Raw genomic sequence first — 56089 nt, 5'->3', positions numbered from 1 at the left:
GTCAGCAGGAAGACCGGCGCGCGCAGGCCAACCAGCGGCGGGCGATCCGGCCAAGCCGCGCGGACAACCAGGATCAATGCCGAGATCCCGCCAATCAGCCAGACGAACGTCGGTCCCAATGCACGCAGGCGAACGAGTTCCGGCGTGCGCGCGGCCCAGAATCCCGAATCACTGTCATAAAACAAGCCGGAAAACCACAGATCGAGCCCGGGGAATGCGAGGAAAATGGCGCTTGTCACGGTGATCGCCACCAGGCAGGAAACGACCGGCGCATGCACGGCGCGGCGCGCGAGCAACCGGACGCGCGCCGCTAGTCGAATTCCCGCATATCGGAGCTTGCGCAAAAACACTATCGTCTGCGCGCTGTGCTTGTCCGCGTTCATGGATGGATGCTTCTCACGAAGTGACCAGGGCTTGCGCCCGGGACGCGCCATGCGGATGGACCGCGTGCGGCACGCTGGCTTTGCGTTTCTCGCCCTATCCATATGAACAAAACGCCTGTGGTACAATCATTCGATACAAGGTGTATCCGTCATGACCACCGTCGGCTTCTGGTACGATTTTGCCTCCTCCTACAGCTACCTGACCGCCATGCGCGTCGAGGCCGAGGCCACCCGCCGCGGTGTCGGGATCACCTGGGAGCCCTTCCTGCTCGGCCCCATCTTCGCGCGCCAGGGCTGGACGGATTCTCCGTTCAACCTGTTTCCCGCCAAGGGCATGAACATGTGGCGGGACCTTGAGCGCTCCTGCGACAAATACGGCCTGCCGCTGGTTCGCCCGGACGTTTTTCCGCAAAACGGCCTGACCGCGGCGCGGCTCGCGCTTCTGGGCAAGGATTTCGGCTGGACCGGCGCCTTCACCCGCGCGGTGTTTCATGCGGAATTCGGCGAGGGCAAGGACATTTCGCAGCCCGATCTGCTTGCCGGCATCCTGACGGAACTCGGCCTGGACGCCGACGAGCTGCTGGCCGAGACGCGCGAACCGGTGATGAAGGAAGCGCTCAAGGATCAGGGGCGCGAGGCGGACCGCATCGGCCTTTACGGCGCCCCCAGTTTTGTGACCAGCGACGGCGAACTGTTCTGGGGTAACGACCGCATGGACGACGCCTTCGACTGGCAGCTGACGCGGGCTTAAGCGGGCAGGCGACGAGCGTTCGTGATCACATCCATCTCCCGTCTCCGTCGCGAGAAACCGATCAGGGCATGGTCCTGCGCGATGAAGGCTCGGCGCATCGCGCAGTTGAACCAGACGCGCATCGACCTGATGCAACATTGAACCCGGAGCATTTGGAGAACGGGATTGGATTGCCCGGACTTCGCCGGGCAAAGACGTGGAGCGGACGGCGGGTCATGAGGAAGGGGAGCGCGCGGGACCAGAAACACTCGAACCGAGCCGTCGAAACCACCCCTTCCTCCGCCGTCATCACCCGGCGAAGCCCGGGTGATCCACCCTGCGTGCCGCTCGTGTCGACCCGAGACTAACACGCGATGCGGTGCACAGTGCCGCTTCGTGAACTCCGGCCCCGCAGATTGCTGGTGATCCGGACACGCAAAGTGTTGTATGTTCGGCGCACCGACGTTTCTTGGTGAGCGATCATGCTGTCCGACATCAGTTTCATTCCGCAAATCACGGTTCTGGCCGCCTTCACCCTGGCGGCGGCCCTTCTCATCGTCACGCCCGGACCGGACATGACGCTCACCGTTGGCAAGGCGCTGACGCAGGGCAGGGCCGCGGGCTTCGCCGCCATGTTCGGCGCCACCTCCGGAATCATCGTGCACACGCTTCTGGCCGCCTACGGCCTGTCCGCCCTGCTGGCGGCATCCGAGACGGCCTTCCTGGCGGTGAAAGTCGCCGGCGCACTGTATCTGGTCTGGCTGGCGGTGCAATCGGTGCGCAAGGGCTCTGCGCTGTCGCTGGACATGAAGCCCGAGCCGAGGCGCGGCATCGCCCGCGTCTGGCTGCAGGGCGTCGCGATCAATCTGCTCAACCCGAAAATCGTGCTGTTCTTCGTGACCTTCCTGCCGCAGTTCGTCAGCTCGGGCGACCCGGGCGCACGCGGCAAGCTGGTGTTTCTGGGGTTCTATTTCATCGCCCTGTCGATCCCGGCGGGCGCCGCGATGATTCTCACCGCCGAGCGGTTTTCCTCCGCCCTCAAGCGCTCTCCGAAGGTCATGAAGACCGTCGACTGGCTGTTTGCCGGGCTGATGGGCGCGTTCGCGCTGCGCATCGTCACCGCCGCCGCCAAATAGCGCGCCGCCCTATTCGCACGCGGCTGCCTTGGTCAGCGCCTGCAGCAGGTCAGCGGGCGCGAAGGGTTTGCCCAACGTGGCGCAGAAATCCGCCTTGCGCAGTCTCTTGGTGTCCGTAGGGCGCATACCCGCGGTCAGGGCGATGATCGGCAGCCGGCTCTCGCTCTCACGCATCAGGGCAGCCGTCTCGATGCCGTCCATATCCGGCATCTGCAAGTCCATGATCACCGCGTCGAACGGCTGCTGCGCGATGGCGTCGATCGCCTCTGGCCCGCTGGTCACGGCGTAAAAGCGCATGCCGAAGGATTCAAGAAAGGTGGTGATCAGCAGCCGGTTGATGGCGTTGTCGTCCACCACCAGCACGTTGAGCCCCAGGGGCAAGCCCTTGCGGACCACCTGTTGCTTCGCCGCATCCGTGTCCGCGACATCCGCGACGCCGCCGCGCAGGCGCGGGCAGGGGATGCGCAAGCTGAAGCAGGTGCCTTGCCCGGGCGTGCTGGAGACATCCAGCGTGCCCTGCAGACGTGTCGCCAGCGTCTTCGAGATCCACAGCCCAAGACCTGAGCCGCGTTGCAGGTTCATGCCCGACGCGCCCTGCGTATAGGGCGTGAACAACTCCGCCAGCTCGTCCGGCGCAATTCCCGGGCCTTCGTCGCTGACGCGAATCTCGATCGACCGGCCGTCGTTGGTCAGCGCCGCCGAAAGACGCACCGCGCCGTGCTTCGTGAACTTGATCGCATTGTCGAGCAGGTTTGACAGGATCCGGCGCACCGCGTTGGGATCGCCCTCGGCGGGAAAGCCCAGCGCATCGGCAATATCGGTCTCGAAGCGCACGTTCTTGGCGTGCGCCTGCGCCGAGAACATCGCGCCGATGCTGGTGAGGAACTCGCGCGGGTTCCAGACCATCGGCGAGCGGGGTTCCGGCGACACCTCGCCCGCCTCCTCCAGCAACTCGCCGGCCAGATCGTTCAACGCAGCCGCCGCCTGACGCAGCGTGTCCACATAGCGCGTTTGAATCGGGTTGAGCGGCCCGGCGGCCAGCAGATCGGCGGTCGCGGAGATCGCGCCCAGCGGCGTGCGGATGTCATGCACGATGACCGCCAGCGCCAGCGCCGTGTCGGGCTGTCCGGCTTCGCCGGGTGCCGCCGGTTGTGGCTGGCCGTTGGAGTCCGAAGTGCCGTGCGGCGCATCGCTCATGGGAAGAGGGTTCCGGGTGTGCACATGGTCGCGAAGCGGCGACGCGAAGCATTGCTTTTCCCAGCAATGACACAGCCGCGCGGGGCGGGTCAATTCGCGACCGGACACATTGCGTGCGGCGCGCGCCATTGCCGCCGCGGCTTTCGGAAGGCACGGCGGCGATTCTTTCCTTTGAAAGAAAACCGCTCTAGGTTGAACGTCTCCCGCCTGCGGCCGGGCCGCGCCGATGGATCCTGTCACGGCGCGCCCGCCACAGACCACTACGCCGTTCCCGGTAGTTCCATGATTTCCTATGACATCGTCGCCGTCGTCCTGCCGATCTTCGCGCTGATCGTCTTCGGCTTCGGCGCGGCGGTAACGAAGCTCCTGAACGAATCGGTCGGCGACGCGCTCGGCCAGTTCGTCTACGTCATCGCGATCCCGCTTCTGGTGTTCCGCACGCTGGCCACCGCCTCCTTCGACGGCGCCTCGCCTTGGGCGCTGTGGGCCGCCTATTTTTCGGGCGTGGCGATCATCTGGGCAACCGCGACCCTTCTCAGCCGGCGAATATTTCGCCGCGAGGCGCGTTACGGGGTGATCGGCGGCATTTCCGCGGGCTTCGCCAACACGGTGCTGGTCGGCATTCCGGTGGTCTCAGCCACCTTCGGCGATACCGGGCTGGTGCCGCTGTTCGTCATCCTGTCGGTGCATCTGCCGGTGATGACGATCGCCAGCACCATTTTGATGGAGCGCGCGGCAGTGACCGACGGCACCGAGGAGCCCAAGCCGCTTCTCCAGACGCTGATCGGCATCACCCGGAACCTGCTCGTCAATCCGCTGGTCATCGGCATTCTGGCCGGCGCCGCGTGGCGCACCGCGGGCCTACCGCTGACCGGGCTGCCGGCCGACGCCATCGGCAAGATCGCCAATGCCGCCATTCCCGTGGCCCTGTTCTCGCTCGGCATGAGCCTGCGACGCTACGGCATTCGCGGCAATCTCGCCCCGGCCATCGTCATGACCGCGCTCAAGATCGTCGGGCTGCCGGTGATCGTCTATCTGCTCACGCTCTATGTGTTCAAGCTGCCGCCGCTGTGGGTGCAGGTCGCCACGCTGACCGCGGCCTGTCCGACCGGCATCAACGCCTATCTCTTCGCAACCCGCTTTGGCACCGGCCACGCGCTGTCGTCCAACACCATCACGCTGTCGACCGGCGGCGCCGTGCTGTCCATCGGCCTGTGGATGAAGTTTCTGGGCGTGATGTAAGGGACTACAGCCCCACCATCCGCCGGATGTCGCCCGGTGTGGCGCCGTCGGCGCGCAGCGACGCCAGGCTGGCGGCGCCGGCGGATTTCGACAGTTTGCCGCCGTCCGCATCCAGGATCAGCCGGTGGTGGTGGTAGACGGGCGCGGGCAGATCAAGCAGCGCCTGCAGCACCCGATGTACGGATGTGGCGGCAAACAGATCCCGTCCGCGCACCACATGGGTGATTCCTTGCAGCGCGTCGTCGACGACCACCGAGAGGTGATAGCTGGTGGCGACGTCCTTGCGCGCCAGCACCACATCGCCCCAGAGCTCCGGCCGCGCCGCAACCGTGCCAGCATCGCCGTCCGGCCCCACGCCGGTCTCATTCCATGCGAGATCGCGGCCGACGCGGGCCAGCGCGCCAGCCATATCGAGCCGCAGGGCGTAGGGCGCGTCCTCCCTAAGACGTCTGGCGATTTCGGCCTCCGGCAAGATCGCCGCATCACCGGGAAACAGCGGCGCGCCATCGGGATCGCGCGGCCAGGTCTCGCCCGCCGCCTCTCGCGTCTCCACGAAGGCGCGGATCTCGCCGCGTGTGGGGTAGGAGCGATAAATCAGCGCATCATCGTCGAGCAGCTGAAGCGCGCGGGTGAAATCGCCGAAAAATTCCGACTGCCTGCGCACCGGCTGCTCCCAGTCCAGCCCCAGCCACGCGAGATCCTCGTAGATCGCGGTCTCGAAATCCGGCCGGCAGCGGGTGACGTCGATGTCCTCTAGCCGGAGCAGCAGCCGTCCTTCCGCGGCGCGCGCCATGTCCGCGTTGAGCAGCGCCGAATAGGCATGGCCCAGGTGCAGAGGGCCGTTGGGCGAGGGGGCGAAGCGAAAGACGGGCCGCACGGGGATATCCGGTTTGTGAAACACCCTGTCCTATCAGGCTTTGGCGGCGTCGTGAAATATGCCATTCAGGGGCATGCAACCATGCGGAGGCGGCCATGGCGGTGATCGCGAACGAAGCGGACGTGCGCGCGGGGCTTGACCAGCTTCTTGCGCTCGATCCACGCCTGGCGCCCGTGGCGGAGCGCGCCGGTCCCTTGCCGCTGCGCCGCCGCGCGGCCGATTTTCGCGGCCTGGCGCATATCATCACCGGCCAGCAGGTGTCGGTGGCCAGCGCCAGCGCGATTTTTTCGCGCCTCGAGGCGCTCGCCGATCCCTTCGAGGCTGATGTGATCCACGCGCTGTCGGACGCGGAGATCGCCGGCGCGGGCCTGTCGAAGCCGAAGATCCGTGCGCTTCGCGCCGTGGCGGCGGCGCTCAGCGACGGGCTCGATCTGGCGGCGCTGGCGGAAACGGACGCGGTGAGCGCGCACAAGACCCTGTGCGCCATCCACGGCGTGGGCCCGTGGACGGCGGACATCTTTCTGCTGTTCTGCGCCGGCCACCCCGATATCTTTCCCGCGCGCGACATCGCGCTACAGAACGCCGTGCGCGACGCGTTTTCGCTCGAGACCCGTCCGGATCCCAAGGCGCTCGACGCCATCGCCGAAGCCTGGACGCCGTGGCGGGGCATCGCCGCGCGGCTCTTTTGGGCCTATTATCGGGTCATGAAGCAGGGGCGCGACGGACTGCCCGTTTAGAGTCCATTGCCTCTGGCTTGCGGCCATCCCATGTCAACCGAGGACCACGTTTCATGCGGGGAGGAAACCGATGAGCCTGCCAATCACCACGACGCTCGCCTGTCTTCTGGCGCTCTTGTTCTTCGTCATGTCGGCCCGCGTCATCCAGCTGCGCTTCAAGCACAGGGTGTCGTTTGGCGACGGCGGGGTAACCCAGCTGGGCCGCGCCATCCGCGGGCACGCCAATCTCGCCGAATACGCGCCGTTCTATCTGGTGCTGTCGGCTCTCGCGGAGGCGCAGGGCGCGGGCTTCTGGCCGCTGGCGGTCACAGGCATCGCCTTCGGGCTCGGCCGCACTGCGCACGGCCTCTGCTTCGCCTTCATGGACAAGAGCCAGATGTTTCGCACCGGCGGCATGCTGCTGTCGCTTGCGGGCCTGTTCGCCGTCACGCTGATCGCGGCATCGACGCTGCTGGGGTGAGACACTTGCGGAGCAAGGCGCCATCCTTCGAGACGGCGCTTATGCGCCTCCTCAGGATGAGGCGCGCCGTGTTGATCGTTGCGAGATACATCAACACGATAACGTCATCCTGAGGAGCCCGCGCAAGCGGGCGTCTCGAAGGATCGGCGCCTTGCCAATACGCTTTAACCGTTGGCGATATACTGGCCGCCGTTGATGGTCATCACCGCGCCGGTCATGAAGGCGGCGGCGTCGGATGCGAGATAGGTGACGGTGGCGGCGATCTCTTCCGGGTGACCCAGACGGCCCACCGGAATGCCAGCGACGATCTTCTCCAGCACCTTCTCCGGCATGACCGCGACCATATCGGTGTTGATGTAGCCCGGACAGATGGCGTTCACCGTGATGCCCTTGAAGGCGTTTTCCTGCGCCAAGGCCTTGGTGAAGCCGATCACACCGGCCTTGGCGGCGGAATAGTTGCTCTGGCCCATCTGGCCCTTCTGGCCATTGATCGACGAGATGTTGATGATCCGGCCGGATCCGCGCGCCCGCATGCCCTCGATCACCGGACGGGTCATGGTGAACATGCTGTCGAGATTGGTCGACAGCACCGCCCGCCATTGGTCGAAATCCATCTTGTGGAACATGCCGTCGCGGGTGATGCCGGCGTTGTTGACCAGCACCTCGACCGGGCCGAGCTCGCCTTCCACCTTGGCGATGCCGGCGGCGCATTCGTCGGGATGCGCCACGTCCCACTTGTAGACGTGGATGCCGGTATCCGCCTTGAAGGCGGCCGCCGCCTCGTCATTTCCGTGATAGGTGGCGGCGACGGTGTAGCCCGCGTCCTTCAGTCCGCGCGCGATCGCCTCGCCGATGCCGCGCGTGCCGCCGGTAACCAGTGCAACAGATCCCATGATAGTTCCCCGTGACGTCTGTGCGCGCAGCGCGGTCAACGCTTCTGTGTGACGGCTGCGCGCGTGTCGTTTTTGAAAAATGAGCGTGTGGCGATCTTGCTGCCGCCTTTGTGGCGGAGGCGCGCGGCCCCCGCCTTGATCTTCCGCAAGGGTATCAGGCGCGCTCGACGCACATGGCAACGCCCATGCCGCCGCCGATGCACAGCGTGGCCAGACCCTTCTTGGCGTCACGACGGCCCATCTCGTGCAGAAGCGTTACCAGCACGCGGGTGCCCGACGCGCCGATCGGATGGCCGATGGCGATCGCGCCGCCGTTGACGTTGACGATATCCGCATTCCAGCCCATGTCCTTGTTGACCGCGCAAGCCTGGGCGGCGAAGGCCTCGTTTGCCTCCACGAGATCCAGATCCTCGATCTTCCAGCCGGCCTTCTCCAGCGCCTTGCGCGAGGCGGGAATCGGGCCCGTGCCCATGATCTTCGGATCCACGCCCGCGGTCGCCCAGGACGCGATCCGCGCCAGCGGCGTCAGCCCGCGCCTTTTCGCTTCCGCGGCGCTCATCAGCACCACGGCCGCCGCGCCATCGTTGATGCCCGACGCATTGGCCGCCGTCACCGTGCCGTCCTTGTCAAAGGCCGGGCGCAGCTTGGTCATGCTTTCCAGCGTCGCGCCGTGACGGATGTATTCGTCATCCTCGACGATCCGGTCGCCCTTGCGCTCCTTGATCGTGATCGGAACGATCTCTTCCTTGAATTTCCCGGCCTTCTGCGCCGCTTCCGCCTTGTTCTGCGAGGCGAGCGCGAAGGCGTCCTGCTGCTCGCGGGTGATCTGGAACGCGCTGGCGACATTCTCCGCCGTGATGCCCATGTGATAACCATTGAAGGCGTCCCACAGGCCGTCCTTGATCATCGTGTCGATCATCTTGAAGTCGCCCATCTTGTAGCCGTTGCGCATATGCGCGCAGTGGGCGGACAGCGACATGCTCTCCTGGCCGCCGGCGACGATGACGGAGGCGTCGCCACTGGCGATCTGCTGCATGCCCAAGGCCACGGTGCGCAGGCCCGAGCCGCAGACCTGGTTGATCACCAGCGCCGTGGCGCTATCGGGAATGCCCGCGCCGATCGCCGCCTGGCGGGCCGTGTTCTGGCCCTGGCCGGCGGTCAGCACCTGACCGAAAATGACCTCGTCCACATCCGCCGCATCGACCTTGGCGCGCTCGAGCGCCTCCTTGATCACCGCCGCGCCCAGTTCATGCGCCGGGGTGTTGGCGAAGGCACCATTGAACGATCCGACGGCTGTACGCGTCGCGCTGACAATGACGATATCGGATGTGTCGCTCATAGAGTGGATCTCCCTTGACGGACCGGCCGGTCGACCCTCTTTCGGGTCGCCCGCCGCGTCCTGATTGACCGTGCCGCTTGCCGGGATGCGCCCCGGGCCGCGTAGCCGCTTGTTGCTCAACAATGCCGCGTGCGGCCCTCTCGCACGTGCACACTAATGCCGCCCCGCCCGTCCTGCCATTGGTCAATGTGACCCAAAGCCCATGCCCGCGGCGGGCGCGACGATCCGGCGCGAACGCGTCGCCACCGTCGAATACAGCCGCTGCCCCGGATCAAGTCAACTGGAGGTGCGCAAATTTCACCGCGCCGCAGCAAGGCGCGCCGGGCTCATGCCCCAGGGCCGTTGCGCCCCTGGGGCCGGAACGCGGCAAAATTTTCGCCGCGATGCAACAGGCAAAGCAACGAACAAAAAAAGCAGTGGTGATTTTCGCAAATAATGCCTTATCGTGGTTGTCAGGGGAAACAGGACGTGACCCAGAACAGATAAGATAGTGGCCGTCCATGCACGCCGGATCCGGCGTGCGCAATGTGGTTGAAGATATGACAAAAAAAGACGAACCGACAACCATCAAGAAATACGCCAACCGGCGTCTCTACAATACGGGCACCAGCACTTACGTGACGCTTGAAGACCTCGCGGACATGGTCAAGCAGGGCGAGAGCTTCGTCGTTTACGACGCGAAGTCCGGCGACGACATTACCCGCTCGGTGCTCACGCAGATCATCTTCGAGCAGGAGGCCAAGGGGCAGAATCTTCTTCCCGTCGAGTTCCTGCGCCAGTTGATCGGTTTCTACGGCAATTCGATGCAGAACATCGTGCCCAGCTTTCTGGAGTTTTCCATCTCCACGCTGACCAAGGACCAGGAAAAGCTGCGCGAGCAGATGTCCCAAACGATCGGCACGACGACCTTTGGCGCGATCGAGGATCAGGTGCGCCGCAACACGGAAATGTTCGAACGCGCCATGCGCATGTTCTCGCCGTTTGCAACCGGGGAAGACGCGGACGACGGGGAGAGCAAGACGGCGGCGGCATCCAGACCGGCGTCCGACAAGGATCTCGGCGACCTGAAACAGCAGCTGGCCGACATGCAGAAGAAAATCGAGGCCCTGGCCCGCGACAAGGACTGACCCGCGGCCAGCCTTGGCCCGCGGCCCACCGCGAGACCCAGGACCCAGTAACCGACAGCCTGGCGGTTCATGCCGCTGATCTCAGTCAAGCGTGTGGCGGTGCCGCAGCACGATCACAAGCCGGCGTTTACTGGGTCCCTGCTTTCGCAGGGAGGACATTGCAGAGGGGGTGGAAGGACCGAGGACACGGCGCTTTGTCGCGGCACTCTCAGCGCCGCCGCGCCCCATCCATCACAATGTCACTCCGGTCTGCCGTCATCCGACCTTGCTCAGCCCACGTCGGCGGTAAGCCCGAGCGCCTCGATGGCGGAGACGGCGATCGCCTCGTCGTTGTCGGACGTATCGCCCGTGACGCCGACCGCGCCGATGATCTCGCCCGAGGCGTCGCGCACCAACACACCGCCGGGAACCGGCACGATCATGCCGCCGGACGCGCCATTCAACGCCTGGATGAAATGCGGCCGGGTCTGGGCGTTGGCGTCCAGCCAGCGCGAACCGGCGCCCACTGACAGCGCGCCGAACGCCTTGCCGTTTGCGATCTGCGGACGCAGGATCGAGGAGCCATCCTGGCGCGCAAGCGCCACCGCGTGGCCGCCGGCGTCTAGAACGACAACCGTCATGGGCTTCAATCCAAGCTCGGCGGCCTTGGCCAGGGCGCCCGAGACGATCGTCTGCGCGCTATCCAGTGTCAGTTTGGTCATGAGTTTTTCGCCCTTTCGCGATGAGAATCCGCTCCGGATCGCCGGTGATGGAGCGACTTTTCGCCGGCGAGCGGTTGTGTCGCCGCGCGGCGCAATGGAATCCGGGACCGGTTCAACTGTTTGTCCCGGTGGTGCTCTGGATAGCAGAGCCGGTTTCTGCGACAAAGCGGCGGGCTTGAAAAACAGCCCGTCGAAAACGAACAACACTGTGTGCGTGAGGACGTCAATGGCGCGTAATTTTCATCTTCCCGGCCGCTCTCCGGTCCATGCCCGCAAGGCGATGGCAGCAACCTCGCATCCGCTGGCCACCGAGGCGGCGCTGCAGGCGATGCGCCAGGGCGGCAACGCCGTCGACGGTGCTCTCGCCGCACTGGCCGTGCAATGCGTGGTCGAGCCGCACATGACCGGCATCGGCGGCGACTGCTTCGCCATCGTCGCTGAGCCCGACGGCGCCATCCACGGCCTGAACGGTTCGGGACGCGCCGCCAGCGCCGCCACGCCGGAGGCCCTGATGGCTCTGGGCCTCAAGACCATCGCAGAGGACTCTATTCACGCGGTCACCGTGCCCGGCGCCATCAAGGCCTGGGAGACGCTGCTGGAAAGCCACGGCAGCTGGTCGATGACACAGGTCCTGGAAGCCGCCATCGACTACGCCGAGAACGGCTTTCCGGTCGCTGCCCGCGTTGCCTCCGACTGGGCCGGTCTGGTGAATGTCCTGGCGCGCGACGAAGGAGCTGCCAGACATTACCTCGCCGACGGCGCCGCGCCGAAGGTCGGCTCCGTGCACAAGCTGCCGGCGCTGGCGAACACCCTGCGCGCCATCGCGCAAGGCGGCGCCGAGGCGTTTTACACCGGCGAGATCGGCGAGGAAATCGCCGCCACCGTGCGGGCCAAGGGTGGCCTGCTGAGCGCCGGGGACGTCGCCGCCGTCGACGTGACCACGGTCGCGCCGATTTCCACCGACTATCGCGGCGTGACGCTCACTGAACTGCCGCCCAACGGCCACGGCGTCACCGCGCTGGTGATCATGAACATTCTGGAGAATTTCGACTTCTCCGGCATGAACCCGCTGGGCCCGGAGCGCTTCCATCTGGAAATGGAAGCCGCGCGCATCGCTTATTCGATCCGCGACCTCTATGTCGCAGACCCCGACGCCATGACCATGCCGCTCGAGAAGCTCGTCTCCAAGGACTATGCGGCGCGGCTCGCGGCGCGCATCGATCCCAACGCCCGCGTCACCGATCTCGCCAGCCACGGGCTGTCGCCGGATTCCGACACCGTCTATCTGACCGTCGTGGACCCGCAGGGCCGCTCGGTGTCGCTGATCAACTCGCTGTACCGGGGTTTTGGCGTCGGCGTCTGCACGCCGAAATCCGGCATCATGCTGCAGAACCGCGGCGCCTGCTTCCGGCTGGAGCCGGGCCATCCCAACTGCATCGGACCGCGCAAGCGGCCGCTGCACACCATCATCCCGGCGCTCGCGTCCAAGGACGGCGCGCCCTGGATTTCCTTCGGCGTGATGGGCGGCGGCTACCAGCCCTGCGGCCACGCGCATGTGCTGGGCAACATCGTCGATTTCGGCATGGACGTGCAGCAGGCCATTGACATGCCGCGCATGTTCTTCGACGAGCGGACCCACGTGCTGCAGGTGGAGCAGGGGGTGTCCCAGCCGACGCGGGCGGGTCTCGAGGCGCTCGGCCACCGGCTCGACGAGGCGGTTCTGCCCCTGGGCGGCAGCCAGGCGATCATGATCGATCGCGAGAACGGCGTGCTGGTCGGCGGCTCGGATCCGCGCAAGGACGGCTGCGCGCTGGGCTGGTAGGGCCCGGACGGCGGAAAGAAGGAAGCGCTTCGCCTCAGGCGGAGCGCTTCAGGATGCTGCCGGTGGGAAAATGGATGGTCGAGCGCGCGGCGGCCGCGTAGGCGGCGGTGGAGACGTCGGGCTCTGCGCGGCGGCGCGCGCGCGTCTGCGGCATGCCTTCATAAGTGGCGATCAGCTGTGTGATGAAGGCGGCGTCGCCATAGACAGGGCCCATTCGCGGACCCGCCTGCTCGCGCCGGGCGGCCGGCTCGCGCAGCACCACCGCGCGCGCGGTCCTGGCGGCAGTCTCAGGCGCCTCGGAAGCAGCCTCCGCATCGGCCGAATTGCGTGATCCGCGCGCGGACGCGCTTGCCGGATCGACGCGGCGCTTGCCGTGCCGCCGTCCTGCCGTGCTCGCCCCAGCCGGATATCCGGCCCCTGATACGGGTGCGATCATCACTCGGGCCTCCTGTCGCGCCTGTCCCGATGCGGGACGTGTTTGTGTCTCCTTTGACAGACGCAGCAAACAGAATGCCAGATTGTAACCTTTTGTTAACCTTTTGATTCGGGACGCGCGCGGAATCGCGAAAAACTGCGGTTTCAGCGTCTGAATCGTCTGGGGAAAAGCGGCGGCATTGCGGCCGGGGGTCCGGGTGGCTGGCACGGGGGCCCGTCAGGGGCCGGATTCGGGACACAACCGGCTTCAGGCCGCCCGAATTGAAACGGTCGGCCCTGGCGGCGCGTCAGGCGCCGCGAACTGACTCAAAAATCATTCAAGACGCGCTCAAGTCCATCGTAGGCCGACGCGGTCGTGTCTTAATTCCGAGATGGACTTGAGGCCCTTTGACTCACATATGGCCGTTGGGGCCGAAGGCCACATCGCGACGCGCGCCGTGGATCGTCACGGTAAAGCCGGCGATGAGATCGACCAGCGAAATCACCAGCAGCAGGAAAAACACCGAACTGGCGGCCGCCGGCACGATCAGGAATTCGACCAGATAGATGGCGAAGACCAGCGCCGAGAGAATGTGATCGAGCACGCTGGTGGAGCCCACCCGGGTCGCCTTGACGATCTCGATGAACAGAAACACCAGTCCGGACAGGATCATGAGGTCGCCCAGCAGCATGGTCCAGCGGGCGCCGGAGGCCAGTTGCGCGGTCATGACCGGCAAGGTCCATGGATCGCCGGGGAAGTTGCCGACAAGGCCATAGGCAATGATGTTGTAGACCAGCAGCGGCGCCACGGTCAGCGGAATGTTGACGAGAAACGGCATCGGAGCCTCGCTCAAATTGTGCGAATGAATAAGACGCTGCGGATCCAGTTCCCGCGAATGCGCCCCGATTCGTACGCACTCGGGCACCGCCGCGTCAACCAGCCAACACAAAAAGGCCGGCGCTGGCGCCGGCCTTTGAAATCAACACCTTGAATCGCGCGGGCGAACCCGCGCGCAAACAGCCTCAGACGCTGCTCTTCGGCTCAAGGATCTGGCGGCCGCGATACATGCCGCTCTTCAGATCGATGTGGTGCGGACGGCGAAGCTCGCCGGAATCCTTGTCTTCAACATACGCCTGCTGATTCAGCGCATCGGCGGAACGGCGAAAACCGCGCTTCATGCGCGAGGTCTTCCTCTTGGGAACGGCCATGGTCGTGTCTCCGTGATCAAAGTCCGGCGATCCGGACCGGGGCGGGCCTCCCGGGTGATCCCGGAGAACGCTACGCCTGAATTTCAGAATGGGCGGGGTTATACAGGCAACGATTGGCTTTTGCCAGCCCGGCAACCGATGTTTTTTCGCATTTCGATCTTATTGCACGAGTCCATGAACTAACCCTTCTCAAGCGCCAGACAATCGACCGGCACCTGCGCCGGAGTGGCCCGGCCGCGAATGGTCCGGGCGTGCGCGGAATGGCGCTTCGAGGGGTTCGCGGGGTTGCGCAGGATCGGGTTGGGAAGCGCGGTGGCAAGCCGCGCGGCCTCGCTGCGCGAGAGCTCGGAGGCGGACTTGCCGAAATGCCGCCGCGCGGCGGCTTCCGCGCCAAAGACACCATCACCCCATTCCGCGACATTGAGATACAGCTCCAGGATCCGCCGTTTCGACAGCACCAGGTCGATCCACAACGCCAGCGGGATCTCCAGCCCCTTGCGCAGGTAGCTGCGGCCCGGCCAGAGAAAAAGGTTCTTGGCGAGCTGCATGGTGATGGTGGACGCGCCGCGCGGCCGCTCGCCGTCCTCCAGCTTCGACAGCTGATCCTCCAACGCCTCCCAGTCGACGCCGGGATGGCTGCAAAAGCGCGCGTCCTCGGACGCCACGACGGCGCGAACCAGCGTCGGTGAGATTCCGTCGAGCGGCGTCCAGATGCGCTCGACCTTCTGCAAGGTGACCAGCCGCGCCATCATCGGTGCGGACATCGCCGGCAGGAACGCATAGGCCACCGTGAGCACCAGCGGCGCCAGGCACAGGAACACGCCGATGCGCAGGGCGATGCGCGTCAGGCGCCAAACCTTGCGCCGGCGTGCCGCCGATCCTGCCGTCTTTCCGCGTGCCGTCGCCATATCCTGCCCGGGTTGTCTGCGTCCCAAACGCGGACGCGGATGATGAGGTTGCATGCCGCGCACCTCTCCTACAGCGCCGCGCCACCGCTCGGCAACGCTCAATAGACATCATGCGCGGAGACGACGCCACCACCTCCGCCGTGCTTGACCTTGCCGCACGCATGGGGCAAGCCGGATCGGCATGGGCGATCGCGTACCCATGCGGACCACCCATTCCGGCGCCATGGGAAAGCGGTTTCGCTCTCCCGCCATGATGGCGCGTCACAGGACAGTTTGCCCAATTGATGCAGGATTTCTCCCAACGGCTGACGCAGGTGGCGGCAGCGACCCAGAGCACGCTGGAGGCGCTTCTCGACGACAGCCCGCGCCACGGTGAAATCGCCCGCCCGGACCGTCTGATGCGCGCGATGCGGCATGCGGCGCTCGGCGGGGGCAAGCGCCTGCGGCCCTTTCTGCTCGTCGAGAGCGCGCGGCTGTTCGGCCGCGAGGATCCCGGCGTGCTGCGCGCCGCGGCGGCGCTCGAATGCCTGCATTGCTACAGCCTGGCGCACGACGACCTGCCCGCCATGGACGACGACGCGCTGCGCCGCGGCCAGCCGACCGTGCATGTCGCCTTTGACGAGGCGACCGCGATTCTCGCCGGCGACGCGCTGCTCACCTACGCCTTCGATATCCTCGCCGATCCGCTGACCGACGCCGATCCCGCCCTGCGCGCCGAACTGACGCTTGAGCTGGCGCGCGCCGCGGGCCCCGGCGGCATGGCCGGCGGCCAGATGTTCGATCTGCAAAACGAAGGCAAGGCGCTCGACGAGCCGGAGATCCGGCGGCTGCAATCGATGAAGACCGGCGCGCTGATCCGCTTCGCGGCGTGGGCCGGCGCCCGCATGGCCGGCGCGGAGGAGACCGAACTTGGCCGGATCACCCGGTTCGGCGAGATCATCGGGCTGGCGTTCCAGCTCGCCGATGACCTGCTGGATGTGGAAGGCGACGCCGCGACGCTCGGCAAGGCGGCGGGAAAGGACGCAGACCGCGGCAAGGCGACGCTCGTGGCGCTCAAGGGCGTCGACTGGACCCGCGCCACATTGCGCGATCTTGTCGACGAGGCGGACGGATTGCTCGCGGATTTCGGCTCACGCGCGGACATCCTGCGCCAGGCGGCGCGTTTCGTCGCCGAACGCGCCAGCTAGCGTATCGGGCCCGGCAGCGGCAACCGGCTCACAAATGACGCCCGAGAGCGCTTTCTAGCCGCCGTCGGCGGCGCACGCGGCTGGCGTTGCGGCCTTCGCTGACGCCGCCCCGCTGCCGCGGAGCTCGGCTTCCGCCTGAACCCGGCGCGCCAGGCGATTGATCAGATCGGCCGCGATCTCGCCGGCCGGCATCGGGCGTCCGTACAGGAAGCCCTGGATGTTGTCGCAGTCGAGCCGCGCCATGAAGGCCGCCTGTTCGGGCGTCTCGACGCCCTCCGCCGTGACCTGCATCTTCAGCGAATGGCCCAGCGACACGATGGTCGAGAGAATGCTTTCGACATTTTCATCCGTGCCGTCGAACGCCTGCATGAAGCTGCGGTCGATCTTGATCTTGTCGAACGGGAACCGCCACAGATACCCCAGGCTCGAATATCCGGTTCCGAAATCATCCATGACGATGCTGACGCCAAGCTGCTTGAGAGCGCGCAATTGCCTCATCACGCTCTCCGCATCCTTCATCAGCAACCCTTCGGTGATTTCCAGCTCGAGCCGGGCGGCCGGCAGGCCGGTATCCTTGAGCACACCGGCGACGATACCGGGCACGTCGTCCTTGGCGAACTGCGCCGGCGAGAGATTGACGGCCACCACATGGTCCTCCGGCCAGGTCATCGCCGTTTCGCACGCCTTGCGCAGCACCCAGGCGCCAATCCTCGGAATCAGCCCCATGTTCTCCGCCAGCGGGATGAACTCCGCGGGCGATACGAAGGCCCCGCCGTCGTCGGGCAGGCGCAACAGAGCCTCGAAGCCCGTGACCAGGCTGCCATCGGAGTTGACCACCGGCTGGAAGTGCAACTGAAAGCTCTCTTCCTGCGTCGCCCGCTTGAGGCGGGCCTCCAGATCGCGCCGCGACTGCAGCTCCTCGTTCATGGTGGCGCGGAAGAAGGCAAAGCCGTTGCGGCCACTGGTCTTCACATAGTAAAGCGCCAGGTCGGCGCGCCGCAGCAACTCGTCGGGCGTGTGAGCGTCGCGCGGCGCAATGGCGCTACCGACACTCAACGTGATCGACAGGTCATGACCGTCGAGCACATAGGGTTCGCTCAGCGCCGCCACCAGCCGGTCGGCGACCGCCGTGGCCTGTCCGCCCGCGGTGATGCCGCGTTGCGCCACGACGAACTCGTCGCCACCGAACCGGCCGACCAGGTCGCCGGGCCGGATGGTCTCGCGGGCGCGCTGGGCGAACGCGCGGATCAGCGCGTCGCCAACGCCGTGGCCAAGCGAATCGTTGATGTCCTTGAAGTGATCGAGATCGATGTAATGCACCGCGATGCTTTCGCCTTGCACGCGAGCCTCTTCGATGGCGGCCTGAAGCTGCTCCACGAAGGCCGAACGGTTCAGCACCAGGGTCATCGGGTCGTGATGTGCGAGAAAGTGCAGCCGTTCGTCGCTCTTGCTCTTCTGGCGGTTGCGGAACAGGAAGGCGCCGTAGGGCAGAGCGAAGGCCAACGCCGCAATTCCGGTGAGCCAGACACCCATCCACGCAAGGTCGCGCGTGAAATGACCGGCCTTTTCGGTCTGGTCCACATAGACCTCGATGATCGCGACGGTGCGGTCGCCATCCATCACCGGCAGATAGGTTTCCGCATAGAGCTCGGGACGGTCCGGCGGCGTTCCCGTCTCCACGGATGTATGCGGAATTCCGTTGGCCACGACAGCCGCGGCCTTGGCGTTGTGCTCCGCCAGGGCGGTCGCGCCTTCGGGATTGGTGTCCACGCCGCCCGGATTGTCGATGGCGTCGGAAACCAGCCTGAGACGGCCTTCGGTGTCGAAGACCTTGAAGCGGAACACCCGGCCGATGCTTCGCACGGTGCGGATGAATTCCTGGCTGTGGTCGCTCGGCGTCTCCCCGCGCGCAATCTGCTCCAGATCGTCGAGACGGAGCGAATAGGCCTGCGCCCACTCGAGCGCCGCCTCTTCCGCGTCATGCTCTACCCAATGGCTGACCGTATGGTTGACCACGACATAGGAAAGCAAGATCAGAACCGACCCAATGAAGAGCAGCGATACAATCAGCCGGAATTCGGCGTTGCGCAGGCATTTCCACATAGTTCGCTCCGGAACATTCCGTTCCACCTAAGCGACAAACGGTTAAAAAAATAAGTAAATGCAACACTATAGTTATTTTTACGGACATAAAGGCGACCGTCAGCGGGCGCCTCTGCGGAAGCAACAAAACTGTTCTGAAACTGCGCCCTATCGCTCGGGCGCCAGCGCCTGCAAATGGTCTTGAGCAATCTGTTTTGCGTGCTGCATGCTGTCGGCGAACAGCAGCCGCTGCCCGTCGCGCTCGAACCCCATCTGCCTGAGAATGGCGCGGGGCTGTTTCTGGATATTGCTGGCGATCACCAGGGTGCCGTTGTCGGTACACCGGCGCACGAATGTCTCGAGCGCGCCGACGCCGGTTGAATCGATCAGCGGCACCTCGCCCATGCGCAAGATGAACACGCGCGGCGGCCGGCCGATGGAATCCAGCATGTCGCCAAGCCGCGAAGCCGCGCCGAAAAACAGCGGTCCGCGAAGCTTGAACACCTCGACACCCTTCGGCAGCGCGATACGCTGGTCCGGCGCGCCATTGGCGCCCGGCTCGAAATCGTCGATATCCTCATCGATCCATTCGACGCCCAGCGTGACGGCTGCGACTTCCGCCATCCTGTGCATGAAGACAATCGCCGCCAGCACCACGCCCACCTCGATGGCGACCGTCAGATCGACCATCACCGTGAGCCCGAACGTGACCAGCAGGATCAGCCGGTCGCCAAGTGGCGCGGTCATCAGATGACGGAACTTGTCGATCTCGCTCATGTTCCAGGCGACGATCACCAGAACCGCCGCCAGGCTCGCCAGCGGAATGGCGTCCGCCAGCGGCGCGAGAAACACCATGAAGGCGAGAATGAACACCGCGTGCAGCATGCCCGCGACCGGCGAGCGCGCGCCGGTCTTGACGTTGGTGGCCGTGCGGGCGATGGCGCCGGTCGCGGGCATGCCGCCGAACAGCGCGGACGCGGCGTTGGCGATTCCCTGCGCCACCAGCTCGCAGTTGGAGCGATGGCGGCGGCCTGTCATGCCATCGGCGACCACGGCCGACAGCAGGCTTTCGACGCCGGCGAGAAAGGCGATCGTGAAGGCGCTGGGGATCAACTCCGCGATGCGGGCCGCATCGATCCGCGGCATTTCCGGCCATGGCAAGGACTGCGGGATGCCGCCAAAACGCGTTCCGATGGTGTCGACCGGAAGGTTGAACAGCCACACGGCGAGCGACGCGCCCGCGACCGCGATCAGGAATGCGGGAAACCGCGGCGCGTAGCGGCGCAGCAGGATAATCGCGGCCAGCGCCGACAGCGCGATGACCAGATTGACCGGCGACAGCGTGTCGCGCGCCTCCCAGAAGGCGGCCCACTTGTCGAAGAACTCCGCCGGCACGGTCTCCATGTCCAGACCGAAGAGATCCTTGATCTGGCTGGAGAAGATGATCACCGCGATACCGGCGGTGAATCCGGTGACCACCGGTTCGGGGATGTATTTGATCCAGGTTCCGAAACGAAACAGGCCAGCGGCAATGAGCATCAGTCCGGCCATCAGGGTGGCCAGCACCAGCCCGTCGTAGCCGTACTGGGCGATGACGTTGAAGACGACAACGACGAAGGCGCCGGTGGGGCCGCCGATCTGAAAGCGGCTGCCGCCGAAGGCGGAGATAAGAAAGCCCGCCACCACCGCCGTCAGCAGACCCTTGTCCGGTGTCGCACCCGAGGCGATCGCCAGCGCCATGGCCAGCGGCAGGGCGACGATGGCCACCGTCAGCCCCGCGATCAGGTCCGCGCGGAAATGCGCGACGCCGTAGCCTTCGCGCAGCACGGTGACAAGCTTGGGAATGTAAAGGCGCCAGGCGGGCGTGGCACGATGCGGCATGGGCGGAAGGATCCTCGGGCTGGATCGTCGGCACCAGTGTCGGCGGTCGTTGGTGCCGGCGGTCGTTGCCCCAATCGACCGGCGGCGCATGTCCGGCGGCACGGGACGCGTCGCGGCGATCGCAGAATCACCGGCGCGGCTCGATGCCATCCATTGTTACAGTGTGCAATGCCGCAAGGCCAAGGGGCGCGACGCCCTGTCGCAGGGACTACGCCTCGCCGTGGTGGCGGCCGAAGTCCGGCTCGTCGGTTTCCTGGCCCGCCTCGATGATCGAGCGGCGGATGCCGCGGGTGCGGGTGAAGAGATCGAACAGCGCCTGCCCGTCGCCCCAGCGGATGGCGCGCTGAACGGCGGAGAGGTCCTCGGAAAACCGCGACAGCATCTCCAGAATCGCATCCTTGTTGTGCAGGCAGACGTCGCGCCACATGGTCGGGTCGGACGCCGCCAGACGGGTGAAATCGCGAAAACCCGAGGCCGAGTACTTGATGACCTCGGATTTGGTCACGGTTTGCAGATCATCCGCGGTGCCGACGATGTTGTAGGCGATGATGTGCGGCAGATGCGAGGTGATGGCCAGCACCAGATCGTGGTGATCGGGATCCATCACGTCGATGTTGGAGCCGCAGCCGCGCCAGAAGGCGGAGAGCTTTTCCTGGGCGGCGGGATCGGTGCCCTCCACCGGTGTGAGAATGCACCAGCGGTTCTCGAACAGCGCGGCAAAGCCGGCGTCGGGCCCGGAATATTCCGTGCCGGCGATCGGGTGGCCCGGGATGAAATGCACGTTTGCGGGCAAATGCGGCTGCATCTGCGCCACGACGGAGGCCTTGGTGGAGCCCACGTCGGTGACAATCGCGCCGGGCGCGAGCGCCGGCGCGATCCATTTCGCCACGGCCGCCGACGCACCGACGGGAACGCAGAGGATCACGAGGTCCGCCCCTTCCACCGCCTCGGCGGCATCGAGGCAATAGCGGTCGCCCAGCGCCAGTTCCTCGGCGCGCGCCAGCGTCTGGGGCGACCGTGTGGAGATGACGATCTCGCCCGCCAGCCCCTCGCGCCGCACGACGCGTGCAAGCGAGGAGCCGATCAGGCCGATGCCGATCAGGGTGAGACGGCGAAACAGGGGGTCGGACATGGACTGCTGCTTTTGCTTGCGGCGTTGTTACTTGCCGAGGAACTCCGCCAGACTGGCCACCACGACCCGGTTGGCTTCTTCGGACCCGATCGTCATGCGCAGGGCGTTGGGCAGGCCATAATTCTCCACCCTCCGCAGCACGCAGCCGCGCTCGAGCAGCCAGTCATCCGCATCCGCCGCGCGCTTGCCGTCCTCGTCGGGGAAGTGGATCAACACGAAATTGCCGACGCTGGGGGTGACGGTGAGACCCAGCTTTTCCATCTCCGCGGTGACCCAGGCGAGCCACTGGCCATTGTGCTTGACGGCAGCCTCCACGAAGGCCTTGTCGGCGACGGCGGCGCTGCCCGCGGCGATCGCCGCGCCGGTGACGTTGAACGGCCCGCGAATGCGGTTGAGCGCGTCGATGACGTGATCCGGCGCGTAGCACCAGCCGAGCCGCACGCCCGCCAGCCCGTAGATTTTCGAGAACGTGCGCGTCATCACGACGTTTTCCGACGTCGCCACCAGCTCGATGCCGGCCTCGTAGTCATTGCGGCGGACGTATTCCGCATAGGCCGCGTCGAGCACCAGAAGCACATGCGCGGGCAGGCCCGCATGCAACCGCTTCACCTCGTCAAACGGGATATAGGTGCCGGTCGGATTGTTGGGATTGGCGATGAACACCATGCGCGTGCGCGGCGTCACAGCCGCGAGGATCGCATCCACATCCGTCGCAAGATCCTTTTCCGGCGCGATCACCGGCAGCGCACCCGCCGCCCGGATGGCGATCGGATAGACCAGGAACCCGTGCTCGGTGTAGATCGCCTCGTCTCCCTCGCGCAGATAGGCGTAGGCGAGCAGGCTCAGGATCTCGTCGGAGCCGGCGCCGCAGACGATGCGCTCGGGATCCAGGCCATGCGCCTTGCCGATCGCGGCGCGCAGCGCGGTCGAGGCGCCGTCGGGATAAAGCTCCAGCGATTGGGCAAGGCCGGCATAGGCCTCGATGGCCCTGGGGCTCGTGCCCAGCGGCGTCTCGTTGGACGACAGCTTGTAGGTCTTGCCGCCGCCGGTGCCCTTGTGCTTGCCTGGAACGTAGGGCGCGATCTCGAGAACGCCCGGACGCGGGGTGGGGCGCCGAGCGCCGGCTGCATCGTCAATCGTCGTCATGTCGCATTGTCTCCAGGGCGCGGTCGCGCCAATGCGGGATCTCAGAAATCCGTATCGTCCAGCTCGTCATCGTCCATCGTGTCGTCGAGATCGATGGGCGTCGCATAGCCGCCAACGTCGCGCAACGGCCCATGGCTGCCGCCCGCAGCGTCGAGCGCCGCGGCAAGCGTCGCGTCATCGAGCGTCGAGGGACACGCGAGCAGGGCGTCGCAGGTGCCGTTGGCACCGATATGGCGCGTCATGATCTCGACGCCCTCGGCCATCAGCGGGCGCGAAGGATCGATGCCCGCGGGCCAGCTCGTGGCGACAATGCGTGTATCCGGCACAACCGGCTCGCTGACAGGCGGCGAGACCACCAGCGCCGGCATGTCCGCCGGCCGGCCGTCGGCAAGCAGGAACGGCAGTCGCGCCAGGATGCGCGGCGCGTTCGTGCCATCACCTTGCGGACCGCCGAGCGCCCGCCACCAGGGGCTTGCCGAGACGTCGGTCAGGGCGATGACGCCGAGATCGGTGTTGGACCCGGCGACCGCGGCGACCACCGCATCCGCATCCTCGCCGTCGATCAGATCGAGCGCAAAGCCGAAATAGAAGCGCGCCAGATCGCGCATGCCGATGGCGTCGGCGCTGCCGTCCAGATGCACCACATAGTCAGCCTGCAGCCGGGTGAAGGTGGAGATGATCTCGCGCCAGATGTGCTCGACCGTCAGGATCGGCAGGGTGCCGGAGTGCCGCTCCACCAGCCGGCGCATCATGTCCGCCTCGCGGCCGGGACGAAAGGCGGCTCCGGAGGACTCCGCCGAGCCGCGCGCACTCGATCCCTTGGCCTTGATCAGCGCGTCGACAATGCCCGAGCGTTCGATCAGAAGCCGATGCATCTGTTCGTCGATCGTATCGATGCGTTGGCGCAATTCGCCGAGCGCGGGAGCGTCGGGCTGAATCGCTTGGGTCGGAGGCGCGCCGGCAGGCGTATGGGTCATGGGTTGGTCCGGTTGAGTTCGAAGAAGATGATCACCTCGCGATCATCGGCGCCCATTCATAGGCAAGCCGCCGCATGAAATCAAAAAGAAACATTGACAGGGGGCCAGCCCCAACCCTAGCTAAACGCCCGCTTTTCAGAGCTGACGGCCACCTATCCGGCGGACAACCACACGGTTTGGCGGGTTGTGAAACACGGCTGGCGTTCGGGTGTGGCCGGATAGTGACTGTCGGAGACCGAACGGCGGATCCTCAGCGAACGACCGGGATGAACGCGCAATGACACAACACGACGCCGGCGGCGGTTTCGACACGGCGCGGCAGCGCGAAGCCGATACGCCGTCGAGCCCGGTGCTGCGCTTCGGCCCGGACAAGCCGCTGCCGCTGGACGCCGGCATCGCTTTTGCGCCGTGGCAGATCGCCTATCAGACCTACGGCACGCTGAACGACGACAAGTCCAACGCCGTGCTGGTGTGTCATGCGCTGACCGGCGATCAGTATGTGGCCTCGACCAATCCGGTATCGGGCAAACCCGGCTGGTGGAGTCTGATGGTGGGGCCGGGCAAGCCGGTGGACACCGACCACTTCTTCGTCATCTGCGCCAATGTGGTCGGCGGCTGCATGGGCACAACGGGACCGGCGTCGATGAACCCGGACACCGGCGCGCCCTATGCGCTGGATCTGCCGCTGGTGACCATTGGCGATTCGGTGCGCGCCCAGGCGATGCTGCTCGATGCGCTGGGCATCGACACGCTGTTCTGCGTCATCGGCGGATCGATGGGCGGCATGCAGGTGCTGCAGTGGGCGGTGAGCTATCCCGAACGGGTGTTTTCCGCCGTCCCCATCGCGTCCGGCGCGCGCCACTCCTCGCAGAACATCGCCTTTCACGAGGTCGGCCGCCAAGCCGTGATGGCCGATCCGGACTGGTGCGGCGGCGCCTATCTCAACCACGGCACGCGGCCGAGCAAGGGGCTCGCGGTGGCGCGCATGGCCGCGCACATCACCTACATGTCCGACGAGTCGCTGCACAGCAAGTTCGGCCGCACGCTGCAAAACCGCGAGCATGTGACCTTTGGGTTTGACGCGGATTTCCAGATCGAGAGCTATCTACGGCACCAGGGCATGAGTTTTGTCGACCGGTTCGACGCCAATTCCTATCTCTATGTGACGCGCGCGATGGACTATTTCGATCTCGCCGGTGATCACGGCGGCGTGCTGGCGCATGCGTTCAAGGACACGAGGACGCGCTTCTGCGTGGCGTCCTTCACCACCGACTGGCTGTTTCCGACATCGGAGAGCCGCGCCGTGGTGCATGCGCTGAACGCGGCGGCGGCCAATGTTTCCTTCGTGGAAATCGAGAGCGACCGGGGGCATGACGCCTTCCTGCTCGACGAGCCGGAACTGTTCAAGACCATCCGCGGCTTTCTCACGGGCGCCGCGCGGGCGCGCGGAATCCATCCCCCCACAGGCGGAGAGGCCCAGCAATGAGCGACGTGCAGATGACCGAAGCCCGCGTCGATCTCAAGGCGATCGCGGAACTGGTCGAGCCCAACGCCCGGGTGCTGGATGTCGGCTGCGGCGACGGCGCGCTGCTGGAGCTCCTGACGCGCTCCAAGGGCGCGGACGCGCGCGGCATCGAGATCTCGCAGGCCGGCGTTAACGAATGCGTGGCGCGCGGCCTGTCGGTGATCCAGGGCGATGCCGACACCGATCTCGCCGACTATCCCGACGACGCCTTCGACTACGTGATCCTCAGCCAGACGCTGCAGGCGACGATGGATCCGAGCCTGGTGCTGCGGCAGTTGCTGCGCATCGGCCGCCACGTGATCGTCAGCTTTCCGAATTTCGGCTACTGGCAGAACCGCCTGTATCTGCTGTTCCACGGCCGCATGCCGGTGACCGACTATCTGCCCTATTCCTGGTACGACACGCCGAACATCCACTTCTGCACCATCCGCGATTTCATCGAGCTGACGCGCGAAGTCGAGTGCACGGTGGAAAAGGCGGAAGCGCTCAACGGCAAGGGCCAGCGGATTCCCATCAACGCGCCTTGGTGGCTGTGGAACCTGTTCGGCGAACAGGGCGTGTTTCTGCTGCGGCGGTAGCGGCCCGCCCAACCGCTCAGAAGCTCTCGCGCGGCGTGCCGTCGGTGGCGAAGACGGGACGAAAGATCCGCGAGGCGTGCTTCTTCTCCGCGGTCGAAATGCTCTGGTAGAGCTGCTTCTCCGCCTCCACGATCCAGACGCCCGCGAAGGCCGGCCACAGTCGCGCGCCGACGCGTTCCCAGGTGCGCGCCGAGCGCAGAAACAGCCTGCGCCGGAAGGGCGGCAGAAACAGCGCGCCTTCGCGGGTCTTGGGCGCGAAACGGGTCTCGCGCAGCAAGGCGCTGAGCTGGCCGCGCGAGTAGGGACGGCCATATCCGAACGGCGAGTATTCCAGCTGCGACCACAGGCTGCGCCGGTTGGGCACCACCACCATCAGCCGGCCTCCCGGCGCCAGCACACGCCACACCTCGCGCAGCGCGCCTTGCGAATCGCCGCTCATGTCCAGCCCGTGCACGATCAGCACCCGGTCGACCGAGGCATCGGGCAGCGGCAGGTCGTGCTCCAGGCACAGCATCGCCCGGTTGGGTCCCTCGGGCGGCCAGCTCACGACGCCTTGCGGCCCCGGCATGCCGGCCATGACCCGCTCGGCCGTGCCGAGATACGGCCGCAAATAAGGCGTCGCATACCCCAGGCCCAGGATCCGCTCGCCACGGGCATCCGGCCAGATGTTGCGGATTCGCGCCCCGACGGTCTGACGCACGACGCGCCCCAGCGGGCGTTCGTAGAACGTCTTCATATCGATCACGTCGAGATACATGCGCGGGCCTGTGGTTGTTGCGGAGCCGATTGAACGCGTTTGGCAGCGCGCATGCAACGGTCCAAATGCATCGCCGCGCGCCAGGCGGCATCTCCGGCCGAAACCCGGCCGCCCGGCACGGTGCGCGTGCTCCGCGCTGGCAACCATTGCCCAACAATGGTAGGCAAGGACAATCCTGCATACGCATATTCGACAGGACGAAGGGAGAGGCCATGACCCCGCTGGAGATCCGGCAGTTCACGTGTCTGAACGACAACTTCGGCGTTCTGATCCATGATCCGCAATCAGGCGCCACGGCCGCGATTGACGTCCCGGACGCGGGCACGGTGCTTGCGGAACTGACCGACAGCGGCTGGACGCTGAGCCATATCTTCATCACCCATCATCACGCCGACCACACGCAGGGTCTCTCGGCGCTGAAAAGCGCCACCGGCGCGCAGGTCATCGCGCCCGAGGACAGCGCTGAGAAAATCGGCGATGTGGACCAGACAGTGCGCGACGGCGACCGCTTCGCCTTCGGTCCCTACAACGTGCATTGCATCGCAACGCCAGGGCACACGCTGGACCAGATTTCCTACTGGATTCCCGACGCCTCGGTGGCGTTCACCGGCGACACGCTGTTCGCATTGGGCTGCGGCCGCATCTTCGAGGGCACGCCGGCGATGATGTGGGAATCGCTCGACAAGCTCGCCGGCATGCTGCCGCCGGAGACCGAGGTCTACTGCGGCCACGAATACACACTGGCCAACGCACGGTTTGCCTTGAGCGTCGATCCCAACAACGAGGCACTTATCAGCCGCGCCCGCGACATCGAGGCGCTGCGCGCGCAGAACAAGCCGACGCTGCCGACGACAATGGCGGCCGAACGCGCCACCAATCCGTTCCTGCGCGCCCGCGACGCGGGCGTCCAGAAGGCGGTGGGCATGCCGGGCGCTTCGGCGGCCGAGGTGTTTGCCGAGGTGCGGCGGCGGAAGGACAATTTCTGAACCCGTCGGACCGTCCGGCGCGCCAGGAACATCGCGCCGGCGGCGCCGGTGTTGATCGACCGCAACGCGACGCCCATGCATCGCCTCCATGGTATGAAGGACAAAGCAGCTACGGGAGAACGTGATGACCGATCCTCTCTATGGCCTCTCCGCCGACGAAATGGTCCGCCGGCTGGAGTTGCAGCGCCATCCCGAAGGCGGCTATTTCCGCGAAACCTTCCGCGACGGGGGCAAGACGGATGGCCGCGCCCTTAGCACCGCCATCTACTATCTGCTGCCCGCCGGCGAGATTTCGCGCTGGCATCGGGTCGACGCCTCGGAAATGTGGCACTTCTACGCCGGGGCGCCGCTCGCGCTGAGCATCAGCGCCGACGGACAGGACGTCGCGGAACACACGCTGGGGCCCGACATCGCCAACGACCAGAGGCCGCAGGTGATCGTGCCGCCGCACGCCTGGCAAAGCGCGGAATCCCTCGGCGCATGGACGCTGGCCGGCTGCACGGTGTCGCCCGGCTTCGAATTTTCCGGCTTCGAGATGGCGCCCGACGGATGGGAGCCGGGCCCGGCCTGAACCGCCGGTTTTCCGGCTCCAATTGACCGCACGGCACGGTTTCCTCCCTTGCGCTCGCGCCGCGCTTGGCTAAATTGCGCGCAACTCGAATTCTCCCCTCACAAACACGGACGAATCGGACGACCTCCATGGCCCACGCTGACATCAAGAAGGTGGTGCTTGCCTATTCCGGCGGCCTCGACACCTCGATCATTCTGAAATGGCTGCAGACGGAATACGGCTGCGAGGTGGTGACGTTTACCGCCGATCTCGGCCAGGGCGAGGAGCTGGAACCGGCCCGCCGCAAGGCCGAGATGATGGGGATCAAGGAGATCCACATCGACGACCTGCGTGAGGAGTTCATCTCCGACTTCGTCTTCCCGATGTTCCGCGCCAACGCCGTCTATGAGGGCGTCTATCTGCTCGGCACGTCGATCGCCCGGCCGCTGATCTCAAAGCGGCTGATCGAGATCGCGGAAGAGACGGGCGCGGACGCCATCGCGCATGGCGCCACCGGCAAGGGCAATGACCAGGTGCGCTTCGAACTCGCAGCCTACGCGCTCAACCCCAATATCAAGGTGATCGCGCCGTGGCGCGACTGGACCTTCAAGAGCCGCACGGACCTCCTGGATTTTGCCGAAAAGCACCAGATCCCGGTGCCCAAGGACAAGCGCGGCGAGGCGCCGTTCTCCGTCGACGCCAACATGCTGCACTCGTCCTCGGAAGGCAAAGTGCTCGAGGACCCTTGGGAGGAGGCGCCCTCCTACGTCTATCAGCGCACCGTCGATCCGATGGACGCACCGGACGTGGCCACCGAGATCGAGATCGATTTCGAGAAGGGCGACGCCGTGTCGCTCAACGGCGAGCACATGTCCGCGGCCACCCTGTTCGCGAAACTCAACGACCTGGGCCGCGACAACGGCATCGGCCGGCTGGATCTGGTGGAAAACCGGTTCGTCGGCATGAAGTCGCGCGGCGTCTACGAGACGCCGGGCGGCACCATCCTGCTGACCGCGCACCGTACGATGGAATCCATCACGCTGGACCGGGGCGCCGCGCACCTCAAGGACGAGCTGATGCCGCGCTACGCGGAGCTGATCTACAACGGCTTCTGGTTCTCGCCCGAGCGCGAGATGCTGCAGGCGGCCATCGACAAGTCACAGGCGAAGGTCGCCGGCACCGTGCGGCTGAAACTCTACAAGGGCAACGTCATCGTCACCGGCCGCCAGTCGGAGAACTCGCTGTATTCGGAGGAACTGGTGACGTTCGAGGACGACGCCGGCGCCTACGACCAGAAGGACGCGGCCGGCTTCATCAAGCTGAACGCCCTGCGCCTGCGCACGCTGGCCGCCCGCGACCGCCGCGGCTGAGGCGGCTGCGCGCTTGGAAACAAAAAACCCGCCCCCGGAAGACCGGCGGGCGGGTTTTTCATGAATCACGCCGCCCTTGCCTCACCTGAGTGCAGAAGCAAGCCGCCCATCCTTCGAGACGGGCGCGCCGCGCCCTCCTCAGGATGAGGAGTGTCGTGTGGAAAGCTCTCTTGAAACAATACCTTACCAGACCTCATCCTGAGGAGCCGTCAAAGACGGCGTCTCGAAGGATGGTCGGTTATGGCGAACAATCCGGTCAGCCGATCTCGCTCAGTAGGTGTAGCCAAGCCGCACGCCGACGTTGGTCAGGCCGTTGTTGGCGTTGCAATACCCGTTGTTCGACGAATGCTCGATGATGGCCGAGACGTTCATCCGGTCGGTGACGCGGACGCCGAGGGCGGCGGATTCGCGGAACATCACATTGCACCCCAAGGCCAGCTTGTCCGGATTGCCGACCTGGGTGTTGCCGTTGTGCGCCATGCCGCCGAAGCTGCCCTCGATAAACAGGCGGTCGGTCACGTCCACAGTCAGGCTGTAGCCCGCGTAGACCATGGAGGTGTCACCGGAGAGATTGAGATTGGCGCCCAGATGCGGCCGCAGCATCGCCGGGGTGTTGACGAACGGCACCGTGAAGGCGAAGGCGCCCCAGCGGCTGAGAACTTCCGCGTTGATATCAACGCCGGATTCGCGGTTCATCGTGTCGTGGAAAAGCCCGCCGACGCGCACCTCCCACTGCGGGATCACGGGAGCGGCGCCGGGAATATCCGCAGCGTAATCGGCGGCGTTCGCCCCTTGAGCACCCGCAAAGGCAAGCATTGCCGACAGCAAAATGCCGGAACCAAAAATCTTCATGATTCGCGTGACGCCTTTCGGACGATTTCATCTCATTGGCGCCATATTCCCCAAGAGGACCGTGTTGTGCAACCGTGCAGGTACGGAATCGCCGCGACGGCTTTGCCATATGGTCATTTGCTGGCAGGCTGTGGCCGAGGCAACACGCTTTTCAGATAATTGCATGACCAGCAGACAGATGCGCGGTCCCGCCGCGCGCATGGACACACATGAAAAACAGAAAAAGCAAATGGCGGCCATGCACCTGAGTGACGCGACACGGCTTTCCAAACGGCTCGCCGGGGCGGGATTTCTCGCACTCGGGGGCTTTCATCCGCGCGCGGATGATTCCGTCCCCGCCCAAGGCGGTGCGCCGGCGCGGACCCTGCTGCTGATCGGCAATGCGGGACCCGCCCTTTGGCAGCGCTTTTCCGCGTCGCCGGAATACGCGGACGGCGCCGGTAATCCGCTCGACCGCTTCACCCGGCGCGTGCTGAGCGCCATTGCCGCCCACTTCGGATTTACCCCGCTGTTCCCCTTTGACGGCCCGCCCTATCACCCGTTCCAGGGCTGGGCGCTGCGCGCCGGCGGGTTCTCGCGCGCGCCCATGGGCGTGCTGGCGCATGAGATCTATGGCCCGTGGGCGGCGTTTCGCGCGGCCTTCGTCTCAACCGAACGCTTCGGGACCTTCAGGATGAACGGGGTCGCCGGGCCATGCGAGAGCTGCACGGAAAAACCCTGCATCGCGGCCTGCCCCGCCGGCGCGCTGACGCCGACCGCCTATGACGTGCCCCTGTGCCATGCCCGCCTCATGCGCGATCATGCGGGAGACGCGGGCTGTATCCTCGGCTGCATGGCGCGCCTCGCCTGTCCGCATGGCGCGGAGTTCACGCAAACCCCGGAGCAGGCGCGCCATCACATGCGCAGCTTTGTGGAACTCTTCCGATGACCGCAGGGTGTCCGGGCACATCCGATTCCTCGCAAATCCGAACCAGGTGGACCTCTCATGACCAAACGCGACTGGCTGTCGCTTGCCTTTTTTCTCGTACTCTCCCTTGGCGGCGGCCTGTTCATCGGCGCCACCAATCTTCCCGGCGCCTGGTATGCGGGGCTTGAAAAACCGGCGTTTACGCCGCCGGACTGGCTCTTCGCCCCGGCGTGGACGATCCTTTACGTGCTGATCGGCATCGCCGGCTGGCGCATCTGGCGGGCGCGGGCGGCGGAAACACCGGGCGCGGGCGCCGCCATGGCCGCCTGGGCGGCGCAAATGGCGTTGAACCTGAGCTGGAGTCCGGTGGTGTTCACGGTGCACTCGCTGGCAACCGGACTGGCGATCATCATCGCGCTGCTGCTGGCGATCGTGGCGTTCATCGGCCGCGGCGCACCCGTCGACCGGCTGGCGGCGGCGCTGTTCGTGCCCTATGCCGCCTGGGTGGCGTTCGCCACGGCGTTGAATGCCGGACTGCTGTTTCTCAACTGATCCGCGTCACGCCGTCCACGTCCGGGCAGTCTTTAAGCGCGCCGGCCGCCGTCAGACCCGCGCCAACCGGCGCGCCGGGCCAGATTTCGGCGAGCGGCACCAGAACGAAGGCGCGCTCGTGGATGCGCGGGTGCGGGATCGTCAGTCCGTCGGCGTCGATCCGCGCGTCGCCGAAGACCAGCACGTCGATGTCAATCTTGCGCGGGCCCCAGCGCACATCGCGCACCCGTCCGAGTTCCTGCTCGACTTCGAGGCAGCGCGCCAGGAGCGCGGATGCGGACAAGGTCGTTTCGACCAACGCGCAGGCGTTGAGGAACCAGTCCTGGTCCGTGATGCCCCACGGCTCGGTGCGGTAGAGAGAAGACCGCGCGATGAGCGTGATCTCCGGCGTCGCATCAATCCGCGCGATGGCGTCTTCCAGATAGGCCTGCTTGTCGCCGATGTTGGAGCCGAAGCCCAGGGCCGCGCGCATCGGCTGCGTGTCGTCACTCACTGCTGATCTCCCGTGCCGCGCACGACCGCATCCGCGACGCGCACCGCGTCGACATGTTCGCGAACGTCGTGCACGCGAACAATGTCCGCGCCGCCGGCCACCGCCAGCACATGCGCCGCCAGCGATCCCGCCATGCGGTCCTCCGCGTCCGCGCGTCCCGTCAGCGCGCCGATAAACCGCTTGCGCGAGGCGCCGGCGAAGAGCGCGCAGCCGTGCCGCCTGAAGGCTTTGAACTCGCGCAGGATCACGTGGTTCTGCGCCATGGTCTTGCCGAAGCCGAGGCCCGGATCGAGGATCACCCGCTCGGAGGGAATTCCCGCCGCCGAGGCGATCTCGAGGCTGCGCTCGAAGGAGCGGTGGATGTCATCGACGATATCGATCTCCGGATCGACCTCACGCCGCACATGCATGACGACGACCGGCACCCCGGCTTGCGCCACCACATCGGCCATGCCGGGATCGCGCTGCAATCCGCAGACGTCGTTGACCACATGCGCGCCACGGGCCAACGCGGCGGCGGCCACATCGGCCTTGTAGGTGTCGATGGAAACCACCGCGCCCAGCGGCGCCAGCAGATCGAGCACCGGCAGCACGCGGTCGCACTCTTCCTGCGCGGCCACTTCCGTGGCGCCGGGCCGCGTGCTCTCGCCGCCGACATCGATGATATCCGCGCCTTCCTCGATCATCGCCCGGGCATGGCGCAGCGCGCGTTCGGGCGCGTCATGCAACCCGCCGTCGGAAAACGAGTCCGGCGTGACGTTGAGGATGCCCATCACCAGCGTGCGCGTGCCGAGCGCATGGTGCAGCGGGCCAAGGGAAAGAATGCGGGTCATGGTGAGGCAGTCCCAGATCACCGTGCGTCCAGAGCGAACCACACAAACGCACACACGCCGGCCGGGGCGCGACGCCCGCCTTGGCGGCGAAGGACCCGCCGCCGGCAGCTCGGTGATGCGCCGGAATGGCCCGTCCGGTCAAGGGCGAAGGACTGTTGCACCGTCATCAAAAATTCCCGCGACTGTCATTTTCGTGAAGCACGAATGTCATGGAGGCACGGCAGGGTGGCGACCTCGCCAAGGCTCATCGCCATTTCTGTCAAGTCCCGGAGAGGGAGACTCCATTCATGCGCCTGTCCCGCCGTTCGTTTCTGAAATCCTCCGCCGCAACCGGCCTGGTTACCGCAAGCATGACCGGCGTCGCCGGTCTCGCGATGCCCGCCATCAGCCGCGCCGCCACCCGTCCCGTGATCACCCACGGCCTGCAGTCGGGCGACGTCAGCACGTCGTCGGGCATGATCTGGTCGCGCGCCGACCGGCCGGCGCGGATGCTGGTCGATGTCTCGACCACCGAGAGCTTCGCCAACGCAACCCGCCTCGCGCCGCTCAATGTGCTGCCCGGCAGCGATTTCACCGCCAAGCGGCTGCTCGAGAACCTGCCGTCGGACCAGGAGATCTTCTACCGGATCACCATGGCCGACCTGAACGACGCCAATGCGGTGTCGGAACCCTCCGTGGGCCGCTTCCGTACGGCGCCCGCCTCGCGCCGCTCGGTCCGCTTCGCCTGGTCCGGCGACACCGCCGGCCAGGGCTGGGGCATCGACAAGGCCAGCGGCGGCATGAAGACCTACGCCACCATGGCCAAGCACGATCCCGACTTCTTCATCCACTCCGGCGACACCATCTATGCCGACGGTCCGCTGAAGGAGAGCGTGGAACTGAAGGACGGCACCACCTGGACCAATATCCTCACGGAAGAGAAATCCAAGGTCGCCGAGACGCTGGAGGAATACCGCGGCCAGTGGAAATACAACCTGATGGACGACAACGTGCGCGCGTTCAACGCCACCGTGCCGACGTTCTTCCAGTGGGACGACCATGAGGTGGTCAACAACTGGTCGGCGGCCAAGAACCTGTCCGACGACGAGCGCTACACCGAGAAGAACGTGCAGCTTCTGGCTGCCCGCGCCGCGCGCTCCTTCCACGAGATGACGCCGATCTCCTACGCCCCGGCCGAGCCGGGCCGGGTCTACCGCAAGATCCCCTACGGGCCGCTGGTCGATGTGTTCTTCCTCGATCTGCGCAGCTACCGCGGCGCGAACGGCGACAACATGGAAGACGAAATCACCAACGCCTCGCGCATCCTGGGCGCCGAGCAGATGGCGTGGCTGAAGCGCGAACTCGTCAACTCGCGCGCCACCTGGAAGGTCATTGCCTGCGACATGCCGATCGGGCTGGTGGTCTGGGACAAATGGCAGGACCAGAAGTGGTCCGAAGCGGTGGCGAACGGCGACAACGGTCCGGCCAAGGGCCGCGAACTGGAATTCGCCGACCTGCTGCGCTTCATCAAGAGCGCGGATATCGACAACATCGTGTGGCTGACGGCGGACGTACATTACACGGCGGCGCATTACTACAACCCGGACAAGGCGCAGTTCCAGGACTTCAAGCCGTTCTGGGAATTCGTCTCCGGCCCGCTGCACGCGGGCACCTTCGGCCCCAACGATCTCGACATGACGTTTGGCCCGGAGCTGAAATACGTCAAGGCGCCGACCGAGGAGCAGGGCGCCAACCTGCCCCCCTCCATGGGTCTGCAGTTCTTCGGCCTGGTCGACATCGACGGCGCCAGCGAGCAGCTCACGGTGCGGCTGATGGACCGCGACGACGCGGAGCTGTTCACCGTGACGCTGGATCCAGTGCGCCGCGGCTGAGCCGAAAGATCCCTCCCTCGTCATGGCCGGGCGTGTCCCGGCCATCTATAACTCATTGAAAACATGGATCCTCGGCACAAGGCCGAGGATGACGATCGAGGGGTATGAGTCTTGTCATCAAGCTCAGGGCGGAGCGCGCAAGCGCTCCGCCTTTTTCACTTCGCATCGGGCGCGTGCTGCTCAGCGCACGAGCGCCGCCGCTGCAGCCGCGCGGCGCGCCTTCACACCGAGACCAAAATAGATCGCGACGCCGAGAACCTGCATCGCGGGAATGACGGTCGCCATGGCGAGCACGGGATTGCCGACGGCCGCAGCCGCCATAGAGCCCAGGAAGCCGCCGCCGAACTGGATGAAGCCCATCAGCGCCGACGCCGCGCCCGCCATGGTCGGAAAGGATTCCAGAGCCGAGGTGGTGCAGAACGGGAGCACCAGCGCCAGGGAGAAGGCGAACATGCCGATCGGTCCCATGACACTGAGGAATGTGGGCTCCCATCCGCCGAGCAGCACCGCCGTGGCGCACGCCGCCAGCAGCATGCCGGCCACGCCGATCGGCATCAGCCGCTGCGCGTCCAGTTTCGCCAGCAACCGCGCAGTCACGATGGTGCCGGTTATGAACGACGCGGACTGGATCATCATGCCGAAGCCGAATTGCGCCGGAGACAGGCCCACATGATCGATGATGACGAAGGGAATGATGGTCGCCATCGAATAGATGGAGCCCAGCGTGCAGCCGACGAGCAGCGTCGGCCGCAGGAAGCGCGGGTCCTGCAGGACGATGGTGTAGTTTGTGATCAGCCGCGAGGGACGAATACGCCCGCGATCGATATGCACGTTGGTCTCCGGCAGCCAGAAGATGACCGCCGCGGCCAGCACGACGCCATAGAGGATCATGAACAGGAAGATCTCGCGCCAGCCGAACAGTTCCAGCGTCAACCCGCCGATGGTCGGCGACAGGGCCGGGCCCAGCGCCAGCATCATGGCGATGGTGTTCATGATTCGCGCCGAGGTCTGGCCGGTGTACTGATCGCGCACGATGGCGCGGGAGACGGCAATGCCGACGGCCGCGCCCACCCCCTGCAACCCGCGCGCCGCGAGCATCCATTCGATGGTTGGCGCGAAAGCGGCCAATGCGCTGGCGATCAGATACAGCGTCAGGAAGGCCAGGGTCACCGGCCTGCGGCCAAACGCGTCCGACAGCGGACCGCAGACGAGCTGGGTGACCGCGAAGCCCAGGAAATAAGCCGTCAGCGTCAGCTTGATCATTGACACCGAGGTGCCGAACACATCGGCCAGCACCGGCATGGCGGGGGTGTAGAGCGCCATTGTGATGGGTCCGATCGCGACAAGCGCCGCTCCGATGATCGACGTACGCCTGTGGCTCATCAGCGGCGTGAGTATTCCCGTCATGCAGCGCTTTCCCTGGAATTCTGGTTCTCGGCATCGTCGGTCGCGCAGGCGTCCGCCTGCAAATTGCCCTGGATGGTCTCAAGCAACTGATAGGCCCGCTCCACGTCCTCGGGCGCGAAGCCGGCGAGCGCCCGGTTACGCACGGCGATGATCGCGCCGTCGATACGGGTCATCACCGGGCTCGCCGCATCGGTCAGAAAGACGAGCTTGGCGCGGCGGTCACTGCGGTCGGGGCGGCGCTCGATCAGGCCGGCGGATTCAAGCGGGTCAAGATAACCCACAAGCGTCATCGGCTCGACACCGAGACGCTCGGCCAGCGCGGTCTGCCGGAGCCCTGGAAAACGGCGCACGAAGGCGAGCGTGCGCGCCTCGCCGATGGTCCGGCCGGTGCCGGCCTTGCTCAGCACGGTCTCGAACTCCCGGCGCATCATCCGGGAGACGTCTCCGATCAGGAAGCCGATGGAGCGGTCTTTCGTCATGGATTTCATCAGATCCCCATAAAATAAGGTCTCCTTATTAACTATCGCGCACGTTTCGGAACTGTCAAGGCGACGTAGGGAAATTAGCTGCATTGCACAATTGTAACGTTCGCACTATATAAAGCGCGCAATTCAACCGCGGGTCCCCAAGGCCCGCGGTGTCTTTTTTGGATCGGTTCTCATGAAACTCCGCAATATCGCCATCATCGCCCACGTCGATCACGGCAAGACGACTCTCATCGACGTCCTGCTGAAGCAGTCCGGCTCCTTCCGCGAAAACCAGCACACGGAAGAGCGGATGATGGACAGCAACGATTTGGAGCGTGAGCGAGGCATTACCATTCTCGCCAAGGTGACGTCGCTGTTGTGGAAGGACACCCGCATCAACATCGTCGATACCCCGGGCCACGCCGACTTCGGCGGCGAGGTTGAGCGCATCCTGCACATGGTCGACGGCGTGATCATCCTTGTCGACGCCTCCGAGGGCCCGATGCCGCAGACCAAATTCGTGCTCGGCAAGGCGCTGAAGCTGGGCCTGAAGCCGATCGTCGCCATCAACAAGATCGACAAGTCCGACCAGCGCGCCGACGAAGTGCTCGACGAGATCTTCGATCTATTCGCCAATCTCGACGCCAACGAGGAGCAGCTCGATTTCCCGGTTCTCTACGGCTCGGCCAAGCAGGGCTGGATGTCGACGGAAACGCAAGCTCCCGCCGTACCGTCGATGGACGCTCTCTTCGACATGGTGCTCGACCGCGTCGCGCCTCCGGCCGCCGAGGAAGGCTCATTCCGCATGCTGGTGACGACGATCCAGGCGAACCAGTTCCTGGGCCGCATCCTGACCGGGCGCATCGTCTCCGGCACGGCGATCCCGAACATGCCGATCAAGGCGCTGTCCTATGACGGCAAGACCGTCGAGACCGGCCGCATCTCCAAGGTGCTGTCGTTCCGCGGCCTTGACCGCGAGCCGGTCGACTCGGCCGAGGCCGGCGACATCATTTCCATCGCCGGCATGCAGACGGCCACCGTCGCCGACACGCTGTGCGCAATGGACGTCACCGTGCCGCTGAAGGCGCAGCCGATCGATCCGCCGACCCTGTCGATGACGTTCCGCGTCAACAACGGTCCGCTTTCGGGCAAGGAAGGCGACAAGGTTCAAAGCCGCATCATCCGCGCCCGCCTCCACGCCGAAGCCGAGGGCAACGTCGCGCTGAAGATCGAGGACGCGGCAGATGCGGATGCCTTTGTCGTGGCAGGCCGCGGCGAATTGCAGCTCGCCATTCTCATCGAGAACATGCGCCGCGAGGGTTTCGAGCTCTGCGTCGGACGTCCGCGCGTGGTATTCCAGACCGATGACGCCGGCAAGACGCTGGAGCCGATCGAGGAAGTCATCATCGATGTCGACGACGAGTTCTCCGGCGCCGTCGTGCAGAAACTGTCCGAGCGCAAGGCCGATCTGATCGAGATGCGCCCGTCCGGGGGCGGCCGCACCCGTCTGGTGTTCTACGCGCCGACGCGCGGTCTTATCGGCTATCAGTCGGAACTGCTCTCAGACACCCGCGGCACGGCGATCTTCAACCGTCTGTTCCATGAATACGCGCCTTACAAGGGCGATATTCCCAGCCGCAACACCGGCGTGCTGATCTCCAATTCCAACGGCGAGACCTCGGCCTTCGCCCTGTGGAACCTGGAAGACCGCGGCCCGATGATCGTCGATCCGGGCACGACGGTTTACGAGGGCATGATCGTCGGCGAGCACACGCGCGGCAACGATCTGGAAGTGAACCCGATCAAGGGCAAGCAGCTCACCAACATGCGCGCGTCCGGCAAGGACGAGGCGGTCAAGCTGACCACGCCGAAGAAGCTCAGCCTCGAGGCGGCGCTGTCCTATATCGCCGATGACGAGCTGGTCGAGGTGACGCCCAAGTCGATCCGCCTGCGCAAGGCGATCCTGGATCCCAACGATCGCAAGAAGGCCTCGCGTGCCAAGAAGACCGCGGCCTGATCTCGACGACTTGATCAAGACAAGAACGCCGGCCCGGGAAACCTGGCCGGCGTTTTTTGTTGATTGTCAGCCATGCGGGGCGTCCCCCTCATCCGGCGCTGACGCGCCACCTTCTCCCCAAGGGGAGAAGGGAAGATGCACCGCACTCACTCCAAGAAGGACCCCACCGTATCCGCACCCTCTCCCCGGCGGGGAGAGGGCCGGGGTGAGGGAACTTCTTCGGATCTTGCCTCAGCCGTAGCGGTGTAGCTGCATGCCGTGATCGCGCAGCCATTGGCGCGCGCGCGGCGTCCCGGGAAACAGCCCCTCGGTGACCCGCCAGAAACGGTCCGAGTGGTTCATTTCCGCCAGATGCGCCACCTCGTGCGCGGCCACATAGTCGAGAATCTCCGGCGGCGCCAGCACCAGCCTCCAGGAGAACGACAGCTTGCCGCTCGACGAGCATGAGCCCCAGCGAGAACGGGTGTCGCGCACCGTGATGCCTGTGGGTTTGCGCCCGAGATTGGTGGCGTGCCGTGCAACCGCCTCGCCCAGGTCGGCGCGCGCCTCGCGCTTCAGCCAGTCCGTGAGGCGGCGGGCGAGATGGTCCTCGCCACCGGGCACCACGATCCGCGGCTGGTCGTCGTCCTCCGCCAGATGCACGGTGCCGCGCTGCGCGCCACCGGCCGCAATCAGATGCGCCACATCGCGCAACGGGATCTCGATACCCGCGGCAAAGACAATCGGCTTCGGGACGCGGGCGAGTTTTTCCGATAGCCAACCCCCGTTGCGGGCGGCAAACTCGCGCGCCGCCGAGAGCGAGCCCCGGGCCGGCATGCTAAGCACCGGATCGCCGCCGCTGGCGGGAATGCGCAGGCTGTAGCGGGTGGCCCGCGGGTTTCGCTTCAAGGTGATGCGCACCGCGCGCCCGTCAATGTCGAGCGTCAGATGATCGGGATCGTCAGGCCTGCGGCGGGCAAGGAAGTTCATCGGCGGACATCATGATTCGGGGGCCAATCCAGCGGACGCAGCCTGTCAGATCAGCCGCAAAAAGACGAGGCCCGCGCCGGCGCGCGGGCCTCGTTTCTGAAAGCACGTGCCGGGAGCTTATGCCCCGGGTGTGCCGTCGGTGGTGCGCGTGCGCATGAAGCGGTCGAACTCTTCCTGGTCCTTGGCCATGCGCAGATTGCGCAAGAAGCTGTCGAACTCGGCGCGCATCTCGTCGAGCTTGCGGCGTTCTTCCTCAAGCCGCTTCATCTCGCGCGCCCGGTATTCGTCAAAGGCCACATTGCCGGTGTTGGCGTAGCCCTCATAGGCGGCGTTCATGGACCGCAACGGCCCGCGGAACTGCTCGCGCGCGTCGCGCGCCATGTCCTGGAAGCGGTCGCCCCAGAGAATATAGGCGAGCATCGCCAGCCCAAGCGGCCAGAACAACACGAAACCCAACACCATCAGGCCGATGGTCAGGGGCGTCCACGCGGGACGTATCGCAGCACAAGTTGTCATCGTCCTTCCTGTCCTTCCCAAATAGCCCGGCCCGGATGAAACGTGGGTTGGGCGCGTCATGGATTCAAGACAGGCGCGATCACAATCGGCGCAACACCGCCATCCGCGGCGAGCTCATGCCGATGATCGGACCCATTCAGGAGGCGTCCTCGGTGCTCCTGGCAAGCGCACGCGCCTGCTCGATCCAGCCGTCGCGGGCAATCCGGCCCTTGAACGACAGGCGCTCGTCGAGCTCGGTGATCTGGGTTTGCGTGAGATCGGCGATCTGCCAGTAGTGGAAGATGCCGACGCTGTTGAGCGCCGTTTCCAGTTTCGGACCGATGCCGGAAATCACCTTCAAATCGTCAACCGCGCCCTTGGGCTGCTGCAGCGCGACGGCATCCAGGCCGGCGGGCACCGAGCCGGGCTTCGCCGCCTTCTTTCGCGTTCCGCCAACGATCTTCTCGGCAAACGCCGCGGCCACGGAGCGCAGCGGCCCACGCCGGGGCTGATTGACCCGGTGGGTGCGAATGAAGTCGCGGATGCGCGGCGCAATCTCCGAGCGGTAGCGCGACCCGTTGAACACGCCGTAGTGGCCGACGCCGGGCTGCTCGTAGTGCTCGCGCTTGTCGTCGGGAATGTTCGGCGAAATCGTATGCGCGGCCCGGGTCTGGCCGACGCCGGAGATATCGTCGTTCTCGCCCTCGATCGTCAGCAGCGCGGTCTCACGGATGGCGGCCGTATTCACCGTGCGGCCGCGGTGCTTCAGTTCGCCCTTGGGCAACGCGTGCTCGATGAACACGGCTTCGACGGTCTGCAGATAGAATTCCGCCGTCAGGTCCATCACGGCGAGATACTCGTCATAGAAATCACGGTGCTTTTCCGCCGAATCCCCGTCACCCTTGATCAGGTGACTGAAGAACTCGCGGTGCGCCACCATGTGACGGTCGAGATTCATGCTCATGAAGCCCGACAACTGCAGAAACCCGGGATAGACCGGCCGCATCACGCCGGGATGCGGCAGCGGCACGTTCATGATGACGTTGTTTCTGAACCACTCGATGGAATTCTTCTCCGCCAGTTCATTGACCGCGGTGGGATTCTTGCGCGTGTCGATCGGCCCGCCCATCAGGGTCATCGTATCGGGCGCGTAGGGGTCACCGTCCTCTTCCATCAGGGCCACGGCGGCCAGCACCGGCACGGAGGGCTGGCACACGGCCATCACATGGGTGTCCGCGCCCAGCGTGTGCAGCATCTCGATGATGTAATCGATGTAATCGTCGAGATCGAAGCGGCCATCCTTTACCGGCACCAGCCGCGCGTCGATCCAGTCGGTGATGTAGACGTCGTGATCGGGCAGCATCGCCTCGACGGTGCCGCGCAGCAGCGTCGCGTAGTGGCCCGACATGGGCGCCACGATCAGGAGCTTCGGATCCCGGTTCTCCGCGTGCGCGATCTGGCGCTCGAAATGGATGAGATTGCAGAACGGCCGCTTCCAGACCACCTGCTCGCGCACGGGAACGCGAACGCCACCCACCAGCGTTGTGTCGAGACCGAATTCCGGCTTTCCGTATCGGCGCGTCGTTCGCTCGAACAGCTCGCATGCCGCCGCGATGCTGCGGCCCATGGGCGTGTAGCTCAGCGGATTGAACGGGTGCCTGTAGGCGAGGCGGGTGAAGTCCGCGAGACTGCGCAGCGGGCTTATCGCCGCGTGGCTCAATTCGTAAAGTTGATAATAAGGCACGTGGCTGTTTCTCCGAACGGCAGTACGGCGCTTCTTATTTTGCATCGCAGCATGGTAGGTCCAAAGTGCCCCGGCTGCAATACCGCCCACTACGACGTTCGTCGTACGAATCGCCAATCAGCGGCAAGCAGCGCCGCTCAGGATACAAATAAATCAGAGAATACAGAGCGATGCAGGACAATCCCCGCACCGGTCGTGCAGGCTGATCGCGGCGAAAGCCTCGCGCCAGACGGGCCGGATTACTGAGCCGGCTCGTCAGGACGCAAGATCGGCGACCACCGCGTCGAGCACATAGAAGCCGTCGCGGGTGGCGCGCACGCGGGAATTGCCCGCCATTTCCACCATGCCGTGCTCGATCAGCGCGGAGACGCGCTCGGAATCCAGCGAGCGGCCCGACATCTGCTCATAGCGCGGGATGTCGATGCCCTCGACCAGCCGCAGCCCCATGATCAGATACTCATCGCCCTGCTCTTCCGCCGTCAGCAGTGTGTCCTCGCGCAATCCGTGCCCCTTGGCCTCGACCTGGGCAAGCCAGGATTCCGGATGCCGCTCGATCTCGGTGGCGTGGCGGCCGTCCGCCAGCATCATGCGCCCGTGCGCGCCCGGGCCGATGCCGAGATACTCGCCATAACGCCAGTAAACCTTGTTGTGCTGACATTCGGCGCCCGGAACCGCGTGGTTCGAAATCTCGTAGGCCGGCATGCCGGCGGCGTCACAGACCGTCTGCGTGACCTCATAGAGATCGGCCGCCGCGTCGGAATCGGGCACCACCAGCTTGCCCGCCTTGTGCAGCATGTAAAACGGCGTGCCCTGCTCGATGGTCAACTGGTAAAGCGACAGGTGGTCGGCGGCGAGATCGATGGCGCGCGACAGTTCCTTCGACCAGGCATCCGGCGTCTGGTCAGGGCGCGCGTAAATCAGATCGAACGACAGGCGCGGAAAGGTGGCGCGCGCCGTCTCGATGGCGTCCAGCGCGGTGCGCGTGTCGTGCAGACGGCCGAGCATGCGCAGATCGGTGTCGTTGAGCGCCTGCACGCCGAGCGACACGCGATTGACGCCGGCCGCGCGATAGCCGCGAAAGCGCTCCGCCTCCACGCTCGAAGGATTCGCCTCCATGGAGATTTCCGCGCCCGGCTCAATGCTCCAGTGACGCGCCACCTCGCCAAGCAGCGCCTCGACAGTCTGCGGATCCATCAGCGACGGCGTGCCGCCGCCCAAAAAGATCGAGCGCACCGTGCGTCCCTGGGTCTGCTCGGCGAAATAGGCGATTTCCCGCTGGAACGCCTCCACGAAGCGCGGCTGGTCGACGCCGTGATGGCGCACGTGCGAATTGAAGTCGCAATAGGGGCATTTGGCGGCGCAGAACGGCCAATGCAGGTAGATCGCGAAACCGGGATCGTCGCTGGGTGTCATTTCGCCTCGAGATTGCCGCGCACCGCCGCACCGCTATTCGGAGAGGCAGGCATCCGCGAAGAGTTTGAAGGCCCGGGCGCGGTGCGACAGGGGATTGTCCTCGCCCTGCGCCCAGCCGTGTTTTTCGTCCGCGGTCATTTCGCCGAAGGTCTTCTCGAACCCGTCTGGCAGAAACGCCGGATCGTAGCCGAACCCGTGGTCGCCGCGCGGCGGCCAGACCATGCGGCCCTCGACCTCGCCGCGGAAGAATTCACGGTGTCCGTCCGGCCAGGCAAGGCACAGAACGGCGACGAAGCGGGCCGTGCGCTGCTCCGGCGTGTGCGCATCCGCGTTCGCCAAGGCCTCTTCCACGTTGCGCATGGCCATGGCGAAATCCTTCGCCTCGCCCGCCCAGCGCGCGGAATAGATGCCCGGATCGCCGTCCAGCGCATCAACCACCAGACCGCTGTCGTCCGCAAGTGCGGGGTAGCCCGAGGCCTCGGCCGAAGCCACCGCCTTCAGTTCCGCATTGGCCTCAAACGTCGTGCCGGTTTCCTCGGGCTCGGGCAGGCCAAGATCGGCGGCGGAGACCACCTCGAAGCCGAAGGGCTCGACCAGCGCGTTGATCTCGCGGATCTTGCCCTTGTTGTGGCTGGCGACAACCAGCTTGCCCGGCTCCAGCCGGCGGTGCCCGGTGCTCATGCCCTAGCCGATGGCCATCTTCTGCAGGTCGACCAGCCGGGCGATGCCGCCACGCGCCAGGCCCATCAGCTGCTGGAACTCATCATCGGAAAACGGCTCGCCCTCCGCGGTGCCCTGAATCTCGACGATGCCACCCTTGCCGGTCATGACGAAATTAGCGTCCGTGTCCGCGTCCGAATCCTCCAGATAGTCCAGATCAAGCACCGGCGTCCTGGCGTAGATGCCGCAGGAGATCGCCGCCACATGGTCCTTGAGAACCGGCTTGGTGATCATGTCGCGCACGCGCATCCACTCGATGCAGTCGTTCAGCGCCACCCAGGCGCCGGTGATCGCCGCGGTGCGGGTGCCGCCGTCTGCCTGGATCACGTCGCAATCGACGGAAATCTGGCGCTCGCCCAGCGCGCCCAGATCGGTGACGGCGCGCAGGCTCCGGCCGATCAGCCGCTGGATTTCCTGGGTCCGGCCGGACTGCTTGCCGGCGGAGGCCTCGCGGCGCATCCGCTCGCCGGTGGCGCGCGGCAGCATGCCGTATTCGGCGGTCACCCAGCCGCGGTTCTGGCCGCGCAGCCAGGGCGGCACGCGCTCTTCCAGGCTGGCGGTGCACAGCACATGGGTGTCACCGAACTTCACAAGGCAGGAGCCTTCCGCATGCTTGGAGACACCGCGCTCAAGAGTGACGGCGCGCATTTCGTCGGCGGCGCGTTTTGACGGTCGCATGGAAAACTCCAAATGGTTTGTTCGGGCCGCTGACGGCGGGTCGTGGGCCGCTTTGCGGCGTTGTAGCTTTGCTTTGTGCGCGGCGTAAAGGGCGGGCACGCGCTTTGTGACGAATCCGATCCGATTTCATGACACGATGGCGTACAAGCGCTGCATGCCACGTCGACACAGCGAAAATTGCGGCTAATATTTCTCAGCGTGGTCCGCTCCGGCTTGGCCGTCTCGCCGGCAAGACCCATATAAAACGCGCGCGCCGACTTGCGGGCAGCACGCACCGGCGTCCCGGGATACGGGATGACCGCGGCGTGGCCCGATTCGAACGCGAAACAACACGATCGGTGAAGAACCAATGACGTGCAGACACAGATGTACGGACAGGTGAACGGGTGAGAATCGAGACGACCCAAAGCGGCCTGCGCGATCTGGACGAACGGTCGCGCGACATTTTCCGGTCCATCGTCGAGAGCTATCTGGAAACCGGCGAGCCGGTCGGCTCGCGCAACATTGCCCGCATGCTGCCGGTTAGTCTGTCGCCGGCCTCGGTGCGCAACGTCATGGCCGATCTCGAGCATCTTGGCCTCGTCTACGCGCCGCACACCAGCGCCGGACGGTTGCCCACGGATGTGGGATTGCGTTTCTTCGTCGACGCGCTTCTGGAGGTCGGCGATCTGAGCCGCGAGGAGCGCGAGCAGATCGAGGTGCACGTCAGGGCCGGGCGCGAGGACCGCAGCATCGAGCAGTTGCTGACCGAAGCAAGCCAGATGCTGTCGGGTCTGTCGCGCGGCGCGGGCGTGGTGCTGACGCACAAGACGGACAAGCGGCTGAAACAGATCGAGTTCGTGCGGCTCGAGCCGACCAGGGCGCTGGCGGTGCTCGTCGGCGAGGACGGCTCGGTGGAGAACCGGCTGCTGGAACTGCCCGCGGACATGCCCACCTCGGCGCTGACCGAGGCGTCCAACTATCTCAACGCACACATCAACTCCAAGACGCTGGAAGAGGTGCGCGCCTCGCTTGTCGCTCAGAAGGACGCGCGCAAGGCGGAACTCGACGAGCTGACGAGCCGGATCGTCGACGCGGGACTGGCCACATGGGCTGGGCAGGGCGAGGGCGACCAGGACACGCTGATCGTGCGCGGCCGGTCCAACCTGCTTGAGGACCGCAGCGCGCTCGAGGACATGGAGCGCATCCGGCTGCTGTTCGACGATCTGGAGAACAAGCGCGAGCTGATCCAGCTCCTGGGCCTCGCGGAGCAGGGCGACGGCGTACGGATCTTCATCGGTTCGGAGAACAAGCTGTTCTCCCTGTCCGGCTCCTCGCTCATTGTCGCGCCCTACCGCGACAAGGACCAGCGCATTGTCGGCGCGCTGGGCGTCATCGGTCCGACCCGGCTGAATTACGCCCGCATCATCCCCATGGTCGACTACACGGCCAAGGTCGTGGGGCGGATGCTGGGGTAGAGAGACATTCTGCGTTGTCATCCCGGGCGAGCATCGCGAGACCCGGGATGACAACATAGAATGTAGGCTGCTCCAGCGGAGCGGAAGAAACGCAGGCGCGGGGACTTACATGACACTGCAAGGTGAGGAACTGGAGCGCTACGCGCGGCACATCGTACTCAGCGATGTCGGCGGCCCCGGCCAGCAGAAGCTCAAGCGCGCGCGCGTGCTGGTGATCGGCGCGGGCGGGCTCGGCGCGCCGATGATCCAGTATCTGGCGGCGGCCGGCGTCGGCACCATCGGCGTGGTCGACGACGACATCGTGTCGCTGTCGAACCTGCAGCGCCAGGTCATCCACGATACCGCAGCCGTCGGCCAACCCAAGGTGGAAAGCGCGCGCACCTCGGTCGCCCGGCTCAACCCGCATGTGACGATCGACGCGCACAACACGCGAATCACGGCCGACAACGCGGTGGAGCTGATCGCGGGCTACGACATCGTCGCGGACGGCTCGGACAATTTTGCCACCCGTTATCTGGTCTCCGACGCGTGCTTTTACGCGAAAAAGCCGCTGGTGACCGCGGCCGTGGGGCAGTTCGACGGCTCGATCACCACGCTGAAGCCGCATCTCGCGGGAGACGACGGCGCGCCCAACCCGACCTATCGCTGCCTGTTTCCGGACCGGCCGCCCGAAGGCGTTCTTCCCACCTGCGCGCAGGCCGGCGTGCTCGGCGCGCTCACCGGCATCATCGGGTCCATGCAGGCGCTGGAAGTGATCAAGGAGATCGTCGGCTTCGGCGAGAGCCTGGTCGGGCGGCTGGTGCTCTACGACGCCCGCTCCATGCGGCTTGAAACCATCCGCTATCGCTGGTCGGCCAAGAACCCGCTCAACGGCGATACGCCACAGCCGGCCGAAACGTTGCTCGCCGCGGAGTGAGGTCAGCGAGGCGCGCGTCCATTTGGCGCGTGACGTCATCCTTCGAGACGGCGCTGAAGCGCCTCCTCAGGACGAGGTCTATCGTGTTGATATATTAATAAAAAGTGCCACACACTCTTCCTCATCCTGAGGAAGCCGCGCAGCGGATGTCTTGAAGGATGGGCCGCGCGCCTGCCATATTGAACACCGTGCGCGCAAAAAAGGCGCGAACCCTGGGACCCGCGCCTCTTCGGTTTTCGTGCCTTGTGAGGCGGATCAGTTGATCGTGTCGACCGCCGGCTGCTGCGGCTGCGCCATGTTCTGGCGATAGAGCGCCGCGAAATCGATCGGATCGATCATCAGCGGCGGGAAGCCGCCGTTGCGCGTCGCATCCGCGATGATCTGGCGCGCGAAGGGGAACAGCATGCGCGGGCACTCGATCAGCACGAAGGGATGCAGGTGCTCGTCCGGCACACCGGTGATGCGGAAGACGCCGGCGTAAACCAGTTCAGCCTTGAACAGCGCGCCGCCCGGATCTGTGGCGGTCGCCTCCAGCGACAGGATGACCTCGAACTGGCTGTCTTCCATCTTGTTGGCATTGACATTGATGTTGATGTCAAGCTTGGGAGACGACTCGCTCGGCTTCAGCGACTGCGGCGCGCGCGGGTTCTCGAAAGACAGGTCCTTAATGTACTGGACCAGGATGTTCAGGCCCGGCACCGTGCCAGCCTGCGCTCCGGCGCCCTGCTGGCCTGCGTCGTTGTTGGTGTCTGTCATCTGTCGCGTTCCGTGTTCCGATGCCGGGAATGAGCCGATGCGGCCCTTGTGTCCGGTGAGCTAACATGCCGAACGGATAACAGACAAGTGCGGAGCGGAAAACAGGCGATCGCGCCGGGCCGCGAGGCACCCAGACGCGGAGCCGGCGCTTGGCGCGCGCGGCGACGCGGTTTATGACTGAGCGCCCACGCGTCCGCGCACCTTGTCCGCGTCCATCAATCCGCCGGGCGGTCCCGCCCCCAACCCATCCGGTGCCCCATGGCCGATGAAGTTCCCGCCCGCCTGTTCGACAACCGCCTGCTGCGGCTCGACACGCTGGTGCGTCTGCGCTGGCTGGCGGTGACGGGCCAGACGGCGGCCATCATGGTGGTGCATGTGGGTCTCGGCTTCGACGTGCCGCTCGGCTTTTCGTTCGCGCTGATCGCGCTATCCGCCTGGCTCAACCTGTTTCTCAAGGTCGCCTACGGCTCCACCCAGCGCCTGCCCGAACGCTGGGCAACGGTGCTGCTGGCCTATGACGTGCTGCAGCTTGCCGGACTACTGTATCTGACCGGCGGGCTGGGCAATCCCTTCGCCTTCCTGCTGGTGGCGCCGGTGATGGTCTCGGCCACCGCGCTGCCGCCGCGCAACACACTGGTGCTGGGCGGGGTCGCCACCCTGGCCGCGACCTTCCTGGCGCTGTTCCAGATGCCGCTGCCGTGGCGGCCGGGCGAGACCTTCGAGCTGCCGCTGTTCTACCAGTTCGCCGTCTGGGTGGCGCTTTTGTGCTCGCTCGCCTTCATGGCCATCTACGCCTTTCGCGTGGCGCAGGAAGCCCGGCTTCTGGCGCAGGCGCTGTCGGCGACGGAACTGGTGCTGGCGCGCGAGCAGCATCTGAGCGCGCTCGATGGACTGGCGGCCGCGGCCGCGCACGAGCTGGGAACCCCGCTCGCCACCATGGTGCTGACGGCCAAGGAGCTGGAAGCGGAAATCGAGCCCGGCGATCCCCGGCACGACGACGTGGCGCTGATCCGCAGCCAGGGCGAGCGCTGCCGCGAGATCCTACGCAAGCTCACCTCGCTGTCGAGCGACGAACACGATGCGTTTTTCCGGCTCCCTCTGTCGCATCTGGTGGAGGAAATCACCGCGCCGCACCGCGATTTCGGCATCGCCATCCGCGTCGAGGCGCAAGGAGACGGCCCTGAGCCGTCGTGCCCGCGCAACCCGGCGGTTCTCTATGGGTTGGGCAACCTGATCGAGAACGCGGTCGACTTCGCCAGGGCCGACGTGCTGGTCACCATGCAGTGGGACGCCGAGCATGTGGCGCTGTCGATCACCGACGACGGTCCGGGCTTCGCCGTGGACGTGATCGGCCGTATCGGCGAGCCCTATGTGACGACGCGCGGCAAGGCGCGCAGCGAAGAATCCTCCGCCGGGGGCTGGGACTGGGATTTTTCATCGCCAAGACGCTGCTGGAACGCACCGGCGCGCGGCTGAGGCTGGAGAACCGGCGGCCGCCGGAATCCGGCGCCGTTGTCCGGGTGCAATGGCCGCGCCGGGCGTTCGAGCAGGGATCGGGCTATGCGCGGGAACAGGGTGACTCCTAAAGAGGCATTTGCCCAGGCTCGGGCGGGTGCCTATGTTGAAGGCACGACGATGCGCCGTGATGGCAGGACGGGAAGACGCAGATGATAGAAGAGGCGAACGGCGGAACCACCGCCCGTGCAGGGCATGACCCCGCGGCCAGCGGTCAAGCGGCCGGCAGCCAACCACACGACGGACCGCAGCCGGACATGCAAGGCGCCCGGCTGTTGATCGTCGACGATGACCGACCGTTTCTCCAACGGCTCGAGCGCGCAATGGAAAAACGCGGGTTCGACACCGTCTCGGCGGAGACCGTGAGCGACGCGATCGCCAAGGTGAAGGCGCAGCCGCCGGCCTTCGCGGTCGTCGACATGCGGCTGGGCGACGGCAGCGGCCTTGACGTGATCGCCGAGTTGCAGTCGCGCCGGCCAGACGCGCGCGCCATCATCCTCACTGGTTACGGCAACATCGCCACGGCGGTGACCGCGGTGAAGCTGGGCGCGGTGGATTATCTCGCCAAGCCCGCGGACGCGGACGAGATTTTCGCGGCGCTCACGCAAAAGCCCGACGAGAAGGCGGAGCTGCCGGAAAACCCCATGTCGGCCGACCGGGTGCGCTGGGAACATATTCAGCGGATCTACGAGCTGTGCGACCGCAATGTCTCGGAGACGGCGCGCCGTCTCAACATGCACCGCCGCACGCTGCAGAGGATCCTCGCCAAGCGCGCCCCGCGCTAAGCGGTCGCCGGGCCCGACACCCCGGCTTCCCAGCCCAGGATCGCCCGCTTGCGGGTCAGGCCCCAGTGGTAGCCGCACAGGTTGCCGGTCTTGCCCAGCACCCGGTGACACGGCACGACGAAGGAAATCGGGTTCTTGCCCACCGCCGTGCCGACGGCGCGCGCCGCGTTGGGTTTCCCCAGCTTCGCCGCGATGTCGGAATAGGTGGTCGCCCGGCCGAGCGGGATGCGCAGCAGGGTCTCCCAGACCCGCACCTCGAAATCCGTGCCGATCATCACGATTCGCAGCGGCCGGTCGGCACTCCATTCTTCGGGATCGAAGATCCGCGCCAGATAGGGCGTCGTTGCTTTCGGATCCTCGACGAAGCGGGCGTTGGGCCAGCGGCCGGTCATGTCCTCGAGCGCCATCGCCTCCTCGCCGGGATCGGCGAAGGCAAGGCCCGCCAGCCCGTGTTCTGTCACCATCAGAAGCGCCAGGCCGAATGGCGAGGGATGGAAAGCGTAGGAGATCGTGACGCCGCCGCCACGCGCCTTATAGACGCCCGGCGTCATGGCTTCATGGGTAACAAAGAGATCGTGCAGCCGTCCGGGGCCGGAAAGGCCGACCTCATAGGTGGCATCCAGCACCGAGGCCGCGCCACGCAACAGCTCGCGGGCATGGTCGAGGGTGATCGCCTGCAGGAACTGTTTCGGCGTCAGCCCCGCCCAGCGCGTGAACACCCGCTGCAGATGCGCCGGCGACAGGCCGGCGGCTGCGGCGATCTCGTCGAGTCCCGGCTGATCGCGCCAGGTGTGGGTGATGAACTCCAGCGTCTTGCGGATGGTCTGATAGTCGCGCGCTGAAATCTCGGGATCCGCCGCGAGGCTCTTGCCGATCTCATCCGTCACAGGTCCGGTCATTACGTTCATGGCTCGTCTCCATATCCGGACAGCAGAATACGGCGGCGCATGGCGCCCAACCACCCGTTTCTTGCGGTTCCGAGCGCGAGCGCGACGCCTCAGTTGACGGAGCTGTCTTCGGTTCGAGTGCGAGCGGGCGCGTGGGACAGCAAATCGCGCTCATCCGCCTCATCGGCGGGAGCGCCGGATAAGACAGGGGCCGGGTTGTCAAAGAGGCCGCTTTCCGACCGATCGTCAACCAGCGCGCTTGCGTGCGGCTCGTCGCGACGTTCGGCGCTCTGGGCGTCGCTCCCGGCCAAACCCTCCGGCGCGCTTGCGGTCTTCATGTCCCGAAGCTCCGCGAACAGCGGATCGACGGGCCGCGCGGGCCCGGCCCGCCGCGCCGAAGACGCGCCGGATCCTGTCTTCCAGCCGAGCTCCGGCAGGGCGATGATCCGCGTGCCGCTCAGATCGTCGCTACAGACGATGAAGTTTCGCTCTTCCATGTAGGTGAGCAGCCGCCGGGCGCGTCCGGTCGAGCGAGTGCCGTAGATCCGCGCGATCTCGCCGTCGGGCGGGCAGGGCGCGCCTTCCATGGCGGCGCGGGCGACCACAAGAAACACGCCCTGCATGTCGTCGGGAAGATGCTGCGCGAGGTCGAGCGCCTTGCTCCATTCCGAGCCCACGTCCGCGGATCCCGTATCGACGCCGGCGCGCGCCACCGCCAGCCGCTGACGAAAGGCGGAAAGGTCGGGCGGGTCGCCGGGCAGACGCCCGATGCGAAGGCGCACCAGAAAATCCTGATACAACAGCGCAATGGGCCGGAAGGCAGCCTCCGGGTCGTCGAGAATCTCGCGCACAATCGCATCGATCGCGGCGCTACGCTCTTCCTCCGGCATCGCGGGCCCGGCCGGCGTTTCGGTCTCCACCGTCAGAGGCCGCGCCTGCGCCAATTGCGCGAGGAGATCGGGGGCGGGCTGGGGCGCGGATCGCCTGTGTGCGGTGCGCACCACCGGCTCGACCTCGTCCTCGCCGGGGGTGAAGATGAGGTCCTTGGCGTCCGCCGGCGGCTGTTCGGGCAGCGGCATCAGTTTCGGACTGCCACTGCGCGCAGAGGTCTCCACGTCACCGATCGTCACCTGCACCGGACGCCGGGAAATAGCCGAGCCCAGGGCGATGAAATTGCCGCGCGTGAGGTTGCGGAAGGCTTCCGCCTGCCGGCGTTCCATGCCCAGAAGATCGGCCGCGCGGGCCATGTCGATGTCGAGAAAGGTGCGGCCCATGAGGAAGTTGGCGGCTTCCGCGGCGACGTTCTTGGCCAGTTTGGCGAGCCGCTGGGTGGCGATCACCCCGGCCAGCCCGCGCTTGCGTCCGCGACACATCAGGTTGGTCATCGCGCCGAGCGACACCCGCCGCGCCTCCTCCGACACCTCGCCGCCCACGGCGGGCGCGAAGAGTTGCGCCTCATCGACCACCACCAGCATGGGGTACCAATGATCGCGCTCCGCCTCGAACAAGCCATTGAGGAAGGCGGCTGCCGCCTTCATCTGCACGTCGGCGTCCAGGCCTTCCAGATTGAGAACAACGGAGATGCGGTGCTGGCGCACCCGGCCGGCGATGCGCGTGAGATCGCGCTCGGTGGCGCCATTGGCGTCGACGACCACGTGGCCGAACCGTTCGGCCAGGGTGACGAAGTCGCCTTCCGGATCGATGATCGCCTGCTGCACCCAGGTGGCGCTTTGCTCGAGAATGCGGCGCAGCAGATGCGACTTGCCGGAGCCGGAATTGCCCTGCACCAGCAAGCGTGTGGCCAGAAGCTCTTCCAGATCCATCACCGCCGGCTCCGCCGTCGATGTCGTGCCGATGTCGATGCTGACCTTCATCAAGGCTCCCGTGGGCCCGCGAGCGGGCAAAATCCCAGGCGCTTTCCTACCATGGCCAGGGCGGCCGGCGGGCGCCGCGCGGTCGATCCTCCACAGGATATCGGGCGCTTCGCGGCAGTTTGCGCGAAGGTGTTGCCCAAAGCGGCGGCTGCGCGCCCGGTGGATTCGGCACCAACGCGCCTCAGGTCGCAGACGGGCGGCGGCCGCGCGCGCTGGCGAGCGCCTGGGCGAAGACCGAGGCGAAGCTGGCGCGGTCGGGCGGATTGAGGAAGTCGCCGATCGTCACGGAACGGCCGTGCGAGGTGAGTTCCAACGCGGTGACGCCCTCGTCCTCGAGCCGCGTCACCTGCAGCCGCACCCAGAAGGGGTTGAAGCGATACTCCTGCCGCGCCCCGCGTTCCGACACTTTCGTCAGCACCACTTCATCGGGCGTGACGCGGACCTCCTCGAATTGCCGGGCTTGGGCGTAGGACCGGTGGAACGCATACCAGACGAGCAGCACGTCGAGCCCGAGGAAGCCGAAGATCGGCCATGCGCCCAACGAGACGAACAGCAGCCCGCAGCCGAAGCAGATCGCGCCCACCACGCTCATCAGCACCAGGAATCCCCGCGGCTCAGGGACCGGTGCGGCGTCAGCGCGGCATGCAGGATCACCGGCGCCTCGTCGGCGGCGGCATCGCGGGTCGGGAAATTCGGATTGGCGTCGCTCATGATGCTTCAGTATAGAAAGGTTATGGCCCAAACAAAGATACCGGCGAAGCCCGTCGCCCGCAAACCCTCCGCGCGGCGCAAGAAACCGCGCTACACCAAGGAGGAGATCCGGGCGATCTTCGCCCGTTTCCACGAGATCAACCCCGAACCCGAAGGGGAACTGGACTACACCAATCCCTATACGCTTCTGGTGGCCGTGGCGCTGTCCGCGCAGGCAACCGACGTAGGGGTCAACCGGGCGACGCGCACCCTGTTCGAACTGGCGGATTCGCCGCAAAAGATGCTGGCGCTGGGCGAAGACCGCGTGCGCGACGAGATCAAGACGATCGGGCTGTTTCGCAACAAGGCGAAGAATGTGATCGCCATGTCGCAGATGCTGGTCGACGATTTCGGCGGCGAGGTGCCGCGGACGCGCGAGGAACTCGAGACCCTGCCCGGGGTCGGGCGCAAGACCGCCAACGTGGTGCTCAACATCGCCTTCGGCCAGCCGACGATCGCCGTGGACACGCATCTGTTCCGGATCGGCAACCGTCTCGGAATCGCGCCGGGAAAGACGCCTTTGGAGGTGGAGAAGGCGCTGGAGAAGATCATTCCGGACGAATACCGCCTGCACGCCCACCACTGGCTGATCCTGCATGGCCGCTACGTGTGCAAGGCGCGCACGCCGGACTGCGGCCGCTGCTGTATCGCCGATCTGTGCAAGAGCCCGGAGAAGCGCGTCTGACCCAATGGCCACGCGGCGCGAATTGTCGCCCCGCCGATCCAGGGATCATACGGTCCCGCCATAGCACCTGCGACACTTTGGCACAGGTCGACGGCGCCCGAAGGCGCGGCGGGAACAGCGATTTAGCAGTGAACCCTGTGGGGAAAATCGATTCGCGCGCGCTCAGGCCTTGCGGCGCAGGCGGACGACGACATCGACACGCACGACTTCCATGCCTTCGGGCGGCTGCGGCACGGAATTGACCGATAGGCTGTGATCGGGGATGTCGACCACGCGGTTTTCGCCCTCGATGAAGAAGTGATGGTGATTGTCGGTGTTGGTGTCGAAATAGGTCTTGGTGCCTTCGACGGCGACCTCGCGCAGCAGCCCCGCTTCGGTGAACTGGTGCAGCGTGTTGTAGACCGTGGCGAGCGAAATCGGAACGCGCTCGGTAACCGCTTCCTCGTGCAGGAGCTCGGCCGAAACGTGGCGGTTTCCCTTGGAAAACAAAATCTCGGCCAGAGCCAGACGTTGCCGTGTGGGACGCAAGCCCGCGCCGCGCAGCATGTCGCGCACATCGGCCGGCTCACCGTGATCATGGGTGCCGTCGATATGCGAATGGGTCTCGTCGTGTGATTTCAGCATATGGTCAACAAGGCCGCTTTTGCGTTCGTTTCATGGTGTCATCCGAAGCGTCGCGCGTGCGTTTTCACCCGCAAGCGCCGCCGGTCATTCAAAGCCGTATTTCGGGACCAGCACCGCAAAAGTGAACCCAAAGGGCTCCCCCATCACAGGCATGATCCATGCCGGGCGCACCGCGCGTATCGGCATCATACACGACAGGCACCCGAGTTTACAGCCACCGACTGTATCGCGGAGGCCGCCCAACCGCACTGCGCAATTCGTTGAACCTGCCCAGCCGCACCCGGGCCGCACAACATGGTCACTCCGGATGACGCACGGCCGTCAATTTCTGCCATTGGCCCCAACCGGCAAGCCCCCATATTTACGGATATATCCCCGGCCGGCGCCAACGCCAATACTGGGAAGCCGCGACGGGGGCACAACAGGTGCCGAATTCGGCCGTGTGGTCTTGCTCGCGGTCTTTCGAAGCGCATGCTCCTATGTTAGGAAGGCGCCATTATATATGAGACAAACGGAGTTCGACGGCTGCCGTTCCGCGAGATCCTGCTGTACGCATGCTCCCGACCGACCCATGAACATGCAGGTGCATGGGTGTTCAAAGCATGCACTGGCGGAAACACAAGACCTGGCGGCCATCGCACCAGAAACCCGCGGGATACGTATGCAAGAACGCCGCTCAAGCTATAATTACGAAGACCTTCTGGCCTGCGGGCGGGGTGAATTGTTCGGACAGGGCAACGCGCAGCTGCCGCTGCCGCCTATGCTGATGTTCGATCGCATTACCGAGATTTCGGAAGACGGCGGCGAGAACGGCAAGGGCTGCGTTCGCGCCGAATTCGACATCAAGCCGGACCTCTGGTTCTTTCCGTGCCATTTCAAGGGCAATCCAGTCATGCCCGGCTGCCTGGGCCTCGATGCCATGTGGCAGCTGACCGGATTCTTCCTCGGCTGGCTGGGTCTCGAAGGCAGGGGCATGGCGCTGTCCACCGGCGAGGTGAAATTCAAGGGAATGGTCACGCCCGAAACCAAACTGGTCGAGTATGGCATCGACTTCAAACGGGTCATGAAGGGCCGCC

Annotated in this window: 54 protein-coding genes and 1 pseudogene (2 of these 55 cut by a window edge); 23 read left to right on the top strand and 32 right to left on the bottom strand. The window is 65.7% G+C overall.

Annotation, left to right across the window (positions count from 1 at the left end; all coding sequences use genetic code 11):
• Positions 1-383, bottom strand: the beginning of a protein-coding gene (locus D1F64_RS00820; protein ID WP_117410864.1) for a phosphatase PAP2 family protein. It extends 499 nt beyond the left edge of the window; the window shows 383 of its 882 coding nt (coding positions 1-383); its start codon is at positions 381-383; its stop codon lies off the left edge, out of view.
• Positions 384-534: 151 nt separating this feature from the next.
• On the opposite strand from D1F64_RS00820, the gene D1F64_RS00815 reads away from it, so the two are divergent.
• Positions 535-1134: a 2-hydroxychromene-2-carboxylate isomerase gene (locus D1F64_RS00815; RefSeq protein WP_117410863.1), complete on the top strand. Its 600-nt coding sequence runs from the start codon at positions 535-537 to the stop codon at positions 1132-1134.
• A 461-nt stretch (positions 1135-1595) separates the two neighbouring features.
• Entirely contained in the window at positions 1596-2249 is a 654-nt protein-coding gene (locus D1F64_RS00810; protein ID WP_205470601.1) for a LysE family translocator, read from the top strand.
• A gap of 9 nt (positions 2250-2258) precedes the next feature.
• On the opposite strand, the gene D1F64_RS00805 is transcribed toward D1F64_RS00810, so the two are convergent.
• A complete protein-coding gene (locus D1F64_RS00805) occupies positions 2259-3446 on the bottom strand; it encodes an ATP-binding protein (protein WP_162901216.1) in 1188 nt (395 codons plus the stop codon).
• A 282-nt stretch (positions 3447-3728) separates the two neighbouring features.
• On the opposite strand from D1F64_RS00805, the gene D1F64_RS00800 reads away from it, so the two are divergent.
• The gene (locus D1F64_RS00800; RefSeq protein ID WP_205470600.1) at positions 3729-4688 is read left to right on the top strand and encodes an AEC family transporter; all 960 of its coding nucleotides are present in this window, start codon (positions 3729-3731) and stop codon (positions 4686-4688) included.
• A gap of 4 nt (positions 4689-4692) precedes the next feature.
• Here the strand turns inward: D1F64_RS00800 and gluQRS are convergent, their stop codons facing one another.
• Positions 4693-5571 (bottom strand): tRNA glutamyl-Q(34) synthetase GluQRS, encoded by an 879-nt coding sequence (gene gluQRS / locus D1F64_RS00795; RefSeq protein ID WP_117414325.1) that lies wholly within the window; start codon positions 5569-5571, stop codon positions 4693-4695.
• 89 nt (positions 5572-5660) lie between these two features.
• On the opposite strand from gluQRS, the gene D1F64_RS00790 reads away from it, so the two are divergent.
• Positions 5661-6302 carry a DNA-3-methyladenine glycosylase gene (locus D1F64_RS00790; RefSeq protein WP_117410861.1) on the top strand — a complete coding sequence of 214 codons (642 nt, stop codon included), beginning with the start codon at positions 5661-5663 and terminating at the stop codon, positions 6300-6302.
• Positions 6303-6372: 70 nt separating this feature from the next.
• A complete protein-coding gene (locus D1F64_RS00785; RefSeq protein WP_117410860.1) occupies positions 6373-6762 on the top strand; it encodes an MAPEG family protein in 390 nt (129 codons plus the stop codon).
• 164 nt (positions 6763-6926) lie between these two features.
• On the opposite strand, the gene phbB is transcribed toward D1F64_RS00785, so the two are convergent.
• Together phbB and D1F64_RS00775 are read right to left on the bottom strand one after the other, a co-directional pair.
• The gene (gene phbB / locus D1F64_RS00780) at positions 6927-7655 is read right to left on the bottom strand and encodes an acetoacetyl-CoA reductase (RefSeq protein WP_117410859.1); all 729 of its coding nucleotides are present in this window, start codon (positions 7653-7655) and stop codon (positions 6927-6929) included.
• A 154-nt stretch (positions 7656-7809) separates the two neighbouring features.
• Complete coding sequence (locus tag D1F64_RS00775; RefSeq protein ID WP_117410858.1) at positions 7810-8994, bottom strand: acetyl-CoA C-acetyltransferase; 1185 nt, start codon at positions 8992-8994, stop codon at positions 7810-7812.
• A 539-nt stretch (positions 8995-9533) separates the two neighbouring features.
• Between D1F64_RS00775 and phaR the strand changes: the two genes are divergently transcribed.
• Positions 9534-10121, top strand: a complete 588-nt coding sequence (gene phaR / locus D1F64_RS00770) for a polyhydroxyalkanoate synthesis repressor PhaR (protein ID WP_117414324.1) — start codon at positions 9534-9536, stop codon at positions 10119-10121.
• A 269-nt stretch (positions 10122-10390) separates the two neighbouring features.
• On the opposite strand, the gene D1F64_RS00765 is transcribed toward phaR, so the two are convergent.
• Entirely contained in the window at positions 10391-10822 is a 432-nt protein-coding gene (locus D1F64_RS00765; RefSeq protein WP_117410857.1) for a heme-binding protein, read from the bottom strand.
• A gap of 226 nt (positions 10823-11048) precedes the next feature.
• On the opposite strand from D1F64_RS00765, the gene ggt reads away from it, so the two are divergent.
• Positions 11049-12644, top strand: a complete 1596-nt coding sequence (ggt, locus tag D1F64_RS00760) for a gamma-glutamyltransferase (RefSeq protein ID WP_117410856.1) — start codon at positions 11049-11051, stop codon at positions 12642-12644.
• A gap of 34 nt (positions 12645-12678) precedes the next feature.
• On the opposite strand, the gene D1F64_RS00755 is transcribed toward ggt, so the two are convergent.
• From D1F64_RS00755 to mtgA, 4 genes are all read right to left on the bottom strand, one after another.
• A complete protein-coding gene (locus D1F64_RS00755; RefSeq protein ID WP_117410855.1) occupies positions 12679-13080 on the bottom strand; it encodes a hypothetical protein in 402 nt (133 codons plus the stop codon).
• A 391-nt stretch (positions 13081-13471) separates the two neighbouring features.
• The gene (locus D1F64_RS00750) at positions 13472-13897 is read right to left on the bottom strand and encodes a hypothetical protein (protein ID WP_117410854.1); all 426 of its coding nucleotides are present in this window, start codon (positions 13895-13897) and stop codon (positions 13472-13474) included.
• Between the two features lie 184 nt (positions 13898-14081).
• A complete protein-coding gene (gene rpmF, locus D1F64_RS00745; RefSeq protein WP_117410853.1) occupies positions 14082-14267 on the bottom strand; it encodes a 50S ribosomal protein L32 in 186 nt (61 codons plus the stop codon).
• A 179-nt stretch (positions 14268-14446) separates the two neighbouring features.
• Complete coding sequence (gene mtgA, locus D1F64_RS00740) at positions 14447-15175, bottom strand: monofunctional biosynthetic peptidoglycan transglycosylase (RefSeq protein WP_117410852.1); 729 nt, start codon at positions 15173-15175, stop codon at positions 14447-14449.
• 284 nt (positions 15176-15459) lie between these two features.
• On the opposite strand from mtgA, the gene D1F64_RS00735 reads away from it, so the two are divergent.
• A complete protein-coding gene (locus D1F64_RS00735; RefSeq protein ID WP_117410851.1) occupies positions 15460-16362 on the top strand; it encodes a polyprenyl synthetase family protein in 903 nt (300 codons plus the stop codon).
• A gap of 54 nt (positions 16363-16416) precedes the next feature.
• Here D1F64_RS00735 and D1F64_RS00730 read toward each other — a convergent pair whose 3' ends face one another.
• The 5 genes from D1F64_RS00730 to D1F64_RS00710 form a co-directional block, all read right to left on the bottom strand.
• Positions 16417-18465, bottom strand: a complete 2049-nt coding sequence (locus D1F64_RS00730; RefSeq protein WP_117410850.1) for a bifunctional diguanylate cyclase/phosphodiesterase — start codon at positions 18463-18465, stop codon at positions 16417-16419.
• A 147-nt stretch (positions 18466-18612) separates the two neighbouring features.
• The gene (gene sulP / locus D1F64_RS00725; protein ID WP_117410849.1) at positions 18613-20325 is read right to left on the bottom strand and encodes a sulfate permease; all 1713 of its coding nucleotides are present in this window, start codon (positions 20323-20325) and stop codon (positions 18613-18615) included.
• Positions 20326-20533: 208 nt separating this feature from the next.
• Entirely contained in the window at positions 20534-21457 is a 924-nt protein-coding gene (locus D1F64_RS00720; RefSeq protein ID WP_117410848.1) for a prephenate/arogenate dehydrogenase family protein, read from the bottom strand.
• Positions 21458-21484: 27 nt separating this feature from the next.
• The gene (gene hisC, locus D1F64_RS00715; RefSeq protein ID WP_117410847.1) at positions 21485-22603 is read right to left on the bottom strand and encodes a histidinol-phosphate transaminase; all 1119 of its coding nucleotides are present in this window, start codon (positions 22601-22603) and stop codon (positions 21485-21487) included.
• Positions 22604-22644: 41 nt separating this feature from the next.
• Entirely contained in the window at positions 22645-23580 is a 936-nt protein-coding gene (locus D1F64_RS00710; protein ID WP_117410846.1) for a chorismate mutase, read from the bottom strand.
• Between the two features lie 277 nt (positions 23581-23857).
• Here D1F64_RS00710 and D1F64_RS00705 point away from each other — a divergent pair, with 277 nt between their 5' ends.
• Both D1F64_RS00705 and metW read left to right on the top strand, forming a co-directional pair.
• Positions 23858-25066, top strand: a complete 1209-nt coding sequence (locus tag D1F64_RS00705; protein ID WP_117410845.1) for a homoserine O-acetyltransferase — start codon at positions 23858-23860, stop codon at positions 25064-25066.
• A complete protein-coding gene (gene metW, locus D1F64_RS00700; protein WP_117410844.1) occupies positions 25063-25683 on the top strand; it encodes a methionine biosynthesis protein MetW in 621 nt (206 codons plus the stop codon). The genes D1F64_RS00705 and metW overlap by 4 nt, the downstream gene beginning before the upstream one ends.
• 16 nt (positions 25684-25699) lie before the next feature.
• On the opposite strand, the gene D1F64_RS00695 is transcribed toward metW, so the two are convergent.
• Positions 25700-26440 carry a class I SAM-dependent methyltransferase gene (locus D1F64_RS00695; protein WP_117410843.1) on the bottom strand — a complete coding sequence of 247 codons (741 nt, stop codon included), beginning with the start codon at positions 26438-26440 and terminating at the stop codon, positions 25700-25702.
• A gap of 212 nt (positions 26441-26652) precedes the next feature.
• Here D1F64_RS00695 and gloB point away from each other — a divergent pair, with 212 nt between their 5' ends.
• The 3 genes from gloB to D1F64_RS00680 all read left to right on the top strand — a co-directional run bounded on the left by gloB (position 26653) and on the right by D1F64_RS00680 (position 29346).
• On the top strand, positions 26653-27426 hold the full coding sequence (gene gloB / locus D1F64_RS00690; RefSeq protein WP_117410842.1) for a hydroxyacylglutathione hydrolase: 774 nt from the start codon (positions 26653-26655) through the stop codon (positions 27424-27426).
• A 124-nt stretch (positions 27427-27550) separates the two neighbouring features.
• Positions 27551-27997: a cupin domain-containing protein gene (locus D1F64_RS00685; RefSeq protein WP_117410841.1), complete on the top strand. Its 447-nt coding sequence runs from the start codon at positions 27551-27553 to the stop codon at positions 27995-27997.
• 128 nt (positions 27998-28125) lie between these two features.
• Positions 28126-29346, top strand: coding sequence for an argininosuccinate synthase (locus tag D1F64_RS00680; RefSeq protein WP_117410840.1), 1221 nt, complete (start codon positions 28126-28128; stop codon positions 29344-29346).
• A 270-nt stretch (positions 29347-29616) separates the two neighbouring features.
• On the opposite strand, the gene D1F64_RS00675 is transcribed toward D1F64_RS00680, so the two are convergent.
• Entirely contained in the window at positions 29617-30198 is a 582-nt protein-coding gene (locus tag D1F64_RS00675) for an acyloxyacyl hydrolase (RefSeq protein ID WP_117410839.1), read from the bottom strand.
• Between the two features lie 163 nt (positions 30199-30361).
• Between D1F64_RS00675 and D1F64_RS00670 the strand changes: the two genes are divergently transcribed.
• Together D1F64_RS00670 and D1F64_RS00665 are read left to right on the top strand one after the other, a co-directional pair.
• A complete protein-coding gene (locus D1F64_RS00670; protein WP_205470598.1) occupies positions 30362-31126 on the top strand; it encodes a ferredoxin in 765 nt (254 codons plus the stop codon).
• A gap of 57 nt (positions 31127-31183) precedes the next feature.
• The gene (locus tag D1F64_RS00665) at positions 31184-31657 is read left to right on the top strand and encodes a TspO/MBR family protein (RefSeq protein WP_117410838.1); all 474 of its coding nucleotides are present in this window, start codon (positions 31184-31186) and stop codon (positions 31655-31657) included.
• On the opposite strand, the gene folK is transcribed toward D1F64_RS00665, so the two are convergent.
• Positions 31650-32150, bottom strand: a complete 501-nt coding sequence (gene folK / locus D1F64_RS00660; protein ID WP_346432286.1) for a 2-amino-4-hydroxy-6-hydroxymethyldihydropteridine diphosphokinase — start codon at positions 32148-32150, stop codon at positions 31650-31652. The two genes, D1F64_RS00665 and folK, sit on opposite strands and share 8 nt — an antisense overlap.
• Entirely contained in the window at positions 32147-32983 is an 837-nt protein-coding gene (gene folP / locus D1F64_RS00655; protein WP_205470597.1) for a dihydropteroate synthase, read from the bottom strand. Before folP ends, folK begins: the two co-directional genes overlap by 4 nt.
• A 287-nt stretch (positions 32984-33270) precedes the next feature.
• Between folP and D1F64_RS00650 the strand changes: the two genes are divergently transcribed.
• Complete coding sequence (locus D1F64_RS00650) at positions 33271-34854, top strand: alkaline phosphatase D family protein (RefSeq protein ID WP_117410837.1); 1584 nt, start codon at positions 33271-33273, stop codon at positions 34852-34854.
• A gap of 180 nt (positions 34855-35034) precedes the next feature.
• Here D1F64_RS00650 and D1F64_RS00645 read toward each other — a convergent pair whose 3' ends face one another.
• Both D1F64_RS00645 and D1F64_RS00640 read right to left on the bottom strand, forming a co-directional pair.
• A complete protein-coding gene (locus D1F64_RS00645; protein ID WP_117410836.1) occupies positions 35035-36261 on the bottom strand; it encodes a multidrug effflux MFS transporter in 1227 nt (408 codons plus the stop codon).
• The gene (locus tag D1F64_RS00640) at positions 36258-36740 is read right to left on the bottom strand and encodes a MarR family transcriptional regulator (protein ID WP_205470596.1); all 483 of its coding nucleotides are present in this window, start codon (positions 36738-36740) and stop codon (positions 36258-36260) included. Before D1F64_RS00640 ends, D1F64_RS00645 begins: the two co-directional genes overlap by 4 nt.
• A gap of 181 nt (positions 36741-36921) precedes the next feature.
• Between D1F64_RS00640 and typA the strand changes: the two genes are divergently transcribed.
• Positions 36922-38745: a translational GTPase TypA gene (gene typA, locus D1F64_RS00635; protein ID WP_117410834.1), complete on the top strand. Its 1824-nt coding sequence runs from the start codon at positions 36922-36924 to the stop codon at positions 38743-38745.
• A 231-nt stretch (positions 38746-38976) separates the two neighbouring features.
• On the opposite strand, the gene D1F64_RS00630 is transcribed toward typA, so the two are convergent.
• The 6 genes from D1F64_RS00630 to rph form a co-directional block, all read right to left on the bottom strand.
• Positions 38977-39714, bottom strand: a complete 738-nt coding sequence (locus tag D1F64_RS00630) for a SprT family zinc-dependent metalloprotease (protein WP_117410833.1) — start codon at positions 39712-39714, stop codon at positions 38977-38979.
• 117 nt (positions 39715-39831) lie between these two features.
• A complete protein-coding gene (locus tag D1F64_RS00625) occupies positions 39832-40230 on the bottom strand; it encodes a DUF2852 domain-containing protein (RefSeq protein WP_117410832.1) in 399 nt (132 codons plus the stop codon).
• Between the two features lie 136 nt (positions 40231-40366).
• Entirely contained in the window at positions 40367-41953 is a 1587-nt protein-coding gene (phaZ, locus tag D1F64_RS00620; protein ID WP_248304563.1) for a polyhydroxyalkanoate depolymerase, read from the bottom strand.
• A 255-nt stretch (positions 41954-42208) separates the two neighbouring features.
• Positions 42209-43366, bottom strand: coding sequence for a radical SAM family heme chaperone HemW (gene hemW, locus D1F64_RS00615; protein ID WP_117410830.1), 1158 nt, complete (start codon positions 43364-43366; stop codon positions 42209-42211).
• Between the two features lie 33 nt (positions 43367-43399).
• Positions 43400-44047 carry an RdgB/HAM1 family non-canonical purine NTP pyrophosphatase gene (gene rdgB, locus D1F64_RS00610; RefSeq protein ID WP_117410829.1) on the bottom strand — a complete coding sequence of 216 codons (648 nt, stop codon included), beginning with the start codon at positions 44045-44047 and terminating at the stop codon, positions 43400-43402.
• Positions 44048-44050: 3 nt separating this feature from the next.
• Positions 44051-44764 carry a ribonuclease PH gene (gene rph, locus D1F64_RS00605; RefSeq protein ID WP_117410828.1) on the bottom strand — a complete coding sequence of 238 codons (714 nt, stop codon included), beginning with the start codon at positions 44762-44764 and terminating at the stop codon, positions 44051-44053.
• 386 nt (positions 44765-45150) lie between these two features.
• Between rph and hrcA the strand changes: the two genes are divergently transcribed.
• Together hrcA and moeB are read left to right on the top strand one after the other, a co-directional pair.
• Positions 45151-46221 (top strand): heat-inducible transcriptional repressor HrcA, encoded by a 1071-nt coding sequence (gene hrcA / locus D1F64_RS00600; protein WP_117410827.1) that lies wholly within the window; start codon positions 45151-45153, stop codon positions 46219-46221.
• 109 nt (positions 46222-46330) lie between these two features.
• Positions 46331-47137 (top strand): molybdopterin-synthase adenylyltransferase MoeB, encoded by an 807-nt coding sequence (gene moeB, locus D1F64_RS00595; protein WP_117410826.1) that lies wholly within the window; start codon positions 46331-46333, stop codon positions 47135-47137.
• A gap of 255 nt (positions 47138-47392) precedes the next feature.
• Here moeB and secB read toward each other — a convergent pair whose 3' ends face one another.
• Complete coding sequence (gene secB, locus D1F64_RS00590; protein WP_117410825.1) at positions 47393-47893, bottom strand: protein-export chaperone SecB; 501 nt, start codon at positions 47891-47893, stop codon at positions 47393-47395.
• A 258-nt stretch (positions 47894-48151) separates the two neighbouring features.
• Here secB and D1F64_RS00585 point away from each other — a divergent pair.
• Positions 48152-49479: pseudogene (locus D1F64_RS00585) on the top strand (ActS/PrrB/RegB family redox-sensitive histidine kinase).
• 186 nt (positions 49480-49665) lie between these two features.
• The gene (locus tag D1F64_RS00580; protein ID WP_117410824.1) at positions 49666-50193 is read left to right on the top strand and encodes an ActR/PrrA/RegA family redox response regulator transcription factor; all 528 of its coding nucleotides are present in this window, start codon (positions 49666-49668) and stop codon (positions 50191-50193) included.
• On the opposite strand, the gene D1F64_RS00575 is transcribed toward D1F64_RS00580, so the two are convergent.
• The 3 genes from D1F64_RS00575 to D1F64_RS00565 form a co-directional block, all read right to left on the bottom strand.
• Entirely contained in the window at positions 50190-51092 is a 903-nt protein-coding gene (locus D1F64_RS00575) for a bifunctional helix-turn-helix domain-containing protein/methylated-DNA--[protein]-cysteine S-methyltransferase (protein ID WP_162901724.1), read from the bottom strand. The genes D1F64_RS00580 and D1F64_RS00575 overlap by 4 nt on opposite strands.
• Before the next feature lie 98 nt (positions 51093-51190).
• The gene (locus D1F64_RS00570; protein WP_117410822.1) at positions 51191-52954 is read right to left on the bottom strand and encodes an ATP-binding protein; all 1764 of its coding nucleotides are present in this window, start codon (positions 52952-52954) and stop codon (positions 51191-51193) included.
• 181 nt (positions 52955-53135) lie between these two features.
• Entirely contained in the window at positions 53136-53546 is a 411-nt protein-coding gene (locus D1F64_RS00565) for a DUF2244 domain-containing protein (protein ID WP_248304825.1), read from the bottom strand.
• A 141-nt stretch (positions 53547-53687) separates the two neighbouring features.
• Here D1F64_RS00565 and nth point away from each other — a divergent pair, with 141 nt between their 5' ends.
• Complete coding sequence (nth, locus tag D1F64_RS00560) at positions 53688-54389, top strand: endonuclease III (protein ID WP_117410821.1); 702 nt, start codon at positions 53688-53690, stop codon at positions 54387-54389.
• 162 nt (positions 54390-54551) lie between these two features.
• Here nth and irrA read toward each other — a convergent pair whose 3' ends face one another.
• Positions 54552-55013 carry an iron response transcriptional regulator IrrA gene (gene irrA / locus D1F64_RS00555; protein WP_346432285.1) on the bottom strand — a complete coding sequence of 154 codons (462 nt, stop codon included), beginning with the start codon at positions 55011-55013 and terminating at the stop codon, positions 54552-54554.
• A 661-nt stretch (positions 55014-55674) separates the two neighbouring features.
• On the opposite strand from irrA, the gene fabA reads away from it, so the two are divergent.
• Positions 55675-56089, top strand: the 5' portion of a protein-coding gene (fabA, locus tag D1F64_RS00550) for a 3-hydroxyacyl-[acyl-carrier-protein] dehydratase FabA (protein ID WP_117410820.1). 92 nt of this gene lie beyond the right edge of the window; only the first 415 of its 507 coding nucleotides appear in the window; the start codon lies at positions 55675-55677; its stop codon lies off the right edge, out of view.

This window comes from Breoghania sp. L-A4 (assembly GCF_003432385.1).
In the GTDB taxonomy this organism is placed as follows: Bacteria; Pseudomonadota; Alphaproteobacteria; order Rhizobiales; family Stappiaceae; genus Breoghania.
This window is presented reverse-complemented; position numbering and strand designations above follow the sequence as displayed.

Coding starts and splice junctions, on each gene's coding strand:
- D1F64_RS00815 (WP_117410863.1), top strand. CDS start 535: ATGACCACCGTCGGCTTCTGGTACGATTTTGCCTCCTCCTACAGCTAC.
- D1F64_RS00810 (WP_205470601.1), top strand. CDS start 1,596: ATGCTGTCCGACATCAGTTTCATTCCGCAAATCACGGTTCTGGCCGCC.
- D1F64_RS00805 (WP_162901216.1), bottom strand. CDS start 3,446: ATGAGCGATGCGCCGCACGGCACTTCGGACTCCAACGGCCAGCCACAA.
- D1F64_RS00800 (WP_205470600.1), top strand. CDS start 3,729: ATGATTTCCTATGACATCGTCGCCGTCGTCCTGCCGATCTTCGCGCTG.
- D1F64_RS00790 (WP_117410861.1), top strand. CDS start 5,661: ATGGCGGTGATCGCGAACGAAGCGGACGTGCGCGCGGGGCTTGACCAG.
- D1F64_RS00785 (WP_117410860.1), top strand. CDS start 6,373: ATGAGCCTGCCAATCACCACGACGCTCGCCTGTCTTCTGGCGCTCTTG.
- phbB (WP_117410859.1), bottom strand. CDS start 7,655: ATGGGATCTGTTGCACTGGTTACCGGCGGCACGCGCGGCATCGGCGAG.
- D1F64_RS00775 (WP_117410858.1), bottom strand. CDS start 8,994: ATGAGCGACACATCCGATATCGTCATTGTCAGCGCGACGCGTACAGCC.
- phaR (WP_117414324.1), top strand. CDS start 9,534: ATGACAAAAAAAGACGAACCGACAACCATCAAGAAATACGCCAACCGG.
- D1F64_RS00765 (WP_117410857.1), bottom strand. CDS start 10,822: ATGACCAAACTGACACTGGATAGCGCGCAGACGATCGTCTCGGGCGCC.
- ggt (WP_117410856.1), top strand. CDS start 11,049: ATGGCGCGTAATTTTCATCTTCCCGGCCGCTCTCCGGTCCATGCCCGC.
- D1F64_RS00755 (WP_117410855.1), bottom strand. CDS start 13,080: ATGATCGCACCCGTATCAGGGGCCGGATATCCGGCTGGGGCGAGCACG.
- D1F64_RS00750 (WP_117410854.1), bottom strand. CDS start 13,897: ATGCCGTTTCTCGTCAACATTCCGCTGACCGTGGCGCCGCTGCTGGTC.
- rpmF (WP_117410853.1), bottom strand. CDS start 14,267: ATGGCCGTTCCCAAGAGGAAGACCTCGCGCATGAAGCGCGGTTTTCGC.
- mtgA (WP_117410852.1), bottom strand. CDS start 15,175: ATGGCGACGGCACGCGGAAAGACGGCAGGATCGGCGGCACGCCGGCGC.
- D1F64_RS00735 (WP_117410851.1), top strand. CDS start 15,460: ATGCAGGATTTCTCCCAACGGCTGACGCAGGTGGCGGCAGCGACCCAG.
- D1F64_RS00730 (WP_117410850.1), bottom strand. CDS start 18,465: ATGTGGAAATGCCTGCGCAACGCCGAATTCCGGCTGATTGTATCGCTG.
- sulP (WP_117410849.1), bottom strand. CDS start 20,325: ATGCCGCATCGTGCCACGCCCGCCTGGCGCCTTTACATTCCCAAGCTT.
- D1F64_RS00720 (WP_117410848.1), bottom strand. CDS start 21,457: ATGTCCGACCCCCTGTTTCGCCGTCTCACCCTGATCGGCATCGGCCTG.
- hisC (WP_117410847.1), bottom strand. CDS start 22,603: ATGACGACGATTGACGATGCAGCCGGCGCTCGGCGCCCCACCCCGCGT.
- D1F64_RS00710 (WP_117410846.1), bottom strand. CDS start 23,580: ATGACCCATACGCCTGCCGGCGCGCCTCCGACCCAAGCGATTCAGCCC.
- D1F64_RS00705 (WP_117410845.1), top strand. CDS start 23,858: ATGACACAACACGACGCCGGCGGCGGTTTCGACACGGCGCGGCAGCGC.
- metW (WP_117410844.1), top strand. CDS start 25,063: ATGAGCGACGTGCAGATGACCGAAGCCCGCGTCGATCTCAAGGCGATC.
- D1F64_RS00695 (WP_117410843.1), bottom strand. CDS start 26,440: ATGTATCTCGACGTGATCGATATGAAGACGTTCTACGAACGCCCGCTG.
- gloB (WP_117410842.1), top strand. CDS start 26,653: ATGACCCCGCTGGAGATCCGGCAGTTCACGTGTCTGAACGACAACTTC.
- D1F64_RS00685 (WP_117410841.1), top strand. CDS start 27,551: ATGACCGATCCTCTCTATGGCCTCTCCGCCGACGAAATGGTCCGCCGG.
- D1F64_RS00680 (WP_117410840.1), top strand. CDS start 28,126: ATGGCCCACGCTGACATCAAGAAGGTGGTGCTTGCCTATTCCGGCGGC.
- D1F64_RS00675 (WP_117410839.1), bottom strand. CDS start 30,198: ATGAAGATTTTTGGTTCCGGCATTTTGCTGTCGGCAATGCTTGCCTTT.
- D1F64_RS00670 (WP_205470598.1), top strand. CDS start 30,362: ATGACCAGCAGACAGATGCGCGGTCCCGCCGCGCGCATGGACACACAT.
- D1F64_RS00665 (WP_117410838.1), top strand. CDS start 31,184: ATGACCAAACGCGACTGGCTGTCGCTTGCCTTTTTTCTCGTACTCTCC.
- folP (WP_205470597.1), bottom strand. CDS start 32,983: ATGACCCGCATTCTTTCCCTTGGCCCGCTGCACCATGCGCTCGGCACG.
- D1F64_RS00650 (WP_117410837.1), top strand. CDS start 33,271: ATGCGCCTGTCCCGCCGTTCGTTTCTGAAATCCTCCGCCGCAACCGGC.
- D1F64_RS00645 (WP_117410836.1), bottom strand. CDS start 36,261: ATGACGGGAATACTCACGCCGCTGATGAGCCACAGGCGTACGTCGATC.
- D1F64_RS00640 (WP_205470596.1), bottom strand. CDS start 36,740: ATGACGAAAGACCGCTCCATCGGCTTCCTGATCGGAGACGTCTCCCGG.
- typA (WP_117410834.1), top strand. CDS start 36,922: ATGAAACTCCGCAATATCGCCATCATCGCCCACGTCGATCACGGCAAG.
- D1F64_RS00630 (WP_117410833.1), bottom strand. CDS start 39,714: ATGAACTTCCTTGCCCGCCGCAGGCCTGACGATCCCGATCATCTGACG.
- D1F64_RS00625 (WP_117410832.1), bottom strand. CDS start 40,230: ATGACAACTTGTGCTGCGATACGTCCCGCGTGGACGCCCCTGACCATC.
- hemW (WP_117410830.1), bottom strand. CDS start 43,366: ATGACACCCAGCGACGATCCCGGTTTCGCGATCTACCTGCATTGGCCG.
- rdgB (WP_117410829.1), bottom strand. CDS start 44,047: ATGAGCACCGGGCACCGCCGGCTGGAGCCGGGCAAGCTGGTTGTCGCC.
- rph (WP_117410828.1), bottom strand. CDS start 44,764: ATGCGACCGTCAAAACGCGCCGCCGACGAAATGCGCGCCGTCACTCTT.
- moeB (WP_117410826.1), top strand. CDS start 46,331: ATGACACTGCAAGGTGAGGAACTGGAGCGCTACGCGCGGCACATCGTA.
- secB (WP_117410825.1), bottom strand. CDS start 47,893: ATGACAGACACCAACAACGACGCAGGCCAGCAGGGCGCCGGAGCGCAG.
- D1F64_RS00580 (WP_117410824.1), top strand. CDS start 49,666: ATGCAAGGCGCCCGGCTGTTGATCGTCGACGATGACCGACCGTTTCTC.
- D1F64_RS00575 (WP_162901724.1), bottom strand. CDS start 51,092: ATGACCGGACCTGTGACGGATGAGATCGGCAAGAGCCTCGCGGCGGAT.
- D1F64_RS00570 (WP_117410822.1), bottom strand. CDS start 52,954: ATGAAGGTCAGCATCGACATCGGCACGACATCGACGGCGGAGCCGGCG.
- D1F64_RS00565 (WP_248304825.1), bottom strand. CDS start 53,546: ATGAGCGTGGTGGGCGCGATCTGCTTCGGCTGCGGGCTGCTGTTCGTC.
- nth (WP_117410821.1), top strand. CDS start 53,688: ATGGCCCAAACAAAGATACCGGCGAAGCCCGTCGCCCGCAAACCCTCC.
- irrA (WP_346432285.1), bottom strand. CDS start 55,013: ATGCTGAAATCACACGACGAGACCCATTCGCATATCGACGGCACCCAT.